We start from the raw sequence: 57,671 nt of genomic DNA, 5'->3' as shown, positions 1-57,671 counted from the left end.
CCTTTATGTTAGCATTTATAAATTCATTTAATAATGTTCCAGTATCTATGTTCTTAACTGGACCAGGAGTAAGTACATTACCTATAACAATGATGAATTATGTTGAATATAATTATGATCCGACAGTATCAGCATTGTCAGTAATATTAATGATATTAACTATTGGAATCATGTACATATTAGAAAAAACATTAGGTCTTAACAATTTTGCAGGATAGAGTTAAAGCTAAATAATTAGTTGGAGGACAATAAAGATGGATTTAATAAATTTACAAAATATAAATGTTTCATATGATAAAAAAAATAATATATTAGAAAATTTAAATTTAAGGGTTAAAAAGGGCGAATTAGTGTCTCTACTTGGACCAAGTGGTTGTGGAAAAACTACTACTTTAAGAGTTGTAGCAGGTTTTATAGAACCAACAGCAGGTAAGTTTTTATTAGGGGATAAGGATTATACAAAAATACCTGTACACAATAGAAACTTTGGATTAGTATTTCAAAGTTATGCATTATTTCCGCACTTAACTGTAGAAGAAAATGTGGCCTTTGGATTAAAAATGAAAAAGATATCTAAAGAGGAAATAAAAACAAAAGTAGCAGAAATATTAGAAACTGTTGATATGAGTCATTTAGCTAAGAGATATCCTAAGGAGTTATCAGGTGGACAAAGACAAAGAGTAGCTATAGCAAGAGCTTTAGTTATTGAACCAAGTCTTTTACTTTTAGATGAGCCATTAAGTAATCTTGATGCTAAATTAAGATTAAAAATGAGAGTTGAGATAAGAAAGCTTCAACAAAAATTAGGAATAACAACATTGTTTGTTACTCATGATCAAGAAGAGTGTTTTTCAATTTCAGATAGAGTAGCTGTGCTTAACAAAGGGGTAATAGAACAGTTTGATACTCCAGAAAATATTTATTCAAATCCTGCAACAGAGTTTGTAGCAAGATTTGTAGGTTTTGAAAACTTTATTGATTTAGTTAAAACATCAGACGATACTTATGAAAGTGAAGGTGGAACTAGATTAAAGGTTACTAGAGCAAAAGAAGAAAAGACTGCCAAAGGAACTATAAGACCAGATGATATAAAAATAGTTGATAAAACTTTAGAAAATACTGTAGAAGGTACTATAGAAATAAGAACTTTCTTAGGAAAGGCATATCAATATGATGTGAAAACACCTGTAGGGAACTTAATAGTAAATAGTGAAAACAACGCTATATATGAAAGAGGAGACAAAATTAAGCTTCATCTACCAGCAAGTAAAATAGTAATATTATAAGTTAAAGTTTGGAAATTAATATCTAGGAGTATGATTTTGTAATCTCATTGAGTATTACAAGGACTATTATTAAAGAAAATAAATTTATACGAAGGTGAGGAATTAGCTAATGAAAAAGAGAGTTTTAGCAGCGTTATTAATAGGGGTAGTATCTGCGACAGCATTAATAGGATGTGGAAAATCAGATGGGAAATCATCAAATAAAAAGCTTGTAATTTCAACTTGGGGATTAAACGAAGATGTTTTAAAGGAAACTGTATTCGATCCTTTTGAAGAAGAATATGGAGTAGAAGTAGTTTTAGAAATAGGAAATAACTCTGAAAGATTAACTAAAATGAAAAATAATCCAAATTCGGGAATAGATGTGACATATTTAGCAGAGTCTTTTGCAGAGCAAGGAATAGAAGCTGGGATTTTTGAAGAACTTGACTATTCAAAAATACCAAATGCTGAAAATTTAAATGATAAGGCAAAGTCAACTGTAGAAAGAGGATTTGGCCCAGCTTATACATTAAATAGTATTGGAATAGTAGTAGATCCTTCAGCAGGGATAGAAATAAATTCATGGGAAGATTTATGGAATCCTGAATTAGTAAACAAAATAGCTATTCCTGATATAACAACTACTAATGGACCAGCAATTATGGAAATAGCGGCAGAAAAGGCTGGTGTTCCAGTAGAAAATGATAAGGGAGAAGCTGCATTTAAGGAATTAGAAGCTTTAAAGCCTAATGTTGTAAAAACTTATAGTAAATCTTCAGATTTAGCAAATATGTTTTCTAGTGGAGAAATAGTAGCGGCTGTAGCAGCAGATTTTGCTTATGGAAACATTGCAAAAGCGAAACCAGAAGTAACTTATATAGTACCAGAATCAGGAACTTACTTAAACTTTAATACAATAAATATAAACAAAAGTTCAAATAATAAGGATTTAGCTTATGAATTCATTAATTATGCATTAAGTGAAGAAGTTCAAGAAAGAACAGCTAAAGCATTAAGTGAATCACCAGTAAATACACAAGTTGAATTAAGTGATGAAGAAGCTTCAAATTTAACATATGGATCAGTAGTAGATAATGCTAAAACAATTGATTTTAAATTTGTTAATACAGTAATAGATGAATGGGTTAATACTTGGAATAGGATAATGAACTAGTATTATAGGTAATAAAATGGAAGTACAATTAATTATTAAAAACTTAAATATATATAACAGCTATTTTAAAAAGTTTATACAAGGTGATGTTATAATAAATGATGGTAAGTTCCTTCATATAGGAAAGAATTATGAAGATAAGTTAACATCTAAAAATATTATAGACGGTAATAATAAGTACATAATTCCAGGATTAATAGATATACATATGCATATAGAAAGTTCAATGACAATTCCAAGTGAATTTTCTAAAACTGTAATAAAACATGGGGTCACTACAGTTGTAGCTGACCCTCATGAAATTGCAAATGTTTTTGGAATTGATGGAATAAATGAATTTATTAAGTCTAAAGAAAAGTTAGATATATTTTATGGTATACCAAGTTCAGTGCCATCTACATCTAGCTATTTAGAAACTACCGGAGGAGAAATTACTGTTGATGAAGTAAGAGAATTATTATCTTATGAAAATATACTTTGCCTTGGAGAAGTAATGAATTTTAAAGATTTAATAGAAGATGAAAATTCAGAAATAAATAATATTATTAAAGTTAGTAAGGGTAAGAAAATTCCATTAGAAGGACATTGTCCTAAAATAGAAGGAGTTGACTTATCGTTTTATATTTATAGGGGGGTTGATGGAGATCATACCCAACAGTCAGTAGCATCTCTTGAAGAAAAAATAAGTAATGGTATGTTTATTGAAATACAGCATAAATCAATGACTGCTGAAAATATTAAGTTTTTAGTAGAGAATAATTTATATGAGCATTTTGCTTTGGCTACAGATGATGTTATGGCAGATAAGCTAACTAAAGGTCATCTTAATGATTTAGTAAAAGAAGCTGTTAAGTTAGGAATGTCTATAGAAAATGCAATATATGTATCTACCTATACTCCAGCAAGAAGAATGAGGCTATTTGATAGGGGCTCCATAGCACCAGGTAAAATAGCAGATTTTGTTTTGATTGATGATATAGATAATTTTAATATTTATGAAGTATATAAAAATGGACAAGTTGTTTTTAATAAATATGATGGATTAAAACAAGAGTACTTTAAAGAAAAAAGTAGTTTTAACAAAAGATTTTATAATAGTATAACCTTAAATAAAATCACTGAAGAGGATTTATTAGTTAAGGTACCTAAAAAATATAATGATGAAGTTACTTGCAGAACTATAAATGTTATGAAGAACACTACATTTACTGAAGAAGGAGAAGTTTCTTTAAATGTAACAAATAATGTTTTAAAATGGGAAAATACTAATTGTGCTTTAATTGCTGTTTTTGAAAGGTACGGAAAAAACAATAATGTGGCCTTTGGATTAGTAGAAGGAGAGATTATTAAAGAAGGGGCAGTAGCTACAACTTGGGCTCATGATCATCATAATGTTATGGTTATGGGGAGAAACCTTGAGGACATGGTTTTGGCTGTTAATAATCTAATAGATTCTAAAGGTGGATATATTGTTGTAAAGGATAATGATATATTAGCAAAATTAGAGTTACCTATAGGTGGAATAGTTAGTGATGAACCAATTGAAGTTGTAGGCGAAAAATTAGGTGAAGTTAGAAGTGCTATGAAAGAATTAGGATATAATCATATGAATGAAATAATGTCATTTAGCACATTATCTTTGCCAGTGAGTCCAGCTATCAAAATTACAGATAAGGGACTTATTGATGTAAAAAATTGCAAAGTTGTATCACTATTTAAATAAGTAAAAGAGACTATGTATATGCATAGTCTTTTACTGCAGTTTGGAGGGTTTAAAATGAAAAGGAAGCTTACTATGATTGAAAATACTACAATTATTACTATGAATGAAAATAGGGATATAATAGAAAATGGATTAGTAGTATTTGAAGAAAATAAAATAATTTATGTTGGTGATAATAAGGGTAAAGAAAACTTTATAAATGAAGGTAATTATGATGTTGAAATTATAGATGGTGAGGAAGGAATATTAATGCCAGGAATGATAAATTGTCATACTCATGCATCAATGATTCCATTTAGAAGTTTAGCTGATGATTATAAAGATAGATTGAAGAGATATTTATTTCCTTTAGAGCAAAAGTTAGTAGATGAAAGTTTAACTTATATTGGAGCTAAGTATGCTATAGCAGAAATGTTATTAGGTGGGGTAACTACTTTTTGTGATATGTATTATTTTGAAGATGAAGTTGCTAAGGCGGCTAAAGAGCTTAATATGAGAGGTATACTATGTGAAACAATAGTAAACTTTTCTTCACCTGATGCAAAGAAGCCTTTTGGAGGATTAGATTATTCAAGAAAGTTTATAGAGAAATGGAAAAATGATAATCTTATAATTCCAGGTATAGCACCACATGCACCTTATACTAATAGTGATGAATCCTTAAAAGAGGCTTATGAAATAAGTAAGGAATATAATGTTCCTATCACAATGCATGTTGCAGAAATGGATTATGAATTTAAAGAATGCATGGAAAAGTACGGTTTAACTCCAGTTCAATATTTAAATAAATTAGGGATATTAGACTCTAATTTTATATCTGCTCATACAGTGTTAGTAAATGATGATGATATAAAAATATTAAAGGATAAGGGTGTAGGTGTATCTCATAATATAGGAGCTAATGCAAAGGGAGCAAAAGGTGTTGCACCTATAGTAAAAATGAAGGAAGAAGGAATTAATATAGGACTTGGAACTGATGGACCTATGAGTGGAAATACTTTAGATATAATTGGGCAAATGGTTCAAGTTGGAAAGATTCATAAATTATTTAATAATGATAGGTCAATATTACCATCAATAGAGTTAGTGGAAATGGGAACAATAGGTGGAGCAAAAGTATTAGGATTAGATGAAGAAATTGGTTCAATTGAAGTTGGAAAGAAAGCAGATTTAACTTTAATAGAAACTAAATCTGTAAATATGCAACCAATATATGATTATTATGCCGTGATTGTTTATTCTGCAAATGCAAGCAATATTGATACAGTAATTGTTGATGGAAAAGTAGTTGTTAAAAACAAACAGTTAGTAAGTGATGATTTTAATCAAATTAGAAATAATTTATTAGGGTTACAAGATAAGATAAATAATATTGCTAAGAAACTATAATTTTAGATTTATAAATAAAAGTAAATAAAGCTGTTATGAAAAATAATAAAAATAGTATTAAAAAAGAAAAATTTTTAATACTATTTTTTTATTGTAATTACTTAATATAAATTTTAATTATGAAGCTTTTTAAATCTATTTTAATAAAATTTTAAAGTGTAATTAATCTATTTAAATTGATAAGATTAAAAATGTATATATGAAACAGTTAATAAAATAGCAAATATTAATGAAAAATAAAAAAAATTAAAAAAAATTATATCATACTATATTTATCTACTTTAAAAATTTTGAAAAAGTATTATAATGAATATAAGTAATAATTATTATTAAATAAAAGTTAAAGTTAATAATAAGGTAGAGGTAAAAAGATGGATGAAGCAAGAATTATAGAAATGATAAAGACAAATCCAATTATTATAAAAAATATAGATAATCCTACTGAGGAAATGAAGTTAATAGCTATTGAGAAAAATGGACTTTTATTAAGATATATAAATAATCCTACATTAGAAATGCAAGAAATTGCAATGAGTAATAATCCTAGGGCTATTGAGTTTATAGAAAATCCTACAGAGAAAATGATGATTGAAGCAATAAATAACGGATGGAGCAATTTAAATTATATTAAAAATCCAAGTGAGACTGTTATTAAGCTAGCTATAGAGCAAAGAGGATGGGCAATTAGATATGTTAAGGACCCTAGTGAAGAATTACAATTATTAGCTGTAAGAAAGGATTACGATTCTATTAAATATATTAAAGAGCCATATGAAAGTGTTCAAGAAGCTGCTGTAAATATAAGTTATGATGCATTAAGATATATAAATTCACCTTGCTATAAAGCTGAAGTTGCAGCCATTAAAAATAATGAAGCAGCGGCAAAGTTTATAACTGATTTGAATAAAGATAAAATATTAAACTTTTTAAAGGTGAATATTTTAGTAATTAGATATATTACAAGAAGTATGCTAAATGAAATTTCTCGTGAAGAATTAAAAGAAATATTTAAAGATGTATTATCAAAAGATAATGTAGATGAAAAGTATGTTAGGGATTTTCTAAACTGTAGTATTATTGATAAAAATAGTGAAATAATTGATATTGATAAAGTTATGTTCATTTACAAGTATGGAAGTAAAAAAGCAAAAAGAATTGCTGTAGATGAAAAGCTAAAGATGATGTAAGGGGAAGAAAAAATGAATTTTATAGATACATTAAGAAGTGTGGAATTGGTACTAGCGACGGATGAGGTGCCTTTAGTAGTTGGTGAAAGTGGAATTGGAAAAACTGCTTTAGCAAAAAAATTAGCTAAAGAAAATAAATGGAGATTAATAGTTATTGATGGTAATCTTCTTAAGGAAGGTGAAATAGGAGGATTACCAACTGTAGAATCCTATATAGCTATGAATTCTAATGGAGATAAATTTGAAAAGAAGACAACGATATATGCTGTTCATACAAAGTTAAGGGAAATTGATGAAGAAATAGCTAAGGGTAATAAGGTACTTTTATTTATTGATGAAATAAATCGTTGTGAGCATACAGTTCAACAAGAACTTATGAATTTAATATTAAATAGAGAGATAAACGGATACAAATTACATGATGATGTAAATATATTAGCAGCAATGAATCCATCAAGCAAATATGGTTCTGATTTTGATTATCAAGTAGTTGATATGGATGCAGCTCAAGAAAATAGATTTGTATGGCTTAATATGGAAAGTGATCATAATATTTGGTTAAAGTGGGCAATAGAAGCTGGAATTGAGCAAGAAGTAATAGAATTTATTTCGACATTCCCAGAATATTTACATAAGATGAATGAAGATGATGTAAGGGCAACGCCAAGAAGTTATGAAAGAGTTTCTAAAGCACTTAAAATTTATAAAGAAAAGAAAGATTCTATACCTAGAGCTGTATTTTTAAATGTTATAAAAGGTAATGTAGGAAAAGTTATAGCAGAAGAATTTATAAGTTTTATCGAAGCTGAACATAGTCCTTTAATATCATTTGAGGAAGTATTTGCTGGAGATACCTTAAGTGAGGAAGTTGTAGAAAAGGTTAAAAATGAAAGTCATACTAGACTTTATTTAAGTGCAATGAATATTTTAAAATCTTTAGAAGAAAATATCAAAAGCTTTGGTGATGAAGATTCTTATTACATTAATAGATTTATTGAGTTTTTAAAAGAGTATCCTGTAGATTTAATGGTAGGAATTATGAAGGATATGAAAATTGGATATCCTGAAAGTTATAAAAGTGCATTACAAAATGAAGAGTTTGTAGAAAGTTATTTTGAAGCTTATAGTTCAATAAGGGGATAAAATATGGAAAGTAATTTTGAAAGTATAAAAAGTTCACTTTATAAAAGGGCTGAGAAAATAGTAGATGCTTCAGTAATGTTTAAAACACTTCGTGCTAAGGAAAAGCTTGATGTAGATATTCCTAAAGAGTTTGAAGAAGAATTTTTTAAGTTGGTAGATAAAGTGAATTTAAGCCTTGTGGAAGAAAAGGATAATTTTTATGGGTACTTTTTATTTCAAATGGGCAGAGAAATACGCTTTGATATAAATAGTCCAACTGGTATAAATTTTAAAGGTGCTAAATATGTTATATATTTTAATCCAATAATATTTTTGCAGCTTAATATAAAACAAATGGAAAGTACTATTAAGCATGAAATTCATCATGTATTATCTATGCATTTAGTAAGAGCAAAGGAATTAAAGGGAAAGTTTAGTACACTTGCAATTAATTTGGCTATGGATATAGTAGTAAATCAATACTTAAATAATTTACCACCATATGCAACTACTTTAAAAGGTATAAATTTAAAGTATGAATTAAATCTTGAACCTTATAATTCATTCGAATATTATGCTGAAAATATTCAAAATGTTTTAAATGTATTAGAAGAAAATGATGAAGGTGAAGAGGATGATAGCTGGGGAGAAGAATCAGAAAATGGATATGACCCAGAAACTACTCATGACCTTTGGGATGAAAGTGAAAACATAGACGAAAAAACTCTTAGGGATTTTACTGAAAAGTTTATAAGTAATTCTGAAAAAGGTGTAATACCTATTCATATAGAAGGAATGATTGCTTCGTTAAAAAAAAGTAAGGGCGAGATTCCGTGGAATTTATTCCTTAAAAAATTAATGGGGACAGTAGAAAGTAATAAAAAGAAAACTATAACAAGAAGAAATAGAAGGCAACCTAATAGATTAGATTTAAGGGGTGAGCTTAGAAATCATAAAGCTGAAATTGCAGTTGCAATTGATATAAGTGGCAGTATAAGTGATGAAGAATTTAAGCAAGCGATTAAAGAAGTTTTATCTATAGTAAAAAATTATAATCATGAAATAACTATAATAGAATGTGATAAAGAGATTAAACGAGCATATAAGGTTAAAAATATAAATGATGTAAAAGAAAGATGTTCTTCTGGTGGAGGGACTAGATTTACCCCTGTTTTTGAATATGCAAATAATAAAAATATTAATTTATTAATTTATTTCACTGATGGTAAGGGAGAAGACAAATTAGGGGTGATACCTAGAGGATATAAAGTATTATGGGTTATTTCAGGAAGAGGAGAAAGACTTTCATTAAAAGAATCTTATGGAGCTGTTAAGAAGCTTAGTAAGGTTGAGATAAAAGATAATATAGTAGATATGAAAGATGTTAGAAATGATGGTTATTCAATGAATAATCAAGAACCAATATTTTAGTTAGTAGTTATAGTTGAAACTCCTAAGGGGGATTCTTAAAATATAATTGTATAAATTCAGTTTTGTTGAATTTATTACTTAACTTATGATTTGTAATAAAATATAAAAGGAGAGATGATTTATGGGAATTTTAGAACAAAGTATAAAAAATAAGGTGGTTATTGTAACTGGTGGAACTAGAGGAATTGGTTTTTCAACTGTAAAAGCGTTCCTAGAAAGTGGAGCTAAGGTTGCATTATGTGGATCGAGAAAGGAAACTGTAGATAAAGCTTTATCAGAACTTAGTAGTATAAATTCAAACTATGAAGTTATTGGCTTTTCAACTAATTTATTAGATCTAGCAGATGTTAAAAATATGATGGAACAAGTTATTGATAAGTGGGGATCTATAGATGTCTTAATTAATAATGCAGGTATAAGTGATAGTGTTAGTATATATGATCAAGATACAGATCATTTTGCAAAGGTAATAGATATAAATGTTGAAGCTGTTTTTAATTGTAGTAAAATTGCAGCTGAAAAGATGAAAGCAAATGGAAAAGGAGTTATACTTAATACAAGTTCAGTAGTAAGTATAAATGGTCAAAAGTCAGGTGTTGGATACCCTACATCTAAATTTGCAGTAAATGGATTAACTAAATCTTTAGCAAGAGAGCTTGGTAAGGATGGAATAAGAGTTAATGCAGTGGCTCCTGGAATAATTGCAACTGATATGGTAGCAGCACTTGATCAAAATATGATAAAAGGAATGGCTGCTAATATACCAGTTGGAAGACTTGGAGATCCAGAAGATATTGCAAATGCATTTTTATTCTTGGCCTCAGATATGGCAAGCTATATAAGTGGTGCAATTTTATCTGTTGATGGTGCTACTGTTATATAGGGTTAAGTATATAAGTTAAATTTTAAAAATATAGCTGCAACTTATTTAGGGTTGCAGCTATATTTTTGTATTTAATTATATTAGGTAAGAATTATATTTATTTAAAGGAATTTAGATTTTATAAGTTCAATCATTAGCAATGCTTTAAAAGATGAAAAATAGATATGATAAAAATAAGTTTGATAAAAATCTATAAAGAATATAAAATTAAATTATGAAAAATGTATAGAGGCAATATTAAATTCTTAATTCAAGATAAGGGAATAAATATATTGCCATTAGAAGTAAAGGCGCAGATAATGTAAGGGCTAAAAGTTTGCAACAATATATATATAATATAAGCTTATATATTGAATAAGAGTATATTCCAAGAGTTTTGGATTTGAAAATGGAATTAGATCAGTTCCTCTTTATGCAGCTTTTTAATATAACTTAGGAGGAAGAGTTTTGGATAAAACATACATGTTTGATAACTATATATCAATAGGACGAAACTTTATGACTGAAAAGAACTATTTGAAAGCTTTAAAGTTTTTTAAAAAGGCATATAATTGTCCAGAAGGAAAAAGTGATATAGATTTAATTTTAGATTTAGCATTTCTTTATGATAAAATAGCAAATTTTGATTTAGCAGAAAAAATGTATAGAAGAGTATTGGAATTAGATGATAGTAATGCCATAGCTTATTATGGCTTGGGGATAATTTATGATGATGATGAATTATATGAAGAAGCTATTGAATATTATAAGAAAGCTATAGAAAATGATAATAAATACGAAAAGGCATATTTCTTTTTAGCTAATGCTTATGATGAATTAGGAAATAAAGAAGAGGCTATAAGGAATTACAAGGAAGTATTAAAGATAAATCCAAAGGATTTATGGGCAAATGCTAATTTAGGATGTATTTATGATGAATTAGGAGATACAAAACTTGCTTTAGAATACATGGAAAAAGCTTTAGAAATAGATAATAATCATTTTAGAATTCTTTTTAATATGGGTGTATTTAATAAAAAGTTAGGATATTTAGATTTAGCAGAAGAATATTATAAAAAATCTATAGAAGAAAATCCTTATTATCCATATAGTTATTTAAATTATGCTGTAATGTATAGAGAAGAAGAAAATTATAATAGAGCAATTGAAATAATTAATGAAGGAATCTTAGAAAATGAAGATGAAGGTTTTTTATACTATAATAGAGCTTGCTTTTATGTATGTATAAATAAATTAGATTTAGCATTAGAGGATATACTTAAGTCTATTGAGCTAAATGATTTTTTTGAGGAATATATGAAAGAAGACGAAGAACTTAATGCTATTAGAGAGTTAGAAAGATATAAAGAGATATTTGGATAAAATACAGTAGACAAATTTGTTTTCATACAAAGTTGTCTACTGTTTATTTTTATTATCTATTATCTATTTTTTCAGGATATAAATCATGATTAGCTAATCTATTAAAGGCAATTTCTTCCCACTTTGTACCTGGTTTTCCATAGTTACAGTAAGGATCAATTGAAATACCGCCTCTTGGAGTGAATTTACCCCAAACTTCAATATATTTAGGATCCATAAGCTTAATTAAATCCTTCATAATTATATTCATACAGTCTTCATGGAAATCACCGTGATTTCTAAAACTAAATAAGTATAATTTTAATGACTTACTTTCAACCATTTTTATATTTGGTACATATGATATGTAAATTGTAGCAAAATCAGGTTGAGCAGTAATTGGACAAAGACTTGTAAATTCAGGACAATTAAACTTTACAAAATAATCATTGTTTGGATGCTTATTGTCAAAGGTTTCTAAAATATCTGGATTATATCCAAATTCATATTTTATATTTTGATTTCCAAGTAAATTTAATTCTAAATCATTTCTCATAAATTATTCTCCAATCTTACTTTTTAAAGCATTAATTAAAAATGAACCTAATATTGCAGGTATAACTTGTCCTAAGCATAAGCTAATAGCTAATGCACTATAAGGAACATTTAATAACATTGACAACCAAATAGGTACTATTAAACCTGGAATAAAGATTATTGGTAATATAGTAAGGTAAGTATTTAACTTATATTTACGAACAGCATAAACTAATAAAGCTGTTATTATTCCCACTAATCCACCTCCAATAATATCAAATATACCTAATCCACCAAGTAGCATGTTAGATAAAACGTTCGCAAGTCCCAAAGGTAAAGCTAGGAATGGAAAAATATAAGCTAATGAATATAAACTAGTTGCTAAACGAACTTGTACAGCACCAAAGGCAAAGCTTTGAGTTATTACCATTATTACAACATATAAAGCAATAACAATAGCTGAAGTTGTTAATTTTCTTGTTTTAGTCATAGTATTTTCCATAAATATCACCTCCAGAAAAATAAAAAAAGGATGGAAAAAATCCATCCTAAATAAACAATAATAGTATTCTATTATTAATCCCTAGTTTTATTTTGAGACAGGATGGTTACGAACTGTCTTATATTAAATTACTTAATCAACTTTTCTCTAAGAAGAAAGTTGAATTTTAGATTAACTAAATTCAAAATCTAGAATCTGACTTAAGTATATAGTGCTTATATGGATAAGTCAACCAATTAATATATAATAAAGAAAAAATGGATTAGCTATTAAATTTGATTATTTCTTAATAATTTTGTAATAACTTATTTTTATAATTAAATTATGATAATAGATTGGGGAAGTAAGATGAAGAGAAAGAAAATTATAGGGTTATTATATGAGGTAACTTTGGAGAATAAAGAGGTAAAGTTAAAAGAAAAAGAACAATTAGATTTAAATGGAATAGAACTTTTGAATGAAAAACAGGTTAATATAAATAAAAGTGGTGAAATTATTTTATTATATCAATATTTTTCAAATGGATATGCTGCACATACTGAATCAGGGTATGACTCTATATATGATGAAACTCTGATGGGAAATTCAAAAGAAAGTAATGAATTAGTAATATCTTATAATCCAGCAACAGATAATATAAAAAAAATAATGCAAAATGATAAAAAGAACTTTGAAGTAGTTGAATTTTGGGAAGAATCTAATTTATGTTTACTTGAAAAATATAACCTTGAAGGTGGTGGAATGGAATACTATATTGGAGAGTTGAAAGATGATAGAATAGATATATACCAAAAATATAATTAAATAAGGAAGTGGGAAAAGGTGTATTAAAATTGAATATTCTATAAAGAATAACATAATAGAATTCATAATAAATTTTGAAAAAATAGAGGAAAAAATATGAGATTTGAATTAAAGTATAGTTATGAAGAGATGAAAAGATAAAAAGAAACATATATGAATTATGTAAAAAATATAATAAAAATGCAAAGTTTTTTTGCAGTAGATGAATGCTGATCATGGAGGAAGTGTATTTTATTGTGAGGCTGCAATGAATGAGGCAATTAAATATTTATATGAAAATATGAATAATATTAAGTAGTAATTTAATTATCAAATGATATTTAATAATAGTAAAGGATGGTTATATGTTAAAAGATGTTGGAAAAAAAATAATAAGAGAAAAAATAATAAATGATGGTGTTTTAGATATTATACATAAAAATATGATGCCTATGAAGCAGTTAATGGCTTATTATCGTTGTGCAATTATGGAAGTTGAAACAAAATTTAAGGTGTTGAATGAACAATTTTCATTACAATATGATAGAAATCCAATAGAGGGTATAAAGACTAGATTAAAATCCCATGATGGGATTTTAAAAAAATTAAATAAGAAAGATTTACCTTTTACATTGGAATCAATAGAAGAAAATATAAAAGATATTGCTGGAGTAAGGGTAATTTGTTCATTTCCAGAAGATATTTATATGTTAGCAGACTGCTTATTAAATCAAGATGATATTAACTTAATAGAGAAAAAAGATTATATAAAGAATCCTAAGAAAAGTGGATATAGAAGCTTGCATTTAATCATAGAAGTTCCAATATTCCTACAAAATGAAAAGAAATCTATGAAGGTAGAAGTTCAATTAAGAACAATAGCAATGGATTTTTGGGCAAGCTTGGAACATAAATTAAGATATAAGAAAAATATTGCTCCAGAAGAAGCTGAAATTATAAGTAAAGAATTACTTGAGTGTTCAAAAATTAGTTCAGATTTAGATAAACGTATGGAAGATATACGTAATCGAATTGAGAAAAGGTAATATTTTTGCCCTACTATGGATACTTGATTTTAAACTAATATTAATTACTAGATAGAATACGATTTTGTACCCATACAATTGATTTATTGGTATAAAAAGGTATAAAATAATTTAAAAGTTTTATATCTAAGGGGGCAAATATTAATGAATAACCAAATAAGATTTAAAAAATTAATTCAAACAGCTTTATTAGCGGCTTTATGCTTTGTATCTTTTACTTACTTACAAATTAAAATTCCAGTACCAGGTGGAGATGCAACTTCACTTCATATTGGAAATGCATTTTGTGTTTTAGCAGCTTTATTACTTGGGGGATGGTACGGAGGATTAGCTGGAGCAATAGGAATGACAATTGCTGATTTACTTGATCCAGTATATATATTAGTAGCACCTAAAACATTTATTTTAAAATTATGTATAGGATTAATAACTGGATTAATTGCACATAAAATAGCAAAAATAAGTGAAAGTAATGATAGTAAATATATTTTTAAATGGAGCTTAATAGCATCAATATGTGGACTTGCTTTTAATGTAATTGCAGATCCTATAGTAGGCTTTTTTTATAAGCAATATATACTCGGACAACCTCAAGATGCAGCTATGATTTTAGCAAAATTAAGCGCTGCAACTACATTCATAAATGCTGTAGTATCAGTAATTTTAGTAGCAATCATATATAATGCAATAAGACCAATATTAAAAAAATCAGGTTTATTATTACCGGTTTAGTTAGTTAATAGTTAAGGTTGAAAACCTACGGTTTTCTTTGAATGACAAGGGTGAAAGGAGAGTTTCAAGTGACAAGTTAAGGAATAAATTATATTTTAACTTATCACTTGTTACTGAATACCCTTTTCATAGGGAACTTCAAACGTAAATTTTCAATTTTCCCTTTTCAATATTTAGCTTAATCAATAGAAAAGTCTTTTCCATAAGCACATTTATTAAAGTGCTTTTCAGCATCAATTAATCTCATACCTAAAATTTTAATAGGCGAGCTAGAATCAGTGGTAACTTCTCCGCAACCAAGGCCTTTATTTATTGATTTATATAAATAATTTATGGCTTGAGGCTTAAACCCAAGTAGTCTAGCACCAACAGTATCTGTAGCAATAGGATCAGTTCCGCATAAAACTAAGCCCGTATGATTACCAATTCCTTTATGAGGCCCAGTTCCAACCATTGCAGGACTTGCGCTTACAATAGAAAGATCTATAGTGAACTTTTCGAGCATAGCACTTATAAATCCATGCAAATCTTTATGTATACCTAAATTCTTTTTTGGATAACCTTGTTCTTCACCAGTTGGCCATCCCATGGCTATATTTTTAATAGATGCAGAAATAGTGGCTTCTTCATGAATCTTTAATTGAGTAAATGATATTAAAAATGTCATTTCATCATATAGTTTATTTAAAGCTATTGATTTTGGACAATTATGATTAAGTGGAAGATTAATAAAAGGTCCATTATTTAAATTTATAAATTCAACATTTTCTGATTTAATAACATCCATAAAACCAATATCAATCATTAATTTTTCAACATCTTTTCTAGCGGAAGCTGTAGCAATTACAATTCTTTTAGGATTACAGCTTTTAATTATTTGAATAATCTTTTTTAAGCTATTAGGACCAACTACATCTCCAATTTCAGGTCCACCAGCTCCGACCCAATTTGGGGTAATGACAACGATATCATCATTATTAATCATAGATGAAATATTAAGTAAATTTAGTCCTTCTTCTATAGCTAAAGATTCATTATTATTTTGTGTAATTGAAACCAATGGACTTAGTATTCTCCTTACTCTCATGTAAAATTTCCTCCAAAATAAGATTAATTTATTATTAGTTTTAGCAAAATTTAATATTTTATTTGATGTTTATTCTTATTTTAGAAATATATAAATAGTATAAGAAAACACATGGAAGTTTTTATGAGTTTGTACTAATATATATTTTGGTGAAAAGATTACAGTTAATATTAGAAATCAGCAAAGAACTAAAATTAAATATAAATATGAAGAGGAAAAAATATGAAGAGCAAAGAAGTGAAGGATTTAACACAAGGAAATGTATTTAAGCTTATTTTAGGATTTTCAGTACCATTACTGTTAGGAATGTTATTTCAACAATTCTATAGTATGGTGGATACAATTATTGTAGGTAAATATTTAGGGGTAAGTGCTTTAGCAGAAGTAGGTTCAACTGGTTCAATAAATTTTATGATAATTGGATTTTGTATGGGAGTATGTAATGGATTTGCTATACCTGTTGCACAAAAATTTGGAGCAAATAATTATAAGAAGTTACGTAAGTATGTATTTAATAGCGCTATTTTAGCAGCTATTTTTGCTGTTGTAATGACAATAATCGTATGTATTCTTTGTAGAAGTATTTTAGAGTGGATGAATACACCTAGCGATATTATAGATGGAGCATATAGTTATATTTTTGTAATATTTTTAGGGATACCAGCAACATATCTTTATAACTTATCATCAGGAATTATTCGTTCTCTTGGAGATAGCAAAACACCCTTAATGTTTTTAATTGTATCATCAGTAGTAAATATAGTTTTAGATTTAGTATTTATAATTGTATTTAAAATGGGGGTTGCAGGTGCTGCATGGGCAACAATTATATCACAGGCTGTGGCTGGAATTTGGTGTACTATATTTATGATGAAAAAGTATAAGATACTAAAGTTTGAAAAAGATGAGTTAAAATTAAATGGACATTATATAAGTAGACTTTGTTATATGGGGATTCCCATGGGATTACAATATTCTATTACTGCTATAGGAAGTGTAATTTTACAAACAGCAGTAAATGGACTTGGGTCTCTTGTTGTAGCAGCTGTTACGGCTTCAAGTAAGATTTCAATGTTCTTATGTTGTCCTTTTGATGCATTAGGATCAACGATGGCAACATATGCAGGACAAAATGTAGGAGCAAAAAAAATAGGACGTATCAGTGAAGGAATAAAGAAGAGTTTATTAATTGGCTCAGTATACTCTATAATAGCACTAGTAGTATCTATTTTCTTTGGACAAACTATAGCATTATTATTTGTTAATGTTGGAGAAACAGAACTACTTTTAATGGTTAAACAGTGTTTAGTAACATCAGCTGCATTTTTTATTCCATTATGTATTGTAAATGTTGTTCGTTTTACAATTCAAGGTATGGGATATTCAACATTTGCGATTTTTGCAGGGATTTGTGAAATGATAGCAAGGGCACTTTGTGGATTTATTTTAGTACCTATGTTTGGATTTACAGCTGTTTGTTTTGCAAGCCCTATTGCTTGGATATTTGCAGATTTATTTTTATTACCAGGATATAAGAATGTATCTAATAAATTAAGAAAAAAGATAGAGCTTACAGAAATGACTGATAAAAGGAATAAAGATGAAAAAATTGAAGATATAGTTACTTTAATAGATTAAAAATATAAGATTAATTATTTTATATGAAAGCTATATATTAGTTAATAAAAAGAATGGTATCATGTAAACTGTCCTTGACAAAGGGTACAGCTTACAATGATACCATTCTTTTTATTATTAAATTATTAATGTATAGTAGATTCAGATATTAAACATTAATGATTTGACAAAAAAAAGCTTTTAGAATAAAATAAATTTGAAAAAAGTTCACAAAGTAAACTATTTTGTTTATATTATATTTAGGGGAGGGTGTGATCATGCAAAATAATGATTGGATAACGATGATTGAAAACATGAATGAAATAAGATTATTTAGTAGAACTATTGTACGTCGTGTTACAAAAGAACATGGAATATCAACTCAGCATTTAGATTTATTAGCTCAGCTTATAATTAACAATGGAGGAATGACTCCATTAAAGCTTAGTAAAGTAATGTGTGTTAGTAAAACTATAATAAGTAGATTAATAGAGAGTTTAATTCAAGATGGCTATGTAATTAAAGAGGTAGATTCTCATGATAAAAGAAGTTACAATGTTTTTATTACAGAAGCTGGTGAAAAAAAAGTTGAAGAGATATTTCGATTTTATTTAGGTCCAATATATAATTTGAGAAGAAAACTAGGAGATAAAGATTTTTTACAATTAATATATTATATAAAAATGGCCAACGAAAAATTAAATGAAGAAGGTGGAGTAGAATAATGAGCTTTTATGGAGCTATGCAATTAGATGCTAAGAGTTTAAAGACATTAATAAGGAATGCTGAGAGTAAAGAAATAAAAAATAAGTATATGGCAGCAATGATATTAAAATCAATATTATGTCCTTTATTTTGTATGCTTGTTGTTGTTTGTTTTAGTGCGGTTTTTGGAACAGAAAATAGTATAGTTGGGGTTGTAACAGTTATAATTTTATTAACTTTTAGATTTTCCAATTTAGATTTTAATGTTGGACAATCAGCAGTAACTATATTTGGAGTATTTTTGATTTTAATAATAGGACCATATGTTGCAAGTAGTATGATTCCTATTTTAGGATTTATAATAAATTTTATTTCAATAATAAGTATATTAATTTTAACGTGTCACAATGTAAAGTTATGTAATCATAGTGTGGTTGTAGTATCATATCTTCTTTTATATGGATATAAGGTTGATAATACAGAAATTCTTATAAATCGTATTATAGCATTAATTTTTTCTGGAGTTTTAGTGGCATCAATATTTTACATAAGACAAAGAAAAATAAAGTTTGAAAACAAATTTTCTGATATAATAAAAGATATTGATTTTAATACAGAAAGAACAAAATGGCAATTTAAATTTACTTTTGTAGTAACTTCAGCAGTATTAATTGGAGAACTTTTACACCTTCCAAAGGCTATGTGGATAGGAATTGCATGTATGTCAGTATTTCATCCGGATAGGGAACAATTACAAATACGTTACAAAGATAGAATGAAATATATGGTTTTGGGATCTCTAATATACGGAGTTATTTATATTTTAATGCCAGAGGAACTTAGAGGCTTTATAGGATTGATGGGTGGAGTTATGGTTGGATTCAGTGCAACTTATAAATGGCAGATTGTATGTAATGCATTAGGTGCTTTATCTACAGCAACACCTATTTTAGGTCTTGGAGGAGCGATAATATTCCGTATTACAAATAATGTTTTTGGAGCATTATATAGTAAGGGATTTGATTATATAACTAATAGCATAAGTAAAAAGGTATTAATGAATGTAAATGAAGCATAGAAGTCTTCTATAATAATGAATCATAATACTAGTTTTATAATAAAATTTTTATAGAGTAATGCGTAAAACCACCGTGCATTGTGCCTGTGGATGTAAGTATTTTAAGGGAGTAGGTTCGACACCTAACTCCCTTAATTCTTTTGGTTTTAAATATACTTTACGATAATCTAAGAACTTACTGCTCCAGCAGTACCAGCATAATAACCTTTAAAATCAAGTACATTAACTTCAAAATCAAATTTAGCGTCAATATTTTTTCTAGAATAGCTCAACTTTGATTTATTTGTTATTAAATTATCAGATATATAAATAGAAATAAAAAGATAGTGATTTAAACAAATACTGCAAAGAAAACTAATGATTTATCTAGGGTTATAGATGTATAACCACAGGTAACAAAGTAACCGTCTTTAGATAAAACTAAATCTGTAGTTTGACTAGGGCATAGTATTTCTGTAGTATTCCATAAACTTTCTTGGTTATCGATATCTATACATTCAATAAAAGAGTGGGGGTTATTACAAATTGTTGAAATTCCAGAAATAATATAATTACTTTCCTTTGATTGAATTATATTATTTAATTTATAATTAGAATTTTTTTTAGACCACATAATATTACCAATAGAATTTACTTCAAATATAATAGATTTTGCTACTACAGCAAAATGTCCATTTTTTGTCTCGATAATAGATGAGTTTACAAGGTCACTATCTGTAAATTCATTATAAATTCTATCCCATAATTTTTTACCATTTGAATCTATTCTTAAGAGGAAAATATTATTTAAAGATGAATTTAATGTACTTATAGCTCCAGATAACATAAATCCATTATCCATAGTTTCAATTATTGAAAAGGCAACGCCTATGTCAAATAATTCATCCCACTGTAACTCAAATTCATTATTGAATTTGAAAATCCTAGTTTTATCACTAATGCCATCATAAAATAAACTAGTTATGGCAAATCCACCATCAGATGTAGCGCATATATCATAGCCTTCAGATTGCATGCCAACAAATCCTAGTGTTTTTTGCCATAGAATATCTCCATTTTCATTTAATTTAACTATCCAGGTATATTCATCATTAGCATACTCGGAATAGCAATATATACCGGTAGCCACCAAATCTCCATTAGTTGTTTGGATGATTGAAGTGAAAAATTGAGAAAGTGGTGAACTATATACTTTTTCCCAAACCATGTTACCTTTGTAATTTATTCTTATAGCAAAGGCAGATGAATTAATGTCTTTATTATGGGCCTTTCCAACAATTATATAATCACCATTTTGGCATTCAACGATTGAATTTGGTGTTAATGAATAGTCAAAATTATAAGTAGTAGCAAATTTAAGTTTTGTCATAATATAAACAACCTCTTTATAAAGTTATTCTTAGTAAAATAACTAAAACATTCTAATGTAAAATATGTAAAAAATAAGAAGGGTGTTACTGTTAAAGGCAATATATAGAATGATATTACATTTGTTAGAGATTTTAATGTAATACTAAATTATGAGGTCGATGAAATAAGATTCATTACTTTTAAAACTTTAGTAATAAATGATATGTTATAATTTAAAATAGTAGATAAGGTAGAGGAGGGAATGAAGAATAATGAAAAAGTTATATAAACATTCATTAACTATAAGCAAATCTCAAACTATGATTGATATTACAGAAATGATAAAAGCTGATATTAAAGAAAGTGGAGTTAAGGATGGGATTGTCGTAGTTTATTGTCCACATACGACAGCTGGAATCACTGTAAATGAAAATGCTGATCCAGATGTTGTGAGAGATTTGATTTATGGATTTGAAAAGGTATATCCAACCAATGATAATAATTATAGACATTACGAAGGTAATTCTCATGCACATATGAAATCATCAACTATGGGAGCTTCTCAGACCCTTATAATTGATAATGGAGAACTTATTTTAGGTATGTGGCAAGATATATATTTTTGCGAATTTGATGGACCAAGAAATAGAAATTTTTATGTTAAGATAATAGAAGGATAATTTAATATTTTTATAAGGAAAATTAGTATTAAACGCTCAGGAGGAAAATTACATGAAATTAAAAAAGATGATAGTAGGAATAACAAAAACTGATATAAAAAATTTTTTAAAATTACAAAATAAAATTAATATAACTGATATATTTATTAATGATAAATTAAGATTAATTGGAATAGTGCAATTTTTAGGAATGAATATAAATATTGAAACAGAATTAAACATTTCAAAAGTTGAATTTAATAGTGTTTATTTAAATATAAATAGCTTTAAAGTTTTAAAAATGAATATAGTGAATTCTATATCAAAAAAAGTTTTTAATTATGTAATAAATAGTTTTACAGATTTAGAAGGGATAAGTTTTGAAGGAAATGATTTTAAATTAGAAGTTGATAAACTTATAAATAGATATTATAAAGAGCAAGGCTTAATTGATTTGGATAAGGTACAAGTAAGTGATGTATCAATAATTAATAAAGAAATAGAAATAGTTTTTGGTGGAATTGATATTGATACTGAAGTAATTAGAAAAGAATATGGTATAGATGAAATTCCATATGTTGAGGCTGAAATAGTAAGCCAGCAAGAATAGATAAACTATATTTATAGAATTAAAGAAATAGATAATTATAAAAGATACTTATATTATGAGAGGATTAGTTTATGAATACAATAATTTATTTAACAAGACATGGTCAAACTTTATGGAATTTAGAAAAAAGATTACAGGGAAGAGGGAACTCACCATTAACTGATGAAGGAATAGAAAGAGCTAAAGAACTACGAGATAGACTTAAAAATATACATATAGATATTATTTATTCTAGCCCAATTGAAAGAGCATTTGAAACAGCTAAAATTATTAAAGGTGATAAAGATATTGAAATTATAACCGATGATGGATTTATGGAAATGTGTTTTGGTGATTATGAGGGAAGAAAAACTGATGAAGTTAGGAAAGAAAATCCAAGTTGGGATATAGACCTTATTATGAAAGGTAACACTGAATTATCAGCACCAAATGGTGAAAATTTAGATGAAGTTAGAGGTAGGGTAGCCAACACTATGAATAAGATAATAAAAGAAAATATAGGGAAAACTATTTTAATTGTAGCGCATGGAATAACTCTTAAAGCTATTATGTATTACTTTAAGGATAAAGAGGTAAATTCGGAAGTTATGGGACAAGCAACTTTAACTAAAATTAATGTAGATGAGAATAATAATTTTAATATAGAATTTAAAAATGATGGTAGCCATTTTACAGTAAAATATCAGAAGTTAGGGTGGTAAATAGTAAAAAGTTAGCTAAGTACTATTAAATATACAGTGGCAAGATTTATGATATATTTGGTATTAAAAAAGTGAAATATTAATAATCAATTTTCGAGAAACAAAAAAGAATTTTAAATGGTTATTTTAACCTTAATCAAATAAAAGAATTTGATTAAGGTTTTTTATTTTTAAAAAGGGATAGATTTTAAAAAAAACTTTTATACAAATTTATGTAAAAAAGTAAAAAATATAATAAATTAGACTTTTGATATTAAATAAAATGTTTGATTATAATAAAAAAAATAAAAAAATATAGAAAAAAAAAGAAAAAAGGTATAAAATATAAAAAAGTATTAATACAGGAAAACTTTTATTGGATGTTTAAAAGTATAACATAAAGTATTTATGCTATTTATGGTTAAGGGGGATATGATTTATGGGGAAGGTATTTATAAAAGAATACACCATGGATGAAAAAGCAAGTAAGATAATAAGTATTTTTTTTATGTTAGCTTTAGTTATGATATTATTTTTTGTTTATAAGATATTTATAGCAGGCAATAATAAAGAATATTTATCAGCTACTTTAGAATTATTAAAACTAATTAATAGTTTTTTAGCTATTATTTCAATTATAAGTTGTTTAATTTTATATAGAAAAACAAAAAAAAATACAGTATTTGTATTAATATTAGAGTATATAGGGTTAGCAATTGGGATAATTACAGATCAGTTTGATTACTTTACTTTAATAAATGATGAATTTTATATTTCAGATTATATAATGATTTCCACATCAATGTTAAGAATGATAATACTTTATATACTCTTTTTTCCAAAAAGTAAATTATATAAATTTATAAATGAAAATAGAGCATTTTTAGTAATATTTCTTATTTTATATTCTTTTATAGTAGGAGTAATTGAAAAATATTTAACAGTAACAATTTTGAATATACCTGATAGTATATATTTTTATTATAATATATTTTTATTTATTTCATATTATATTATTGCCATTAAGTTAGTTTTTATATCATTGAAAGAAAAAAGCGTAATAATAGGATGTTTTGGTGTTAGTTTAGCTTTATTAGGAATAAAGGCTATATATGCAATATACGCTCATTCTGGTTCATATTTTGATATAATGTTAACTTCAATATTAATTACTTATATATCTTTTATTAGTGTAATTATTGGAACAGTAATAGAATTGTATTTATTTTACGAAGAATCAAAGATAGTAAATATAGAGTTAGAAAAGTTTTATAATTTAGCACATTATAATAGTCATACAAATATGTTTATTTGTGATAATAAATTAAATATATCTTATATGAATAACAAAATTAAAGAAAGCTTTTCAAATGATATTAGCAATGAGAGATTTAAAGAAGTAATACTTGAAATTGAAGATATAAAAGAGAAAATTCCACAAATTTCAGAGGAATTAAAAAAGACTGGTATGTGGAGAGGGATACTTACAGATGTTAAAAGAGATGAAATAATTGATTGTTTTATTCAACTTATTCATTCAAGTTCAGATGAAAACCGAATTTTGGTTAGTTATATTAATATTTCTAATAATATTAGGTTAGAATCCGAAATTCAAGCACATAAACTAAATGATATAAAAAAAGCAGAGTTCATCTCAACGCTATCGCATGAATTAAAAACACCATTAAATATTTTTTCTTCAAGTGTGCAGCTTTTAGATAGTTTTAGTGATGAGGATAAGGAGGAGTTTGTTTATAAATATAAAAAGCATAGTCCAGCCTTAAGATTAAATTGTAATAGAATGTTAAGATTAATAAATAATATAATAGATTTGACTAAAATAGATGGAGGAATTGTAGAAGCAAATTTTGGTAACTATGAAATGGTATCGCTGATTGAAGATATAGCTTTATCGATAATTCCATTTGGAAGGTCTAAAAATATTGATATTGAATTTGATACTAATGTGGAAGAACATTATATGAAATGTGATCCAAGTATGATTGAAAAAATAGTATTGAATCTATTGTCTAATGCTATTAAATATTCAAAAAATAATGGGAATATAAAGATAAATTTCATTTTAGAAACTGATATAGTAAGATTTATTGTTAGTGATAATGGAATTGGTATTGCTGAGGAAGTAAGGGATAAAATATTTGATAGATTTTCAAGAGGGGATAATTCTTTAAATAGATTAAATGAAGGTAGTGGAGTAGGATTAAATATAGTAAAATCAATGGTAGATATTCATAATGGTAATATAATCGTAGAGAGTATATTAGGTAAAGGAAGTACTTTTGAAGTACAGTTACCAAACATAAAAATAAAAGATGAATTAGATAAAATATATGAATATAGTTGTGGCAAAACAGTTTTAGAACTATCAGATATTTATTAAGTTATTTTATAATTCTAAACATAGATTTTAGAGATAAATAGCTTATATTTAAAATCTATTGTTGACAAAAAATAATAATGGAATATAATAAATTATAATAATATAAAGCTTTGAAGAGAAAGAGTAAAATTAATAGAGTTATAAAGAGAGGTTCCGGTTGGTGAAAGGAACATAACAAATTGATTTGAATACATCTCTGAGCAGCACTCCGAAAGATAACAACCAGTAGGCAGATGCCGTAATGCACACGTTATAGTGCTAGGGTATAACCAAAGTTTTTTGGCGTACTTGAAGAGGTTGTTATTGTGAGATAATGATAAATTTAGGTGGTAACACGTGAGTAATGCTCTCGTCCTATTCATATAGGATGAGGGCTTTTTTGTATTTAAAAATAATTGCGCAATTTATATATAGTTTCTTAAAGTGAAGTGCACGTCAGTTTGAGAAAAAAAGTAATTGTTGGAGGAAAATAAAATGATAAATGTCAATGAACAAATTAAGATAATATTAAAAGGTGTTGATGAAATAATAGGTTTAGAAGATTTGAGATCAAAGCTAGAGCAAGGAAGAACTTTAACAGTAAAGTTAGGATTAGATCCAAGTGCTCCAGATATTCATTTAGGCCACACAGTAGTTTTAAGAAAACTTAAACAACTTCAAGATTTAGGACACAAAATAGTAATAGTAATTGGTGATTTTACAGGAAAGATTGGTGACCCAACAGGTAAATCGCAAGCTAGAAAAGCACTAACAACAGAGCAAGTTTTAGAGAATTCTAAAACGTATGAAACACAGATTTTTAAGGTTTTAGATAAGGATAAAACTGAAGTTAGATTTAATAGTGAGTGGTTATCGAAGATGAATTTTGAAGATGTAATTAGATTGGGTTCTAAGATGACAGTTGCTAGAATGCTAGAAAGGGAAGAGTTTAAAAAGAGATACGAAAATCAAATGCCTATAAGTATTCATGAATTCTTTTACCCTTTAATGCAAGGATTTGATTCAGTAGAATTAAAAGCTGATATTGAACTTGGTGGTACAGATCAAAGATTTAATTTACTTATGGGTAGAATGTTACAAAAGGAATTTGGGCAGGAACCACAATGTACAATAATGATGCCATTGCTTGAAGGTTTAGATGGTATAAATAAAATGAGTAAAAGTTTGGGAAATTACATTGGAATTGATGAATCAGCAGCAGTTATGTTTGAAAAAACTATGACTGTTCCAGATAATTTAATTGTTAAATACTTTGAGTTAGTTACAGATATACATCCAGATAAAGTAGCAGAAATAAATAGGAGTTTAGAAGAAGGTATTATAAATCCAAGAGATATAAAAATACAATTAGCAAGAGAAATTGTTGAGTTATACCATGGGAAAGATGCAGTTAGAAATGCAGAAGAAAGATTTAAAACCGTATTTCAAAAGAGGCAAATTCCAGATGATATAAAAATAGTTGAAGTGAATCATGATGATTTTAATTTATCCGAAATAATTGTAAGTAATGGATTGGCTAGTAGTAAAAATGAGTTTAGAAGATTGGTGGTTCAAGGTGGAGTTAAAATAAATGAAGAAAAGTTAAGTAATATTGAAGAATTTAAATTAGAATCAGAAATTATAGTTCAAATAGGTAAAAAGAAATTTATTAAAATAATTATTAATTAATACTATAAGTAGATTGTTGAGAGTTAAAATTTTACTAAATAATAAAATCTTTCTTGAAATAAAAATAAATTTTAGATATAATAATAAAAGAAATTTATGCGCGTATAATTGTTCAGCGTGGAATCAACTAATTGGTTCCACGCTTATTTTTTTGATATAAAATAATTTAAGGGAGAAAAAATAATATGGAGTTTTACATGAAGTTACCAAGAAATAAAAGGGAGATGACTATTTTTATAGCAATTATTTCAGTTATATCTGTATGTATAATTGCACCACTAATAACTTGCTTTGAAATTGGATTTAATATTACTGTATGGGGACAAACTATGAGAGTTGTACCATTCATATGGATTAGTGTTATTATAGTTGTTTTACTTACACATAAGCCAGCAGAATGGTTAACTGGAAAAATAATAAAAAAAGAAGATAGTTTTAATGCACATATTATAGTAAATACATTATGTACAGTGTTTTTTATGTCAATATTACTAACAATAATTGGAACATGGATTGGTGTTGGAAAAATTACTATGGAGCCTATTTATAACTTCTTTTATAAATGGCCAAGAAATTTTGCAATAGCATTTGCTGTAGAGACTTTTATAGCACAACCTATTGCTAGATTTGTAATGAGAAAGATGCATGAAGTACAAGAAAAAGCTATTCAAGGTGAATACTAATTAGTGTTATTTGATACTACAGGAACTTTAACTATTGTCAAGAAGTTGATTCTATTTTAACTTCAAATCAAATGGTTCATGGTATAACAGGAGCTTTAGCTATAGTTGTAATGTTATTTCATGCAGGATTTGGGTATTATATAAAAATAATGAGGAACAAAAAGCCAAATTTCATAAGTTTAGTATACTTGTATGGGCAGTATGGCTTATGCCATATGTTATAGTTATAACTATTGGAATAGGTGCTTAGTTAATAGGAGAAATTAATAAAAAATAAAAGCAAGTAGTATTTTCAAAGGTAAATATTGCTTGCTTTTATTATTATACTTAAAACATTAATTTATCATTTTTAAAATTTCATCTTCTGGAGTAGAAGAATCACATTTAACCTCTATTTTGCCACTTTTATTAACAATAAATCCAGGAACAGTTACAATGTTATATTTTTCTCTAAATGCCTTAAGATTATTATCAGAGAAAGACTCACTATTTACATAATATATAGTTGTATTAATTTTATCTGATAATCCACTTAATTTTTTAGCAAACTTACGACAATAAGGACAAGTTTCTCTTCCTATATAAACAACAGCTAAGTTTTTTTCAGATAATAATTTATCTGCTTGTGTAGAATTTATTTCTTTAAATACCTGAATATCTTCTTTATATGTATTTTCATCAAACATTTAAAAACCTCCTAGTCTTTTAATATATTAAATTTTAGTTTTATTATATCAAATTTATTTAAGTATTATATTTAATATATAAAAAACTAATCTTTATAATTTACTATTTTTTACTTGCTGTTTTCTTAGTTCTAAATAATAAGTGCTTTAGAGCGCTCCAATTGAAAGGTATTAATGGATAAAGATAACTTTCACCAGTAAGTGTTTTAGTTGAAGCCACAATTGCTATACTTATAATTATTCCTGCAATAAAGCCCCAAGTACCAAAGAGACCAGTAAATACAAGTAGGATTAATCTAATAAACTTTAATGCAAATGTTAACTCTACACTAGGTTGAACAAAGCTTGAAAGAGAAACAATAGCCATATATAAGATACTTTGAGGAATGAACCATCCAGATTGAACAGCATAATCACCTAATATTAAACCACCAATAATTGATAAGGATGTTCCTAAAACATTTGGTGTATTTAATGAAGCTAACTTTAAACCATCTACAGCAAATTCACCAATAATAAATTGTAAGAATAATGGTATTGTATATGAATCTTTAGGCAATAAAAAACTAAGTGGACCAGCAAGCCAAGTTGGATTATCTGTAAGTAAAACATATACCGGTGTTAAAAATACATTTACTAAAAGTACTAATGTTCTAATTAGTTTTTGATAGTTACCTGTAAGCACTGGCATATAATAATCATCAATAGATTGAATAAAGTCAAAAACATTAGATGGAAATATTAAAGCTGATGGCATATTATCTATCAATATAATAACACTACCTTCAATTATTTGTGCAGCTGCAACATCAGGTCTTTCAGTAAATTTCACCTTAGGAAATGGATTAAGCCAACTTGATGAATTAAGTAATTCTATTAAACTTTGATCTCCTAAAGTTAATGATTTAACCTTTAAATTATCAATCATATCCCTAATTTTACTAAGAGTATCTTCTTTAACTGTTCCAGCCAAAAAGCCAATAGCAATATCTGTTTTTGAAATACTACCTATATTATGCATTTCAAAGGTAAGATGAGGATCGCGAATTCTTCTTCTGATCAAAGCTGTGTTAAAAACTATTGTTTCAACAAAGCCATCATGGGCACCCCTAAGGACCTTTTCTTTTTCAGGCTCTTCAACACCTCTTGCAGGATAAGTCCTATAATCTAATAGTACTGCTTCATCAAAGTTTTCACATAGCATAGCTGTTTGCCCACAAAGTATAGCAGTAATTATATTACCAATATCACTTTCAGTAGAAGCTTCAATTGAGCAAAGGGCTTTTTCAACTAAATCTTTAGCGTTTTTTATGCTATTAAAATCTTTTTCATCTAAATTATAAATATCTCTACGAACATATTCCATATTTGTATCTTTTACAAAACCATCGAGAAAATAAAAGTAATACTTATGATTATGGACTTCTATTATTCTTTCAATTACATCAAAGCTTTTACCTAAATTTAATTCTTCTCGTAATTTCTTCACATTAATATTAATATCATTAGTTAGTTTCATAGTTTTCTCCTTTAAATAATAAGACTAAATATATTTTTTACTATTTTTTATCTAATATTCAAAGATTAAATAAGATAAGATTTTAAATATAAGTAATGAATAAAATTAGTAGGTTTGGGACAATAATTTATAGGATAAGAGATAACAACTATAGTATTAGTTTCAGTATGAGAGATTATAAATAACAAAGTATTCTGGATTCTAATTAAAAGTTACAATAATGAAAGGTAAATGTAATAAACATAAATATGAAAATAAAGTATTAGTTAATATAATAAAGATACACCTTAAGATAAAACAAGGAGTTGATTATTAATGAAAAAAGTAATTGAAGTTATAAAAGTAGTTGGATTAGTAATGTTTGCTGGTTATGATGAAGAAAAATTTAAATTAGTTCGAAGATAAAAATTATGTTTAATATACATATTGATAAATAAAATATATTATAATGTTAATTAAGCTTTGATTAATATATATAAATATTAACAAAGCTTTTTATTTTATAATTATATGAGGAGTATAAAATGAGTAAAATTTTTATTGTGGAAGATGAAAAAACAATTAGAGATGAGTTAAGTATTTTTTTGTCTAGATATGGATATGAAATAGAAGCACCAGATAACTTTGAAAATGTAATAGAAAATATAAAAGAAAGTAAGGCTGACCTAATATTATTAGATATAAATTTACCTATATTTGATGGATATTATATATGTAGAGAAGTTAGAAAGTTTTCAGAAATTCCAATAATAGTTGTAACTAGTAGAGATAGTGATATTGATGAATTAATGAGTATGAATTTAGGCGCTGATGATTTTGTAACAAAACCATATAATACACAAATTTTATTAGCAAGAATTGAATCAATTTTAAAGAGAGTAAATAGAAATTCGGCTCAAGTAGATATATTAGAATATAAAGACATGAAAGTAAATTTATCAAATGGAACAATAAGTTATAATGATAAAACTATTGAAATAACAAAAAATGAATTAAAGATTCTCTCCTATTTAATAAAAAATAAAGGGAAAATAGTATCTAGAGAAAATTTAATGAATTATCTTTGGGATTGTGAAATGTTTATAGATGATAATACTTTATCTGTAAATGTTACAAGAATAAGAAAAAAGCTTGATGAAATAGGAATTAAAAATGTAATAGAAACAAGAAGAGGGTTAGGATATATTATTTCATAAGATAAAAGGAAGTAAAATATGAGCATAATTGAATTTATAAAGGAAAGAATGATTTTTTTAATAATCAATTTGACAATATTTTTATTAGTTGCAATATTAATGAAAATAGTAAAAGTATCAATAAGTATAATATTAATACTATTTTTAATATGGTTTGGACCTATGCTAATATATATGTTTTTAGAATTTATTAAATATAGAAGATATCTAAATAATTTAATTAAAACAGTAGAAAATTTAGATAGAAAATATTTATTGCCAGAAGTTATTGAAGAGCCTAGATTTCAAGAGACAAGAATTATAAATGATGTTTTGAAAGAATGTAATAAATCTATGCATGAAAAAGTTAAATATTATAAAGACGAACAAATTGAATACAGGGAGTATATTGAGACATGGGTACATGAAATAAAGACCCCAATTGCATCAGCTAAGCTTATTTTAGAAAATGATAATAGTAATTTAAGCGAAAGAATTAATTATGAAATGAAAAGAGTGGAAGGATTTATTGAACAGGTTTTATATTATGCTAGGAGCAGTGATGTAAGTAAAGATTATATCATTAAGGAATTTTCATTAAGAAGTATAGTTATGAAAGCTATTAAAAACAATAGTAGAGATTTCATAAATAAGAATATAAAATTAGATATTAAAGGTATAGAGGGAAATGTTTTTAGTGATGAAAAATGGGTAGAATTTATTATAAATCAAATTATAATAAATGCAGTGAAGTTTTCTATGCCTAATGAAGGAAAAGTTTCGATATATTCAAAAGTAAATGAAAATAATATTATTTTAACTATAGAAGATAATGGTGTTGGAATAAATGAAAAAGATATAGATAGGGTATTTGAAAAAGGATTTACTGGAGAAAATGGACGGAAATTTGGAAAATCTACAGGAATAGGACTTTATTTATGTAAAAAGCTTTGTGATAAATTAGGAATTGGAATAAGTTTAAATTCAAAGGAAAACATAGGAACTAAAGTGAATATAGTTTTCCCACAAGGAAGGTTTACTGAGTTTTAAATATTAGTGTCATAATCATGGATTTAGTAAGATAAAAGGATTGAAGTTTAAATATTTCTACAAAAGTATAGGAATATTTAAACTTCAACTTTTTTTATTCATTATGAAATTATGATAAAAATAAATCTGTGGATAATTTCATAAAAACAGTAAAAGTTATAAGAAATCAATTGAAATTTTTATTGAAAAATTATATTAATGTAACTTAAATAAATTAAAAGTTTTAATAGTATGAAGGTTACGATTTTGTAAGATTACTGAAATGTAATTCAATATGTAGTTTTATAACGATAGTATAAAATAAATTATGAAGACAGCGATTGTTACAAATAATTAAAGTAAGAAGAGAGTTTGTTAAATTAAGAGGTATAAAATAATTGGAGGGAAGATTAAATGAAAAATATATTAAAAGTTGAAAAAATAGAAAAATATTATGGTAATAAAGATAATATAACAAAAGCTATTGATAATATCAGCTTTAGAGTTGATAAAGGTGAATTTGTTGGAATAATGGGCCCATCAGGAAGTGGTAAAACAACATTGCTTAATTGTATTTCTACAATAGATACTGTAACTACAGGTAATATTATAATAAATGATAAAGATATTACTAAAATGAAATCAAAACAATTGGAAGGATTTAGAAAAGATGAACTAGGATTTATATTCCAAGACTTTAATCTTTTAGATACATTAACGGCTTATGAAAATATAGCATTAGCATTAACGATACAAGGAGATAAGCCTAGTAATATAGATACGAAAATAAAAAATGTTGCAAAAAATTTAGGAATATTAGAAGTTTTAAATAAATATCCATATCAAATGTCTGGAGGGCAAAAGCAAAGGGTTGCTTCTGCAAGAGCTATTGTAACAAGTCCATCATTAATTTTAGCTGATGAACCTACAGGTGCATTAGATTCAAAATCTTCAAGATTACTTTTAGATTCTTTTGAAAAATTAAATAAAGATTTAGAAGCAACAATTTTGATGGTTACTCATGATGCTTTTACTGCAAGCTATGCGCATAGAATTTTATTTATTAAGGATGGTAAAGTTTTTAATGAATTAGTAAGAGGAAATGATACAAGAAGAGAGTTCTTTAATAGAATAATTGAAGTAGTAACATTGCTTGGAGGGGATGTAGAAAATGTATTCTAAAATAGCAATAAATAATGTAAAAAAGAGTTTTAAAGATTATACAATATACTTTTTAACAATAGCTTTTGCAGTTTGTATATTTTATAGTTTTAATTCAATAGAATCTCAAAAGGCAGTATTAGATATGAATAAGAATCAAGCAGAATATATGTCTATTGTAACAACATTAATATCATATGTTTCTGTATTTGTATCATTTGTCTTAGGTGGATTAATATTATATGCAAATAATTTCTTAATTAAAAAGAGAAAAAAAGAATTAGGAATTTATATGACTCTTGGAATGAGTAAAAGAAAAATATCAAAGATATTATTAAGTGAAACCTTAATAGTTGGAGTATTGTCCCTTTTGGCAGGTTTATTATTAGGAATAATTGTATCGCAAGGTTTATCACTATTTACAGCTAAGTTATTTGACGTTGGAATGTCAGAATTTAAATTTATAATATCAAGTAGTGCTATTTTAAAAACAGTATTATATTTTGCTTTAATATTTGGTGTTTTAATGATATTTAATACAAGAATTATAGCTAAATATAAGTTAATTGATATGTTAACTGCATCAAGAAAAAATGAAGATATTAAAATAAAGAATCCAATAGTTTCATCAATTATATTTATTGCAGGTATTATGATTTTAGGTACAGCTTATTATTTAGTAACTAAAAGCGGATTAAATCCAGATAAGTTAGGATTTAAGCTTTCTATAGTATTTGGAATAATTGGAACGGCAGGATTTTTCTATGGAATTGCAGGCTTTTTATTAGGGGGAATTCAAAGAAGTAAGAATATATATCTTAAAAAATTAAATATTTTTGTTACGAGACAAATTAGTAGTAAAGTAAATACAAACTTTGCATCAATGACAGTAATTTCACTTATGTTATTTATAACTATAGTACTTTTATCAACAGGTTTAAGCTTTAAAAGTGCTTTAGAAAAAGGCATAGTTGTTCCATTTGATGCTTCAGTAAAGTTATTTACAGATGAAGAAAATAAGTATAAAAGTATGGAAGATGTATTTAAAGCTATAAATTATAATTTTAATGGAAAAGATCCTATATTTATCAATGGTTATGTAATAGATGGTATAGATGCTAATATGATATTAAAGGATTATGCATTAGGAGAATTTAAAAAAAGCTTAGATAACGGAAAACACCGTTGGGAACATATAGATGCTATTAAAATTTCAGATTATAATAAAATAAGAAGTTTATATGGTGAAGATCCATTAAGTATAAGTGATAATGAAATATTAGTTACATCTAATTTTACAGAAGCTAAAGATTCAGTAAAAAACTTTATTAAAAATAGTCCACAGGTTAGTATAGCTGGAAAAGAGTATAAAGTAGCTAATAAAGAATATTTAAATGAAGCTGTATATAATTCTGAATTAGCAGATAATGTACTGACGATTATAGTACCAGATGATTTTAAAGATATGACTTTAAATGCAGCATATATGAATATGAATTATAAGAATCCTAATGATCCTACTGAAGAAGAAGAAATGATTAATTTATTTGATTCTTTAATGAAAAATGATGAAATTTATGATTTACCTATGATAAGGGCCACAAAAAGCCAAGTTTATGAAGCTAGTAAAGGACTTACTACAATGATGCTTTATATAGGATTATATTTAGGAATTGTATTTTTAATTTCTAGTGCAGCAGTTCTTGCGCTTCAACAATTATCAGAAGCTAGTGATAGTAGTGATAGATATAAAGCATTAAAGAAAATTGGTGCAACAGAAAAGATGATAAACAAAACTATTTTTACTCAAACTGCAATTTATTTTGCAATGCCATTAACACTTGCAATAGTAAGTTCAATTGTTGGAATATCAGTAGTAAATAAATTTATAGCTTTATATGGGAAGCCTAATATAGGACCAACAGCATTACTAACTTTAGGTATACTTGTTATAGTATATGGAGGCTATTTCTATGTAACATATGCAGGTTATAAGAGCATAGTTAAAAATTCAAAATAAAATATTCTAGTGAATTAAGAACTCTATAGGTTTGATATCTATAGGGTTTTTATCACTTTATTTCCATATAATTGTTGTATAAATATAACAGTAAACAAAATAACAACATAATATATATTTTTTGAGATTTTAATTTGTTTTATGATGAATTTAGTATGGAGACAATCACTATTGAATACTATAAAAAAGTAAGTTAAAGTATATTTAGAATTTTTTATTTAGCTGTAAATTATGTAATAGAGGTATATAATAATCCAAGCAGCAATTAGAAGTAGTTAATAATTATATATAGTGATTAGTAATAAAATTAGATTTTTAGTTATTATGTATATATTTTTTATAAAATATTATAATATGGACTATATATGTCTTATTTATAGGCTACTATATAATAAAAAACTTAATAAAATATGTGAGGCAGTATTAATGAGATTATTAGATATTATATTTTATCTGTTGAGAAGAGGATCTAAAATTACTATGAGGGAATTGGCAGAAAATTTCAATGTATCTATTAAGACTATTCAAAGAGATTTAGATAAATTATCAGTTGTAGGAATTCCATTAATAATTTATAGAGGTAAAAATGGAGGAGTTGAGATAGATAGAAATTATGATATATCAAGATTAATATTAAGATATAAGGATTATGAGAATTTAATATTTGCGATATACATTTCTGAAGGTATTAGTGAGAATTTGAGGGAAGCTTATTTGAGTGATAGATTTAGAATAATAGATAATGATAGGTACTCTGAAATTTTAAATAAATATAAAAAGCGATATATACTAGATTATAATGTTAAATTTGATATAAGAAGTGAAGTATGTAAAATCATTGATAATGCTTTAGATAACAAATTTTTTATAGAAGTTTATATGAGTGATAGGAAAATAAAAGCATTTCCTATTTGTTATATTATAAGAAATGAAGGATTATATTTGTATTGTTATAATGGGGAATATTTCCTTGTTTCTGTAAATGAAATCCAAGAGGTCTTAATTGTTAATAAAATTTATGAAGGAAATATAATAAGGTATGAAGATAATAAAGAGAAATTATATATAAAATAGTATTTTAGAAATTGAATATATTTTAATATATTGTGTACCAGAAAAATAGAGATATGTGTTATTGATTTATCGGAAATATAGTTAAATTTACTGAAAAAAGGGTGGTAAGGTTATAGTGCTGATAAAGAATAATGGTGATATTGTGAGTATTTACATAAAAGATAATTTTAACCCACTGTTTTTAGAACAGAGGGTTTTTTGAATGCTCTTATTTAGCAGGTTCCCATTTGCAACGAACTGGTGAAACAATAGCTTCTTCTTTTTTTAATTCTTTAAATGCTTTATCTATATCTTTACGATCAAGTCCTGATAGTTTTTCAACTTCTCCAGCGCTAATAGGTTTTCCAGCTTCTTTCATAACATTTAAAATAGTTTCTTTAATATCCATAATATAGCCTCCTCAAAGATAATTATTATTAGTTAATATTATATATCCATTATTAACATAAATCAATAAATATAAGCAAGATTATATAATTTTTATAAAATGAATAGATGAGATTATAATGCTTAAATATTTAAAATATATATTTAACAAATAGATTTAGATTAAAGATAGTTTAAAATTTACTTAATATTATAGAGGTGAATAAAATGAATAGAAGAGCAATAATAGATATTGGATCTAATTCTGTAAGGTTAATAATTTATAATATAAATAAATATTCAAACTTTGAAGTAATTAATGAAGCAAAAGAAACTATTAGATTAGGAAGTTATTTGACAGAAAATAATTATTTAATTGATGATGGTATAGAGATAGCCATTAATGTATTAAAAAGATTTAAGATTATATGTGAAAGATATGAAGTTGTAGAGATTAATGTTGTTGCAACAGAAGCCGTTAGAAGGGCTATTAATAGAATTGATATATGTAATAGGATTGAAGCTGAATTAGGGTTAAATATAAATATATTATCAGGAAAAGAGGAAGCAAGATATGGATATTTAGCAGTTAAAAATTCAATGAGAGAAAAAGATGCTATCTTATTGGATTTAGGTGGTTCAAGTATGGAGATTACTCTTATGGAAAATGGAGAACTTAAAGAAACTATAAGTTTACCATTAGGGTCTATTCCACTTACTAAGATGTTTAACAATATTCAATGTGATTATGAAAATATTGAACTAGAAAAATTTATTAATAATAAGTTAGATGAAATATCTTGGTTAACAAAAAATAATAAGATGAATGTAATTGGAATTGGTGGTATTGCTAAGCATATAGGGAGAGTGGCTAAGGAAGATAAAAACTATCCTAAAGAATTACTTCATGATTATAGTATGACAAGAGAAGAAGTATTCAAAATATATAGTGATTTTTTAAATTTATCTATAGATGAAAGAGATAATTTTAGAGGTTTATCTAAGAAGAGAGCGGAAATATTTGCAGCACCGCTTGGGGCTATTTTAGTAATACTTAGATATTTTAATTCAGAGAAATTTATTATAAGTGCATTAGGTCTTAGGGAAGGCATAATTTATGAAAAAATTATAAAGCAAAAATAAGGTGATATTTAAAAATATATCTTACTAATTTATTCATTAAAATAGTAAGATTAATTTTAAATTTAATGTATTAGTTTCATTTTGTGATATATGCAAAAAGTTACAGATAAATAATTAAAGGATAAAATTCAGTTATGAATGATGTTGATATTATGAATATATTAGTGACTATAAAGATTAGATACTAATGTAAGATTGATATAAATAGAAAGAAATTATTATTTAAAAGTGAACTAAAAGGAGTAACAGATTATTAATGTTGCTCCTTTTTTGTGCATGGAAAATATTTTTAAAAATGTTAAGTAGTTGATATAAATTTTTGAAAGGAATAGAATGGAAGTTATTAAAGAGGAAGGAGGGTAAAATTTAAAGAAAAATAATGGAGGATGTGACATATGAAAAATGCTTTATTAGTATTTAAAAGAGATATAAAGAGTATTATTAGAAATCCAGTAGCAATAATTATTATTTTAGGAATTTGTATTATTCCATCATTATATGCATGGGTAAATATTAAGGCTTGTTGGAATACCTATGAGAATACAAGCACTATTCCTATTGCAATTGTTAATAATGATAAAGGTGCAACACTAAATGATAAGGGAATAAATGTAGGCGAAGATGTAGTAAATGAATTAAAAGCTAATAAAGAAATAGGATGGGAATTTGTTAGTGAAAAAGAGGCGGATTTAGGATTAGTAGATGGAACATATTATGCAATGATTGAAATACCTGAAGATTTTTCAAAGGATTTAACTAGCATTGTTTCAGGTGAAATTGTAAAGCCAGAAATAATATATAAAGTACAAACAAAATCCAATCCTGTAGCAGTTAAGATAGCAGGTGCGGCTAAAACTAATTTAATAGATGAAGTTACTTCAGAGTTTATAGAAACAGTAAATCAAACGATTTTTTCAACTGCTAATGAAATTGGTAAAAAAGTAGATGAAAATAAGGATAAAATTATTAAATTGAAGGATTCAATAATTCTTTTAGATGAGAATATAGATTTAGTATTAAGCGCTTTAGAAGGGGCAAATAGCACTTCAATTAATGTTAGTGACTTTTTGACGCAAATTGAAGATACTATTCCTACATTAATTAATGGATTAGAAGAGGCTATTAATATAAATGATGAGACAGAGATTTCAGCTGAAAACTCAAAAAATATATTAAATAGCAGTATTGATAATATAGGTCTTACCTTAGAAACCATAGAAGATGCAAATGAAAGAATGCAAACTCACTTAGAAGCTTTACAGAATGTTTCGGGAAATAAATCCTTAAGTGAAATTAAATCAACATTAAATGATATAAATAAAACAATAAAAAGTTTAGATGAATCAATAAGTTCAACAATAAATTTTTTAGAAAATATAAATAGTAAGGTTCAAAATGAGGAAATATCAAATTTAATAGTATCTTTGAAAAATGTACAAAGTAAATTAGAAAATGAACAAGATGAAATTAAAAGTTTACAGCAGGATATGACTTCAGCAGAACAGGATTTATCAGTAATATTAAATACTCCAATCAATAGTTTAATAGATATAAATAACAATATTATAGATGTAGTAGAAGAATATAATTCAAAGGTTAAACCACAATTAAATACAATAGTTGATAGTTTAATTACATCAATTGATGATGCAAATTATGTAATAAAGCAGTCAGGAGGAATTGTAAATGAAATAGATAATTTTCTTAATACAGCTACAGATGGAAGTGCACTAGCTGCAGAAATGAGCCAAAAGTTATACGAAAGTTTGCAGCAGTTTAAGGAGCCAATACAAGTATTAAGTGAAAAGCTAAAGCTTGTTGAAAATAATGATTTAGTTAGTATAGTTTCAATACTACAAAGTAATCCAAGCTTTATGGGAGATTTTATTGCAGAACCTTTTGATATAAAAGATGAGCCTATATATGAAATTCCAAACTATGGATCATCAATGGCTCCTGTTTATACAGTATTATCATTATGGGTAGGCGGATTAATGTTAACTGCTATTTTAAAAACAGAAGTCCACGATTTTGAAGGAAGTGAAAATATTACTTTAAGGCAAAAATACTTTGGAAAGATGATTACTTTCGTTGTTTTTGCACTTATTCAAGGATTAATTGTTTCAGTTGGTAATAAGGTTATATTGAAGGTGTATACAGTAAATACTCCTCTAATGATATTAGTTGCCTTAGCTAGCTCTTTTACATTTTCAATTATTATTTATACACTAGTAGCTACATTTGGAAATGTTGGGAAAGCATTATCAATAATATTTATGATAGTACAATTAGCTGGAAGTGGAGGAACTTATCCTATTCAAGTTGATCCATTAATATTTAGAGTACTTCAGCCATTTTTTCCATTTACCTATAGCTTAGGTGGATTTAGAGAAGCTATTGCTGGTCCACTAGCGTCAAGTGTAATAGTTGACTTTTTAGTTTTAGGGGTAATAGCTATATTGTTTATAGTTTTTGGATTCTATTTTAAAGAACCATTACACCCCATTGTTAGTAAATTTGAAAGAAAGTTTAAAGAGTCTGGAATAGCAGAAGCTGAAGGGTAGGTGAAGTATATGAAGAAGATATTTAAGGTTTTTCAAGGAGATATAAAAAAGTTAATAAAAAGTCCTGTAGCTATTATTATAGTAACTGGACTTTGTATACTTCCATCTTTATATGCATGGATTAATATTAAGGCATGTTGGGATCCGTATTCTAATACTGGGAATTTACCTATAGTTGTAGTAAATAATGATGAGGGTACGGATTTGAATGGTGAATATATTAATGTTGGAGATGAAGTAGTTAATAACTTAAAGGAAAATAAGTCAATTGGATGGGTATTTAAAGATGGATGGCAAGCTAATGATGGATTAAATAAAGGGGAATATTATGCATTAATTGAAATACCAAATAATTTTACAGAAGGATTAATTAGTATTACTACGACAGCACCGAGAAAACCACAAATTATATATAAGGCTAATGAAAAGGCAAATGCTATAGCAACTAAAATAGCAGATGTTGCAAAAGATAGTGTAGTAAGAGAAATAAAAACAAATTTTGTAGATACGGTTAATGAAACATCAATAAAAGTAATAAATGAATTAGCAGATAAACTACAGATAAACAAACCACAAATATTAAGTTTAAAAGAAACTATGGTTTCAGCTACAGAAGATTTGGACAAGGTTTCTGAATATATAACTAATACAGCTGAACAATCAAAAGAGTTTCAAGATTACTTAAAGAAAATGCAAAGTGATTTGCCAAAAATAACAGATGGAATTAATAATCTCCAAAATATTGTTGAAGTTAGCAAAAATGTAACACAATATACAAACAATATAGTAAATTTAACATCTAGTAATATTGATAGTGACATAATAAAGATACAAGCTGCTAATAATGATATTAAAAACTTAATAAATACTATTAAGCAAGATATTAAAAATGATAATAAAGAAAATATTTTAGAATCTTTAAATAAAATAAGTGATTTAAATAATAAGGCTATAGCTTTTTTAGATGAAGATATTAAAATATTACAAACAATTTATGATTATGCAGGTAGTGATATAATTTTACAGCAAATAAATTTATTAAGTAGTATAAGAGATACATTTGAAAATAGAGAACAGCTTATAGAAAGCTTAGCTTCTGCTATTGAAAATAATGAAGCTACTGAAAATATTAATGAATTGTTAGATAGTTTATCAAGTGCTGTAGATGATATGTCTAGTTATTTAAGTGAAGCTTCTAATTTTTATTATTCATCAGTAGTAAATGTATTTGATAATCTTACTAATGGTTCAGCTTTAAAATTAGATACAATTGAGAATATATTAGAAAGTACAAAAATAATAGTTCCAGAGCTTAAAGCATTATCTAATTTTATGATTAGCACTAATAGTTTATCTGTTAATCAAATTAATGAATTAAATGATAAGGTTATTTCATTAAATGATAAATTAAATGATTTAAACGAAGAAACTAAGGAGTTTACTAGTGATACTATAGATGAAATGGTTACATTTATGCTTAAAAATCCAGATGAGATTGCTTCATTTATTTCTTCACCAATAGAGTTAAAAGAGGAGGAAGTTTATGATAGTGGGATATTTGGTGTTGGACTTACTCCATTTTACTCTGTATTAGCTATTTGGATTGGTGCATTATTAGCTTGTTGTCTTTTATCTGTAGAGTGCGAGGAAAAATTTAAAATACAACTTAAATTAAATACTTTCCAAGAGCATTTTGGAAAATTATTGTTGTTTTTAGCAATTTCATTAATACAATCATTTATTATAGTTTTAGGAGATATTTATATATTAGGTGTAAATCCAGAAAGTATGAAAGTATTGTTTATATTTACTATACTAGCTTCAATCACATTTACAGTTATTATATTTACTTTAGTTTCATTGCTTGGAAATGTGGGAAAAGCTATAGTTGTAATAATGATGGTATTTCAAATAGCTGGTGCAGGAGGAATATATCCTATACAAACTAATCCGGAAATTTTCGGTATATTAGAACCTCTATGGCCATTTACTTATGCTATAAATGGATTTAGAGAAGGAATTTCTGGGGCATTAGAATCGCATGTGAAATCATATGTACTTGCATTAATAGGATTTATTGGAGTGTTTTTAGCATTATCAATAGTTAAAAGGCCATTCCATAAATTATCAAGTATGATGGATCATAAATTTAGAGAAAGTGGAATGTAAGTGAAAAAATACTATTGCCAAAGATAAATTTATCAGGCAATAGTATTTTTTATAATTTCAATTATATCTAATAAAACAAAATCAATTCTTTTATTAACATTAATAATAAAATCTGCTTTGTTTTTATAAGACATGATATGTAAATTAGTAGTTCTTGTTATCATTGATGCTGGATCATCATTTCTAAAATTCATTCTTTTTTCCATAATATCTACAGGGATATCTAGGTAAATAGTCACTGCCTGAGCTTTTAAAAGTTCTTTCATTTTTATGGCACCCTTATCATCTAAAACAATAATTGAATTTCCTATATTTAATGAATTTTTTATGGATTCTAAGCAAGTTCCATAGTAATTTCCGAAGTTTTCGACATATTCTAAAAAGTCACCATTACTAATCTTTCTTTTAAACTCATCTTTATTATAAAAATAATAGTCAACACCATGATTTTCATTTTTTCTTGGAGGTCTTGAAGTAGAAGTAATAATTTTATTAAAAGGGGACTTTTCTAAGATGTTAATTGCTATATTTAAATTTTCTAACATTAATGATTTATCTAAATCATTAACTAAATTAATTAGATTTTGCAAGATATTAATATCTTTATAAACTAAAAAGTTAGAAATTAGGGTCTTTCCTGCTGCTGATGGACCAACTAATATAAATAATTTATTCATAAAACACACCTTTCTAATAATTTTTATAGTATCTATTTTGTACATTATAGCATGTTTTAAATATATATTGGAGATTAAAGTATATGTAATGATTAGAATAAGAGAAATTATAATTTAATATTATAATATATATAAGGCATGATGATGGACCTAATTCTGAATTAACAAAAGGTATAGAAGGTTTTGAAGTATATGCTGAATTCAAACCGATGAATGATGAAAAAATATTTGATAAAGAAGTTAATAGTGCTTTTAGAGGAACAGGTCTCTTAGAATATTTAAATAGTAATAATGAAAAGGATGTTATTATTACAGGATTACAAAGTGATTATTGTATTGATGCAACTATAAAATGTGGTTTTGAACATGGATTTAATATTATTGTACCTGCATATGCAAATACAACAGTCGATAATAAATTTATGTCAGCAGAAGAAAGTTATAAATATTACAATGAATTTATGTGGAATGGTAGATATGCTGAATGTATTTCAGTAGATGATACTATTAAAAGAATGACAAAATAGAATAAAGTTAGGAGGGTATATGTATGGAATTATGGGATGGATATAATGAAAATGAAGAAAAAATAGGTGTTGATATAGTCAGAGGAGAGAAAATAAGTAAAGGGATTTTGCATGCTGTAGTTGATGTTATTGTATATCATGAGGATGGAACTTTTTTATTAATGCAAAGAGATTGGAATAAACCTAATAAACCAGGGCTTTGGGAAGCTGGAGCTAGTGGAAGTGTAATCAAAGATGAAGAGTTTTTAGATGCAGCAAAAAGAGAATTATTTGAAGAAACAGGAATAAAAGCTAATAATTTAGAACTTATTTATACAGTAAAAAAGGTAGAGAAGAATACATTTTATAAGATGTATATATGTAAGTGTAATATAAAGAAAGATTCAATTGTATTACAAGATCGGGAAACTATTGATTATAAGTGGGTTACAAAAAATGAATTAATTAATTTAATTCATTCTCATAATTTTGTTAGTCCAGATAAAAATAAACTTCTTCAGTTTATTGAAGTACTATAATAATATGAAGAGCTGAATATCACTCTTAGGTATTGTATTGTTAATAAGAGAGTCGGATTTCATGAAGTTGATAAATCTAGATGAATTATTGGAACATGATTAGGGATTTCTATAGTAAATATTTGATATACATGGAGAATGAATTGTTGTATAAAGTAAATTAGGAGAGAACATTAGGTTTATTATAAAAATATAAGTCAGTAGATGGCAGTGATAATTATGATTTACCTTCACTAAATAAAAAATAATAATTTTATTTATTATAAAAATAAAAGGGAAAGATAATAACGAATGATTTTTATAATATTTAGGAGGTTTAGTAATGAGTACAAAACATAAAAATACTAAAAAGAAAATGGCATCTTTGGGATTAAAAAAGGATAGTAATGGAGACTATGTCTACATTGATCCTAATGATACTACTTCAGAGTTTGTACCGGTAAGAAACAAAAATAAAGAGGGTAATAAATAATATAAGAGCTTTTAGAAAGTTTCAAGAAGCAGTCTTTATATTTGCTCAAAAATCCACGGCAGAAATGTCGTGTTTTTTGATATAATAGAATAATAAATTAAATATTGAGATATGAGGAGAGGTAGATAAATTTGTATAAAATACAAATTTAGGTATAGTACTGGTATACATAGGGATTAATAATTATTATGAAAAACTCGACAATACATTTTAATATTGTCGAGTTTTTATTTATAGATTGAATTTATAGTAATTTAACAAGTTTTTCTAATTGTTCAGATAATTCTTTTGCAAGAATAAAATTATTATCTCTTAAAGCTAATTCAATATTTGTTTCAACTGATTTTTTCTTTTGTTCAATTTTTAAATAGTCTTTATTAAAATGATTAGCATAAATTATATCTTTAAAATGATTTATGTTAATCTTTCTAATTTTCTTATCTTTAATAAGTAAAACATAATCCATACAATTTGCAATAGTATAGTAGTCATGGGATACCATTAAAATGGCACCTTTATAGTTTTTAATAGCTTTTTCTAATGCTATTTGAGAATATGTATCTAAATGACTTGTAGGTTCATCAAGAAGAAGAAGGTCTGCTCCAACTTCAGAAATTTTAGCTAACTGAATTAAATTCTTTTCCCCGCCAGATAAAGTTTCTATTTTTTGATTAAGTATTTCCTCATCAAAGTTATAACCTGCAAGATATTCTTTAATATCATCATAAGTTTTAAAACCAAGATCAAAGAATTCTTCAGTGATAGTATTAGAATAATTTAATGTTTGACCTTGAAGTTGAGATAAATAACCTATCTTAGTATTTTCATCTATTTCAATAGAAGGATTATTATTTTTAAATATTTCTTGGAAAAGGGTACTCTTACCTGTACCATTAGAACCAACAAGAGCTACCTTATTAGTAGATTTAATTTCAAAGTTAACATTTTCTAAAAGTACCTCATCAAAAACAAGATTATAATCAGTAACTTTTAAAGCAGTTTTTTCTTCTACTTCATTAGCAGTAACAAAAATAATATTAGGTTGTTTAATTTCTACAAATGGAGCTTTGATTCTACGTTTTTCTAATCTTTCTTGGAATTTAACCCTAGCTCTTAAAGCTTTTCCTCTAAATTGTTCTTTATTCTCAGTTGCTAGCTCTCTTAATCTATCTATTATTTCATCATTTCTTTCAATTTCTTCAGTATCAGCAGCAGCTAATTCTTGAAGCTCAATTTTAGTTTGAAGTAATGAGAAATTATATTCAACATATCCACCATCAAATTCTTGAAGCTCCATGTTTTCAAGGTGAATAATTTTGTTGAAGCAATGATTTAATAAATATCTATTATGAGTAATAATTAAAGTTGTTCCCTTGTGAGAATTAATTAGATTTTTAAGAGCATTAAGATTTGTAAAATCTAAAAATACATCAGGTTCATCCATAATAAGTAAATCCGGGTTAGTTAACATTGATTTAATTACTTGAATAAGCTTGAACTCTCCACCACTAAGTTCAGAGATATTTAAGTCTTTATACTTAATTAATTCTATAAGGTTTAGTTTTTTATCAATCATATTTTCGAAATCATCACCATTAATTGCTTCGAATGAATCTAATGCTTCTTGATATTTTTCTAGTAAAGTTTCAATATCAGAAGATGTTTCCATTTCGGTACATATAGCTGTAATTTCATTTTGTAATTTAATAAAATCTTCTGCTAAATATTCAAAAACTGTAATTTCTTTTGTTTTATCTACTTCTTGGAATTGACGTACATAACCAATTCTACAGTTTGGTTCTATTTCTAATTTACCATCAAACATATATTTTTCAGGGTCCATAATTATATCTATAAGTGTACTTTTTCCACTACCATTTGTTCCTATAAAGGCACAATGCTGACCTTCTTCTAAGGTGAAGGAAATGTTGTTATATAGATTCTTTTGTGGGAATGAGTAAGATAAATTTTCAACTTTTATCATAAGATTACCTCTCTTTATCGCTAAAAAAGAGCCTATAAAATAAGCTCTTTAATATATTATTTTATTAATTAAAATCTTAGCTTTAATATATATTTATTTACTTTAATAATTGATAGCTTAACATTTTTTTTTAGTAAGTTCAATAATTTCATATAGTTATGATAATTAATAAATAGGTTTAAATTTTTTGTAAATATTTAAAAACGATAAAAAGATATTACAAAATTATGAAATAAGATGTGTTATCATAATAATAAGAGAATTGTAAAAATATTTAATAGAAAATTCATAATTGAATAAAGGATGGAAGTAAGAAATTACTTGCTTCCACCAAATAAAATCGTACAAATTATCTGTACGATTTTACCATTTATAGATATAAATTCATAGTTAAATAGATATGAGGCATAATCAAAAAATACTACCGACAAGATAATTTAAAAATTGACAAAGTAGATACTATGTGGTAATATAAACAAAAAAATCCCTTTAAATTGATTCGAGAAATCAGTAAGGAAGTTATGATATACTTGTAAAATAACTTTATATTGAGAGAAATGTACTTAGTATTAAGCAGTGTGCTTAATCATTGGATAGTACATTATATAAGAAAAAGTTATTTATATTGAGATTATATTAGTCTTCCTATTTGGAAGACTTTTTTTGATGTCATTCAATAAAAGTATATTAAGCCTTATATAGTTATTTGAATTAGGGAGTGACTAGCAAGGAGAGGCGAAGGATGAATAAAAAAATTAACAGTAGTAATAAACTAGCAATTAAAATGGCAGTAGCTCTTATTTTAGGATTAGCAGCTGGAATAGGATTTATAGTTCTTAGAGAAAGCTTGATAGCAAATGGTAATGATCATATATGGACAAGTATTAATAATATTTTATTCCAAGATATATCACAAGAAGGAGCAACAAGTGCCCTTGGGATATTTTATATAGTAGGTCAGTTATTTGTAAATTCACTTCAATTAGTAATAGTACCAATGGTGTTTACATCAATAGCATTAGCTATGTGTAAGATAAGTGATACTAAAAAGCTTGGGCGTATTTCATATAAGACTATATTAGGATTTTTATCGACTTCAGTATTTGCATTAGTATTAGCAGGAGCAATAGGATTTATAATAAAGAATTTAGGATTATTTACAGCAAATGTTGAAAATGTAACAGCACAAGCAGGTGTTGTAAGCTCAACAAATCCATTACTAGTAATAGTTCAAGCAATACCAAATAACATTTTATCAGCATTTTCAAGTAATAGCAGTATATTAGCAGTAGTTTTTATTGCTGTAGTATTAGGGCTTTGTATCAATAGCTTAGGCGATAAAGTAAAAGTATTAAATTATTTATTAGAAGAAGTAAACTCAATCATAACAGTATTTTTAAGCTTTATAATAACTAAGTTTGGACCAGTAGCAATATTTGTGCTTATAACAAGAACATTTGCAATATATGGTGTAGATAACTTAAAGCCTGCACTTGTATATGTTGTTACAACGCTAATGGCATTACTATTATTCTTAGTATTTGGATATGCAATATTTATAGCAATTGGAGCTAGACTTAACCCAATTAAGTTTGTGAAGAAAATAGGTAAAGTAGCATTATTTGGATTCTCTACTTCATCATCTGCAGCAACATTACCTTTAAACACTAAAACTACAGTTGAAGAGTTAGGTGTTAGCGAAGATATAGCATCATTTATACTACCTCTTGGAATGACTATAAATATGAATGGAACAGCGATAATGCAGGTTATAGCTGCAATATTTATAGCAACAAGTGCAGGATATGATGTAACAATAGGCAATATAGTAGTTATTTCATTACTTGCATTAATAGCATCAGTTGGTACACCGGCGGCACCAGGTGCAGGAGCAATAATACTTTTCACAGTCTTAACTGGAATGGGATATAATAATGATGCGGCAATTCTTGCTTACTCATTAATTCTTGCAATAAACAGACCAATAGAAATGTTAGTAACTTCTTTAAATGTAGTTGGAGATGCTGCAACAAGTGTAGTAGTTGCAAAATCTGAAGGAATGCTTGATGAAGAAGTATATAATAGTGAAGAGATTTTAGTAAATGAAATAAATTAAGATAATAAAGAAATACCTCTAAGTATAATCATTAATTGATTAACCTTAGAGGTTTTTTTATTTGCATATTATGGTACTTCATAATATTTTATTTAAAAATAGTGCAAAAATATAATAACATATTAAATTAAGGATAGGTATCATAGGTGAAGATATGAAAAGTATTATTAATGAACAATTAATTTATGAAATACTTTCTGTTGTGGAAGAAATACCAGAAGGAAAAGTAGCTACATATGGACAAATTGCAAGACTTATTGGCAGAGATAAAAATGCACGGCTTGTGGGGAAGGTTCTTAGCCGTGCAGAATTTTATGGGAAATATCCATGCCATCGTGTGGTAAATTATGCTGGTAGGTTGGCACCAGGATGGAAGGAACAACGATTTTTGTTATTAGAAGAGGGAATATCTTTTAAAGATGAGAATCATGTTGATATTAAGAAAAATCAGTGGGATTGTTAGTAGTGAGGTGCAAGAGCAGATTTAAGGATAAAATCTTTGAATCTGCTTTTTTTATTAAAAAAATTAATAGAATTTTGTATTTGTTTTCTAGAATAATATTATTAGGCTAGGGAAATATTATCTTATTAATAAATAAGATAAGGAGATAATTATAGTGTTACAAAAAATAGAGGAAATAAATTTGTCAAAATTAATGAAGGATATAAAAAATATGATTTCAGAAGATAAGTTGGAATTAAAGAATGAGGATTATGAAATTAGAATAAGTAAAAGTGATAATGTTACTGATTTAGGACCATTGATCAAATTATTAAATCTTATGGTAAAAGAAGAGTATTTAGTAACAGAGTTATATTTTGAAAATGATACTGATTTTGAAAAGTGTTTTAATATTAAATATGAAGATAGATTAAGTGAGATATTTCATAGTATAAGAATAGAGGAAATTAGGTGTGAAGATGAAGATAGTTATAATGGAACATTTATTTATCATGAAGCTTATGGAGGAAAATTAAAATTTGAGCTAGCATGCATTAAGTATTTAAGTAAATTTCAAAGACAGATAATATGGGACTTAAATTAAATTATAAGTTTGGGTAGAATATATTTTGAGAATGCATAATGAAATAAGGAATAGGGGCAAGTAACGCCTCGCCTCCACCATGAAACCCACGAAAATCAATATAGATTTTCGTGGGTTATTTTAATGCAATAAATTCTTATTGATAATTATTTTTTTATTTTACAAAGTGAACTTAAGATTAATTAAAAGCATAGAAGATATTGAAGTTGCTTAAAATAATAATGTTTATTTTCTATTTGGCACAGATTGAATAATTATTGGCGCAAAATGATATTAAAAAATGTTTTGTAGTTTGTATAATGAAGTCATGAAGTGAAACTTAAATTTAGGGAGGAAATTATGATGAAAAATAAAACTGCATTAATTACAGGCGCATCAAGTGGGATTGGAAAGGAATTTGCAAAGTTACATGCATCAAGAGGTGGAGATTTAGTAGTTGTTGCAAGAAGTAAGGATAAACTAAATGAATTAAAAAGAGAACTTGAAAATAAATACAGAATAAAAGTAATGGTGATTGTAAAAGATTTATCGTTAAGAAACTCGGCACAGGAGATTTATGATGAGGTTAAAAATGCAAATATAAAAATAGATTATTTAATTAATAATGCTGGATTTGGTGGTAGAGGTGAGTTTCATATACGTTCTATTGAGCAAGATATTCAAATGATTGAAGTAAATGTTATTACTCTTACAATATTAACTAAGTTATTTTTACCTGACTTTGTTAAGCGTGGGGATGGTAGAATATTAAATGTTTCTTCTACGGCTGCAATTATGCCAGGTCCATTACAAGCAGTTTATTATGCTACAAAGGCATATGTTACTTCATTTAGTAATGCTGTATGGCAAGAAATTAAAGGTACTGGTGTAACTATTACTACATTAATGCCAGGTGCTATGGATACAGGTTTTGCTAAAGCATCAGATATGAGTAATACTCCATTATTTGCAAAGACTGTTAGTCCAGTTGATGTTGCAAAAGATGGGTATGAGGGTATGTTAAAAGGAGAATTAAATGTAATTTCAGGAGTGTCATTACTTCAAAGAGTGTTTTTAGCATTGGTTCCATTTACACCTAAAAAAATAATGATGAAACAAATATATGAAATGCAGAAGGAAAAATAGTAAAATAGAATGGAGTATCTTTTATGAATCGTTTTATTATTGATGGTAGGTATAGTTCACTTCTTTTATCAGTAGGATTGCCTTTACGTGAAATATTAATAAAATCAGGGTTGCCAGAGGATTTATTTAGTAGAAAGAATATAAGGTTAACACGAGATGAATACTTTCATTTTATGGAAAGTATTGGTGAAATGATTCCTGATGAAGGTAAACTAATAAAAATTGCAACTGCAGAAGGTATTGAAACTTTTTCTCCGCCTATTTTTGCCGCCTTTTGTAGCAAAAATGCTCAGACTTGTATAGAGCGTTTAGCACAGTATAAGAAGCTTATTGGGCCTATGATTTTTATTATAAGAAAAGAAGAAAAGAACTTTACAGTAGAATTAACAACAGAAGAAAAATATAATAAAATACCTTTATTTTTAGAAGTTTCAGAGTTTGTTTTTTTAATTAATTTAATTAGGATAGCAACTAAAGAGAATATAATTCCCTTGAAAATAACATTGCAGAATTCAATTAATGATAAAGAGTTAGAAAAATATTTTGGTTGTAAGATTCAGAAAGGGAATAAAAGTGCTTTGACTTTATCACTTAATGACTCGCTTAAACCATTTGTTAGTGAGAATGAAGTAATGTGGGATTATTTTGAGCCAGAGCTTAAGCGAAGATTGTCTGAGTTAGAGGTAGAAGATTCTTTTGGAACAAGAGTAAGGAGTTCATTAATAGAGTTATTGCCTATAGGATGTAGTAGTATTGAAGATGTAGCATTAAAACTTGGGATGAGTAAGCGTACACTTCAACGGAAATTGACAGAAGAAAAAACGACATTTCAAAAGCAATTAAATCATACACGTGAATTGTTAGCAAAGAACTATATAAAAAATACAGATATGGTAAGTGATGATATTGCCTTTTTATTAGGATATAAAGATTTAAATTCATTCTTAAGAGCATTTCAAATTTGGACTGGGATGACTATTACTGAATATAAAAAATCTTTGCAGAGAAAATTTTAATTTTCGCCACCGATAAATACTTTTTTAATGAATATAAATTAATAATATTTCCAGTACGTATTTAGCTTGATCATATACGAAGGCGTAAATTATATACCTTTCTTTCATTATAGGAGTTAATTGTATTTTCAGTGATAGATATAATTAATGATAATTGGTGAATTATAAGGGGCAAGCTTCGCTTCCACCTAGTATGATTAATAAGGCAAATAAGACAATAATTATTTAGGAGAAAACATATGAAGACAATAGAAGTAGTTGCAGCAATAATAAAAAAAGAAGATAAAATATTTATAACTAAAAGAAGCTATGGAGAATTTGCAGATATGTGGGAATTCCCCGGTGGAAAAATAGAATTAGGAGAAAGTAGAGAAGAGGCATTAATTCGAGAAATAAAAGAAGAGCTTGAATTAGATATAAATAATTTAGAATATATAACAACAGTAGAATACGATTATCCTAACTTTCACTTAACAATGCATTGCTTTATTTGTGAAATATGTGGTGGAGAGTTAATGTTAAATGCCCATAATGATGCCAAATGGGTTTCTTTAGAAGAGCTATCATCACAAAAATGGGTACCAGCAGATATAGAAATAGTTGAAAAGCTAGTAGCGGTTACTAAGTAACAGCTGCTAGCTTTTAATTTTGTACTAAATAAAGATTATGAACAAATAGAAGATTCACCTTTAGGCGTCACACCAAACAATCTCTTATATTCTCTATTAAATTGAGACAAGCTTTCGTATCCAACTTCATAAGCTGCTGACTTAGCTGTTATTTTATTATAAAGTAACAGTTCTCTTGCTTTATGAAGTTTAATTTTTTTTACATATTGAATAGGAGACAATCCTGTAATTTCTTTAAAGGTACTATGAAAACTAGATACACTCATGCTTGCCTGTTTTGCAAGAGTATTTACATCATATTTTTCTTTGTAATTTAAATAAATGTTATCAGCTATTTGAGAAACCTTATAATATGTATCATTATGATATGAAACAAAATTCAAAGCATAACCATGAGGGCTTTTTAATACAAAATATAAGATTTCTTTTATATATAATGGTGCTAGTACTTGTCTGTCTTGCTCATCTTTAATACAGCTAATAAGTCTGTTTAAGGAATCAATTAAATGATTATTTAAGCATTCAGTATAAATACCAGGTTTGCTTTCTTTATCATATTTAAATGAAATATTACAGTCAAAAAGAATTTCATTTATTATTTTTTGATCAGCATCAATACGAACTCCAAGAATTGGCTGATCATTTGTTGCATAAACCCTACATTCAACAGGAGTTGGCAGAGATAAAATCAAATAATTATTGCAATCATAAGTTAAGATTGAACCTTCATTTAAAACCTCTTTTTTACCTTGAAAAATAAAAATAAGTCCTTTTTCATAACATTGTTTCAGATGATCCTGTGATTTAGTAATTTTAAATATATCCACACCTTTTACAATATTTCTTATAGTACCTTCATTAGGTATTATTGTATCAATTATGTTACATATGTTTTCGACTTTCATGATAGTTCTCTCCTTTAGGTTATAGTAGTATTATATAATAAAAAGCCTTTAAAATAACGTAAAATTATATAAGCTTAGAGAAATAGGCAATAACTTAATAGCTTTGTGCATTGAACTAGGTAGTCATTTTTTTATAATTAAAAGTAGATGTTAAGTAGTTGAAGGGAGAATTAAAAATGAGTAAATATTATATTTTTGAATTAAGTGAAAATGTTGAAAGAAAGCATATAAGCTATAAAAATAGATATGGAATGAAAATTGCAGGTGATTTATATACTGCAAAGAACATTGATTTATCTAAAAAGTATCCTGCATTAATTGTTGGTGCTCCATATGGTGGAGTAAAGGAGCAAGGACCTGGCGTTTATGCTAACCAATTAGCACAAAGAGGATTTGTTGTATTAACATTTGATACATCATTTATGGGGGAATCTGGAGGGGAACCAAGACACGTTTCATCACCAGATATATTTACAGAAAATTTTAGTGCTGCAGTTGATTATTTAGGACTTCAAAGCATAGTAGATAGGGAAAAGATTGGTGTTATTGGTATTTGTGGTTCTGGTGGATTTGCTTTATCTGCAGCGCAAATGGATACAAGAATTAAGGCTGTTGCAACTGCTTCAATGTACGATATGACTGTTGCTGTACGTAGTATTATTACTAAAGATAATATTTCACCTATGGATAAAGATGCGATTTTGAAAACAAAAGAAAGATTATCTGAACAAAGATGGGTTGATGCAGAAAATGGTTACCCAGAATATATTCCATTTTTCCCAAAACAACCAATTGATGAAGTGCCTGCTGAATTAGGTGAACCAACAGCAGAATGGTTTAGATTTTATGCAACTAAAAGAGGACATCATCCAAATGCAAGAGGTGGATTTACAACTACTAGTGATTTAGCATTTTTAAATTATAGATTATTAGATTATATTGATGAAATTTCACCAAGACCTATATTATTTATCATGGGTGACAGAGCTCACTCTAAATTCTTTACTGAAAATGCTTATGCTTTAGCAAAAGAACCAAAAGAACTTTATGTGGTTAAAGATGCTGAACATATTGATTTGTATGATAGATTAGATAGAATTCCATTTGATAAATTAGAAGAATTCTTTAAAGTAAATTTAAAGTAGAACATAAATAAAAATTCTTAGAGAAATTATATAATCTCTTTATAGAGGAAATTCAAAATAATAAATAATGAATAGGGGGAGATTTGTATGAATAGACCTTATGTATTTTGCCATATGTTAACTTCAATAGATGGAAAGATTATGGGGAATTATATGGATACACCAGAATCAAATATAGCTGGAAAAGCATTTTATGATATAGCATTTGGGAAAGAGAGATATTATAAACATCAAGGATGGCTATCAGGTAGAATTACAACAGATGATAATTTTACATTTTATAAGAAGCCTGTGCTTGATGAAAATGCACCAATTGTTCCTGAAGGTGATTTTATAGCTGATTATTCAGAAAAGATTCATTATGTTTCAATTGATCCATCAGGAAAACTTGGATGGGAGAGAAATTATATAGTATATCAGGATACAAGAGCACATGTAATAGAAGTTCTTACTAAAAGAGTTGATAATTCATATAAAGCTTTTTTAAGAAAATTAGGGATTTCCTATATTATAGCAGGAGAAGAGAGCTTAAATTATGAACTTGTATTAAAAAAGCTAAAAGAAATATTTGGTATAGAAAATTTAATGCTAGGAGGCGGAGGAATATTAAATTGGTCCTTTTTACAAGCTGGGTTATGCGATGAAATTAGTGTTATAGTAGCAGCAACAGCAGATGGATCAATAAAAACTCCTACATTATTTATGACAGCAGAAGGAATTACTGAAGATAAACCCTTAGGATTTGCATTGAAAAGTGTGAAGGTGCTTGAAGGGGATGCTATTTGGATACAGTATAATGTTAAAAATTCAAAGAAGTAATTAATAAATAAGAGTTTGGTAGAAGTTTCTATCAGGCTCTTATTTATTTTAGTATAATATTGGTATAAGAGAGGGAAGATTATGAGAAGAAATAGAATTTTATATTTAATTTTAACGATAATTACAATAATACTAGGATTACTATCAAGAAAAGTGCAAGGGTTACCACAAATAATATCATCTTATTCAGGAGATATTTTGTGGGCTCTTATGGTATTTTTCTTACTTGCTTTTTTATTTAACAAAAAGAGTACAATATTTATTTTAATACTATCAATAATATTTTCCTATGGAATAGAAATAAGTCAGCTTTATCATGCACCTTGGATTGATTCAATAAGAGCTACAGCTTTAGGTGGGCTAATATTAGGCTTTGGATTCCTATGGAGTGATTTAATTTGTTATACAGTAGGAATTGTAATTGGAGCAATAATAGATAAGTTTATAAATAATTAATTATAGAGGAGAAGTTATATGAAATTAGGAGTTATTTCAGATACACATGGAGTATTAAGAGAAGAAGTAATTGAATATCTTCGAGAATGTGATTACATAATTCATGCCGGGGATGTAGGGAATAAAGATATAATAGATAAATTAGATAGCATAGCAAAAACCTTTGTTGTAAGGGGAAATAATGATAAGGATGAGTGGGGACTTACTCTTCCTGAATATAGAGAAATAGAAATGGATGAAATATTAATTTATCTTGTTCATGATAAAGCAGATATTCCAAAAGATTTAAAAGAAGTAGATTTAGTTATTTATGGTCATTCACATAAGTTTAGTAATGAAAAGATTGATAATATTATATATCTAAATCCTGGTTCATGTGGAAAAAAAAGATTTTCACTACCTTTATCTATGGCAATAGTTGAAGTTAATTTGGATGAGCTAAAAGTTAAAAAGATAGATATTTAAATTAAAATAAAAGATTAGCTTTAGTGGTGTTTTAAAATACTGCTGAGGCTAATCTTTTTACTGGTATATATTGATGAAAAAATATATATAAGCTAAATAATTTTTATTGTACAAATGATTTAGCTAATTTAATGATATTATAAAAACTATCATGATATTTAATTATATGATCAAACAATTCTTCATGACTAGATTCTTTATATCTATGAGATATTCTATTACGAATTAATCTGGATTTTTCTAAAAATAGATAAGTAGAATCATCAATGATATTATTTTCTTTTAGTATATTAAGGCTATCATGAAGAGATATTCCAATTTTATATTTTTTTATTTCTTTTAAAGTAATGGAACAGAAATCTTCTAAAATAGTATGAAAACTAACAAAGAGTTGCCTTAGGCTTGACTTTGATAATTTTTGAATTATTTTATCATCTTTTTTATTTTGTAAAAAAGATAAACATTCATCCATGTCTGAAATACATTCCTGCAAGTCTTCAATAATTTTTGATAATCTTTCTTGATTCATGAAAGCACATCCAATCTTCTAAAATATATAAAGTTTTTATTTTCATTATAAAGTTTATCTACTGAATTATAAAAAGCATTTAAAGTAATATTATTATCAACTGTATAAATTAATGATCCAGTATTTAATATGTTAATTTTAATAAATAAATCTAAGCTATCACTATTTAAATCAATAATATCAATCTCTCTATTAAGTAAACTTTGAAGAGTTAATTCTAAAGTAAGTATATTATCTAATGGTAATTTTATATCGCTAATAACAGCTAAATCTATATCAGAAACTTCAGAAAATTCATCTGTATTTATACTACCAAAAGAAATAAGACTTTTAATATTATAGGTAGTAAATAATTTTTTTATTTTATCGGAATGAAGTACTGTTAATATTTCTTCTTTGCTAAGAAGTTTAGACAAATATATCAACACCTTTCTAATACCATTTATATATTAATTATATCCACATTATAGGAAACTAGCAACTATAAAGGGAGAAAGCCTTGATAGTAGATAATTACTAATTTTATAATTAAGATTAGTAATTATTAGTTTTTATTTAATAAATCTTATAGATCTTTATTAAATAAAAATCTATAAGATTTTCCTAGAAATAGAAATGGATGAAATATTAATTTATCTTGTTCATGATAAAGCAGATATTCCAAAAGATTTAAAAGAAGT

Annotated in this window: 54 protein-coding genes, 1 pseudogene and 1 other annotated feature (1 of these 56 only partly in view); of the genes and pseudogenes, 43 read left to right on the top strand and 12 right to left on the bottom strand. The window is 26.6% G+C overall.

Annotation, left to right across the window (positions count from 1 at the left end):
* From I4V63_RS03375 to I4V63_RS03330, 10 genes are all read left to right on the top strand, one after another.
* Nucleotides 1-218, top strand: the final stretch of a protein-coding gene (locus I4V63_RS03375) for an ABC transporter permease (RefSeq protein ID WP_195999888.1). The gene continues 565 nt to the left of window position 1, outside the view; 218 of the gene's 783 nt are visible here — the last part of the coding sequence; its start codon lies off the left edge, out of view; it ends in the stop codon at nucleotides 216-218.
* A 36-nt stretch (nucleotides 219-254) separates the two neighbouring features.
* Nucleotides 255-1,286, top strand: coding sequence for an ABC transporter ATP-binding protein (locus I4V63_RS03370; RefSeq protein WP_195999887.1), 1,032 nt, complete (start codon nucleotides 255-257; stop codon nucleotides 1,284-1,286).
* Between the two features lie 109 nt (nucleotides 1,287-1,395).
* A complete protein-coding gene (locus tag I4V63_RS03365; RefSeq protein WP_195999886.1) occupies nucleotides 1,396-2,442 on the top strand; it encodes an ABC transporter substrate-binding protein in 1,047 nt (348 codons plus the stop codon).
* Between the two features lie 16 nt (nucleotides 2,443-2,458).
* The gene (locus I4V63_RS03360) at nucleotides 2,459-4,165 is read left to right on the top strand and encodes an adenine deaminase C-terminal domain-containing protein (RefSeq protein WP_195999885.1); all 1,707 of its coding nucleotides are present in this window, start codon (nucleotides 2,459-2,461) and stop codon (nucleotides 4,163-4,165) included.
* Nucleotides 4,166-4,219: 54 nt separating this feature from the next.
* Nucleotides 4,220-5,554: an amidohydrolase gene (locus tag I4V63_RS03355; protein ID WP_195999884.1), complete on the top strand. Its 1,335-nt coding sequence runs from the start codon at nucleotides 4,220-4,222 to the stop codon at nucleotides 5,552-5,554.
* A gap of 371 nt (nucleotides 5,555-5,925) precedes the next feature.
* Nucleotides 5,926-6,741 (top strand): hypothetical protein, encoded by an 816-nt coding sequence (locus I4V63_RS03350; protein ID WP_195999883.1) that lies wholly within the window; start codon nucleotides 5,926-5,928, stop codon nucleotides 6,739-6,741.
* Between the two features lie 12 nt (nucleotides 6,742-6,753).
* Entirely contained in the window at nucleotides 6,754-7,884 is a 1,131-nt protein-coding gene (locus tag I4V63_RS03345; RefSeq protein WP_195999882.1) for an ATP-binding protein, read from the top strand.
* Nucleotides 7,885-7,887: 3 nt separating this feature from the next.
* Entirely contained in the window at nucleotides 7,888-9,294 is a 1,407-nt protein-coding gene (locus I4V63_RS03340; RefSeq protein ID WP_195999881.1) for a VWA-like domain-containing protein, read from the top strand.
* A 121-nt stretch (nucleotides 9,295-9,415) separates the two neighbouring features.
* Nucleotides 9,416-10,177 carry an SDR family NAD(P)-dependent oxidoreductase gene (locus tag I4V63_RS03335; protein ID WP_195999880.1) on the top strand — a complete coding sequence of 254 codons (762 nt, stop codon included), beginning with the start codon at nucleotides 9,416-9,418 and terminating at the stop codon, nucleotides 10,175-10,177.
* A gap of 462 nt (nucleotides 10,178-10,639) precedes the next feature.
* A complete protein-coding gene (locus I4V63_RS03330; protein WP_195999972.1) occupies nucleotides 10,640-11,539 on the top strand; it encodes a tetratricopeptide repeat protein in 900 nt (299 codons plus the stop codon).
* A 52-nt stretch (nucleotides 11,540-11,591) separates the two neighbouring features.
* On the opposite strand, the gene queF is transcribed toward I4V63_RS03330, so the two are convergent.
* Nucleotides 11,592-12,074: a preQ(1) synthase gene (gene queF, locus I4V63_RS03325; RefSeq protein WP_042399636.1), complete on the bottom strand. Its 483-nt coding sequence runs from the start codon at nucleotides 12,072-12,074 to the stop codon at nucleotides 11,592-11,594.
* A gap of 3 nt (nucleotides 12,075-12,077) precedes the next feature.
* Complete coding sequence (locus tag I4V63_RS03320; RefSeq protein ID WP_207746489.1) at nucleotides 12,078-12,557, bottom strand: QueT transporter family protein; 480 nt, start codon at nucleotides 12,555-12,557, stop codon at nucleotides 12,078-12,080.
* A gap of 348 nt (nucleotides 12,558-12,905) precedes the next feature.
* Between I4V63_RS03320 and I4V63_RS03315 the strand changes: the two genes are divergently transcribed.
* The 3 genes from I4V63_RS03315 (at nucleotide 12,906) to I4V63_RS03305 (ending at nucleotide 15,118) form a co-directional block, all read left to right on the top strand.
* Nucleotides 12,906-13,361, top strand: coding sequence for a hypothetical protein (locus I4V63_RS03315; protein WP_195999879.1), 456 nt, complete (start codon nucleotides 12,906-12,908; stop codon nucleotides 13,359-13,361).
* Between the two features lie 344 nt (nucleotides 13,362-13,705).
* Nucleotides 13,706-14,386 carry a GTP pyrophosphokinase family protein gene (locus I4V63_RS03310; RefSeq protein WP_195999878.1) on the top strand — a complete coding sequence of 227 codons (681 nt, stop codon included), beginning with the start codon at nucleotides 13,706-13,708 and terminating at the stop codon, nucleotides 14,384-14,386.
* Between the two features lie 144 nt (nucleotides 14,387-14,530).
* Nucleotides 14,531-15,118, top strand: a complete 588-nt coding sequence (locus tag I4V63_RS03305; protein WP_195999877.1) for an ECF transporter S component — start codon at nucleotides 14,531-14,533, stop codon at nucleotides 15,116-15,118.
* Between the two features lie 178 nt (nucleotides 15,119-15,296).
* On the opposite strand, the gene I4V63_RS03300 is transcribed toward I4V63_RS03305, so the two are convergent.
* Nucleotides 15,297-16,205, bottom strand: a complete 909-nt coding sequence (locus I4V63_RS03300) for a DUF362 domain-containing protein (RefSeq protein ID WP_195999876.1) — start codon at nucleotides 16,203-16,205, stop codon at nucleotides 15,297-15,299.
* Between the two features lie 222 nt (nucleotides 16,206-16,427).
* Here I4V63_RS03300 and I4V63_RS03295 point away from each other — a divergent pair, with 222 nt between their 5' ends.
* The 3 genes from I4V63_RS03295 to I4V63_RS03285 all read left to right on the top strand — a co-directional run bounded on the left by I4V63_RS03295 (nucleotide 16,428) and on the right by I4V63_RS03285 (nucleotide 19,605).
* On the top strand, nucleotides 16,428-17,843 hold the full coding sequence (locus I4V63_RS03295; RefSeq protein ID WP_195999875.1) for an MATE family efflux transporter: 1,416 nt from the start codon (nucleotides 16,428-16,430) through the stop codon (nucleotides 17,841-17,843).
* Nucleotides 17,844-18,100: 257 nt separating this feature from the next.
* Nucleotides 18,101-18,547 (top strand): MarR family transcriptional regulator, encoded by a 447-nt coding sequence (locus I4V63_RS03290; protein ID WP_195999874.1) that lies wholly within the window; start codon nucleotides 18,101-18,103, stop codon nucleotides 18,545-18,547.
* Nucleotides 18,547-19,605 (top strand): FUSC family protein, encoded by a 1,059-nt coding sequence (locus I4V63_RS03285; protein ID WP_195999873.1) that lies wholly within the window; start codon nucleotides 18,547-18,549, stop codon nucleotides 19,603-19,605. Before I4V63_RS03290 ends, I4V63_RS03285 begins: the two co-directional genes overlap by 1 nt.
* Before the next feature lie 331 nt (nucleotides 19,606-19,936).
* On the opposite strand, the gene I4V63_RS03280 is transcribed toward I4V63_RS03285, so the two are convergent.
* The gene (locus I4V63_RS03280; RefSeq protein WP_195999872.1) at nucleotides 19,937-20,974 is read right to left on the bottom strand and encodes a hypothetical protein; all 1,038 of its coding nucleotides are present in this window, start codon (nucleotides 20,972-20,974) and stop codon (nucleotides 19,937-19,939) included.
* A 253-nt stretch (nucleotides 20,975-21,227) separates the two neighbouring features.
* Between I4V63_RS03280 and I4V63_RS03275 the strand changes: the two genes are divergently transcribed.
* The 6 genes from I4V63_RS03275 (at nucleotide 21,228) to I4V63_RS03250 (ending at nucleotide 27,656) form a co-directional block, all read left to right on the top strand.
* On the top strand, nucleotides 21,228-21,635 hold the full coding sequence (locus I4V63_RS03275) for a secondary thiamine-phosphate synthase enzyme YjbQ (RefSeq protein WP_195999871.1): 408 nt from the start codon (nucleotides 21,228-21,230) through the stop codon (nucleotides 21,633-21,635).
* 52 nt (nucleotides 21,636-21,687) lie between these two features.
* On the top strand, nucleotides 21,688-22,224 hold the full coding sequence (locus I4V63_RS03270) for a hypothetical protein (RefSeq protein ID WP_195999870.1): 537 nt from the start codon (nucleotides 21,688-21,690) through the stop codon (nucleotides 22,222-22,224).
* 71 nt (nucleotides 22,225-22,295) lie between these two features.
* Nucleotides 22,296-22,925 carry a histidine phosphatase family protein gene (locus I4V63_RS03265; protein WP_195999869.1) on the top strand — a complete coding sequence of 210 codons (630 nt, stop codon included), beginning with the start codon at nucleotides 22,296-22,298 and terminating at the stop codon, nucleotides 22,923-22,925.
* A 418-nt stretch (nucleotides 22,926-23,343) separates the two neighbouring features.
* Nucleotides 23,344-25,305, top strand: a complete 1,962-nt coding sequence (locus tag I4V63_RS03260; protein WP_195999868.1) for a HAMP domain-containing sensor histidine kinase — start codon at nucleotides 23,344-23,346, stop codon at nucleotides 25,303-25,305.
* 101 nt (nucleotides 25,306-25,406) lie between these two features.
* Nucleotides 25,407-25,665 (top strand) — a binding site (T-box leader).
* Between the two features lie 114 nt (nucleotides 25,666-25,779).
* Complete coding sequence (gene tyrS / locus I4V63_RS03255) at nucleotides 25,780-26,973, top strand: tyrosine--tRNA ligase (protein WP_195999867.1); 1,194 nt, start codon at nucleotides 25,780-25,782, stop codon at nucleotides 26,971-26,973.
* A 185-nt stretch (nucleotides 26,974-27,158) separates the two neighbouring features.
* On the top strand, nucleotides 27,159-27,656 hold the full coding sequence (locus I4V63_RS03250) for a hypothetical protein (RefSeq protein ID WP_195999866.1): 498 nt from the start codon (nucleotides 27,159-27,161) through the stop codon (nucleotides 27,654-27,656).
* 335 nt (nucleotides 27,657-27,991) lie between these two features.
* Here the strand turns inward: I4V63_RS03250 and I4V63_RS03245 are convergent, their stop codons facing one another.
* On the bottom strand, nucleotides 27,992-28,342 hold the full coding sequence (locus I4V63_RS03245) for a thioredoxin domain-containing protein (RefSeq protein WP_195999865.1): 351 nt from the start codon (nucleotides 28,340-28,342) through the stop codon (nucleotides 27,992-27,994).
* 103 nt (nucleotides 28,343-28,445) lie between these two features.
* Nucleotides 28,446-29,861, bottom strand: coding sequence for a spore germination protein (locus I4V63_RS03240; RefSeq protein ID WP_195999864.1), 1,416 nt, complete (start codon nucleotides 29,859-29,861; stop codon nucleotides 28,446-28,448).
* Nucleotides 29,862-30,385: 524 nt separating this feature from the next.
* Here I4V63_RS03240 and I4V63_RS03235 point away from each other — a divergent pair.
* The 5 genes from I4V63_RS03235 (at nucleotide 30,386) to I4V63_RS03215 (ending at nucleotide 36,320) form a co-directional block, all read left to right on the top strand.
* Entirely contained in the window at nucleotides 30,386-31,057 is a 672-nt protein-coding gene (locus I4V63_RS03235; protein ID WP_195999863.1) for a response regulator transcription factor, read from the top strand.
* 18 nt (nucleotides 31,058-31,075) lie between these two features.
* Nucleotides 31,076-32,086, top strand: coding sequence for a sensor histidine kinase (locus tag I4V63_RS03230; protein WP_195999862.1), 1,011 nt, complete (start codon nucleotides 31,076-31,078; stop codon nucleotides 32,084-32,086).
* A gap of 393 nt (nucleotides 32,087-32,479) precedes the next feature.
* Complete coding sequence (locus I4V63_RS03225; RefSeq protein ID WP_195999861.1) at nucleotides 32,480-33,247, top strand: ABC transporter ATP-binding protein; 768 nt, start codon at nucleotides 32,480-32,482, stop codon at nucleotides 33,245-33,247.
* Complete coding sequence (locus I4V63_RS03220; RefSeq protein ID WP_195999860.1) at nucleotides 33,237-35,246, top strand: FtsX-like permease family protein; 2,010 nt, start codon at nucleotides 33,237-33,239, stop codon at nucleotides 35,244-35,246. Before I4V63_RS03225 ends, I4V63_RS03220 begins: the two co-directional genes overlap by 11 nt.
* Before the next feature lie 426 nt (nucleotides 35,247-35,672).
* Nucleotides 35,673-36,320, top strand: coding sequence for an HTH domain-containing protein (locus tag I4V63_RS03215; protein WP_195999859.1), 648 nt, complete (start codon nucleotides 35,673-35,675; stop codon nucleotides 36,318-36,320).
* Nucleotides 36,321-36,528: 208 nt separating this feature from the next.
* Here I4V63_RS03215 and I4V63_RS03210 read toward each other — a convergent pair whose 3' ends face one another.
* Nucleotides 36,529-36,708 carry a transcriptional regulator gene (locus I4V63_RS03210; protein ID WP_195999858.1) on the bottom strand — a complete coding sequence of 60 codons (180 nt, stop codon included), beginning with the start codon at nucleotides 36,706-36,708 and terminating at the stop codon, nucleotides 36,529-36,531.
* A gap of 206 nt (nucleotides 36,709-36,914) precedes the next feature.
* On the opposite strand from I4V63_RS03210, the gene I4V63_RS03205 reads away from it, so the two are divergent.
* From I4V63_RS03205 to I4V63_RS03195, 3 genes are all read left to right on the top strand, one after another.
* Nucleotides 36,915-37,829, top strand: coding sequence for a Ppx/GppA family phosphatase (locus I4V63_RS03205; RefSeq protein WP_195999857.1), 915 nt, complete (start codon nucleotides 36,915-36,917; stop codon nucleotides 37,827-37,829).
* A gap of 395 nt (nucleotides 37,830-38,224) precedes the next feature.
* Nucleotides 38,225-40,393: a YhgE/Pip domain-containing protein gene (locus tag I4V63_RS03200; protein WP_195999856.1), complete on the top strand. Its 2,169-nt coding sequence runs from the start codon at nucleotides 38,225-38,227 to the stop codon at nucleotides 40,391-40,393.
* A gap of 9 nt (nucleotides 40,394-40,402) precedes the next feature.
* A complete protein-coding gene (locus I4V63_RS03195; protein ID WP_195999855.1) occupies nucleotides 40,403-42,562 on the top strand; it encodes a YhgE/Pip domain-containing protein in 2,160 nt (719 codons plus the stop codon).
* A 32-nt stretch (nucleotides 42,563-42,594) separates the two neighbouring features.
* On the opposite strand, the gene I4V63_RS03190 is transcribed toward I4V63_RS03195, so the two are convergent.
* Nucleotides 42,595-43,239, bottom strand: coding sequence for a hypothetical protein (locus tag I4V63_RS03190; RefSeq protein WP_195999854.1), 645 nt, complete (start codon nucleotides 43,237-43,239; stop codon nucleotides 42,595-42,597).
* Between the two features lie 116 nt (nucleotides 43,240-43,355).
* Between I4V63_RS03190 and I4V63_RS03185 the strand changes: the two are divergent.
* The 3 genes and pseudogenes from I4V63_RS03185 to I4V63_RS03175 all read left to right on the top strand — a co-directional run.
* A pseudogene (locus I4V63_RS03185) lies at nucleotides 43,356-43,766 on the top strand (isochorismatase family protein); the annotation flags it as partial.
* 23 nt (nucleotides 43,767-43,789) lie between these two features.
* On the top strand, nucleotides 43,790-44,284 hold the full coding sequence (locus I4V63_RS03180; protein ID WP_195999853.1) for an NUDIX hydrolase: 495 nt from the start codon (nucleotides 43,790-43,792) through the stop codon (nucleotides 44,282-44,284).
* A gap of 322 nt (nucleotides 44,285-44,606) precedes the next feature.
* Nucleotides 44,607-44,756 (top strand): hypothetical protein, encoded by a 150-nt coding sequence (locus tag I4V63_RS03175; protein WP_195999852.1) that lies wholly within the window; start codon nucleotides 44,607-44,609, stop codon nucleotides 44,754-44,756.
* A gap of 244 nt (nucleotides 44,757-45,000) precedes the next feature.
* On the opposite strand, the gene I4V63_RS03170 is transcribed toward I4V63_RS03175, so the two are convergent.
* The gene (locus I4V63_RS03170) at nucleotides 45,001-46,740 is read right to left on the bottom strand and encodes an ATP-binding cassette domain-containing protein (RefSeq protein WP_195999851.1); all 1,740 of its coding nucleotides are present in this window, start codon (nucleotides 46,738-46,740) and stop codon (nucleotides 45,001-45,003) included.
* A 742-nt stretch (nucleotides 46,741-47,482) separates the two neighbouring features.
* On the opposite strand from I4V63_RS03170, the gene I4V63_RS03165 reads away from it, so the two are divergent.
* From I4V63_RS03165 to mutT, 6 genes are all read left to right on the top strand, one after another.
* Nucleotides 47,483-48,856: a dicarboxylate/amino acid:cation symporter gene (locus I4V63_RS03165; protein WP_195999850.1), complete on the top strand. Its 1,374-nt coding sequence runs from the start codon at nucleotides 47,483-47,485 to the stop codon at nucleotides 48,854-48,856.
* Nucleotides 48,857-49,010: 154 nt separating this feature from the next.
* Entirely contained in the window at nucleotides 49,011-49,319 is a 309-nt protein-coding gene (locus tag I4V63_RS03160) for an MGMT family protein (protein WP_195999849.1), read from the top strand.
* 154 nt (nucleotides 49,320-49,473) lie between these two features.
* Nucleotides 49,474-49,902, top strand: a complete 429-nt coding sequence (locus I4V63_RS03155; RefSeq protein ID WP_195999848.1) for a hypothetical protein — start codon at nucleotides 49,474-49,476, stop codon at nucleotides 49,900-49,902.
* Between the two features lie 339 nt (nucleotides 49,903-50,241).
* Nucleotides 50,242-51,027: an SDR family oxidoreductase gene (locus I4V63_RS03150; protein WP_243280436.1), complete on the top strand. Its 786-nt coding sequence runs from the start codon at nucleotides 50,242-50,244 to the stop codon at nucleotides 51,025-51,027.
* Between the two features lie 23 nt (nucleotides 51,028-51,050).
* Nucleotides 51,051-52,043: an AraC family transcriptional regulator gene (locus I4V63_RS03145; RefSeq protein ID WP_195999847.1), complete on the top strand. Its 993-nt coding sequence runs from the start codon at nucleotides 51,051-51,053 to the stop codon at nucleotides 52,041-52,043.
* Between the two features lie 239 nt (nucleotides 52,044-52,282).
* Nucleotides 52,283-52,672, top strand: coding sequence for an 8-oxo-dGTP diphosphatase MutT (gene mutT / locus I4V63_RS03140; protein WP_195999846.1), 390 nt, complete (start codon nucleotides 52,283-52,285; stop codon nucleotides 52,670-52,672).
* Nucleotides 52,673-52,707: 35 nt separating this feature from the next.
* Here the strand turns inward: mutT and I4V63_RS03135 are convergent, their stop codons facing one another.
* On the bottom strand, nucleotides 52,708-53,577 hold the full coding sequence (locus I4V63_RS03135; RefSeq protein WP_195999845.1) for an AraC family transcriptional regulator: 870 nt from the start codon (nucleotides 53,575-53,577) through the stop codon (nucleotides 52,708-52,710).
* A 176-nt stretch (nucleotides 53,578-53,753) separates the two neighbouring features.
* Here I4V63_RS03135 and I4V63_RS03130 point away from each other — a divergent pair, with 176 nt between their 5' ends.
* From I4V63_RS03130 to I4V63_RS03115, 4 genes are all read left to right on the top strand, one after another.
* Complete coding sequence (locus tag I4V63_RS03130) at nucleotides 53,754-54,722, top strand: alpha/beta hydrolase (protein WP_195999844.1); 969 nt, start codon at nucleotides 53,754-53,756, stop codon at nucleotides 54,720-54,722.
* An 87-nt stretch (nucleotides 54,723-54,809) separates the two neighbouring features.
* Nucleotides 54,810-55,541, top strand: a complete 732-nt coding sequence (locus tag I4V63_RS03125; RefSeq protein ID WP_195999843.1) for a RibD family protein — start codon at nucleotides 54,810-54,812, stop codon at nucleotides 55,539-55,541.
* Between the two features lie 81 nt (nucleotides 55,542-55,622).
* On the top strand, nucleotides 55,623-55,997 hold the full coding sequence (locus I4V63_RS03120; RefSeq protein ID WP_195999842.1) for a DUF2809 domain-containing protein: 375 nt from the start codon (nucleotides 55,623-55,625) through the stop codon (nucleotides 55,995-55,997).
* An 18-nt stretch (nucleotides 55,998-56,015) separates the two neighbouring features.
* Nucleotides 56,016-56,462, top strand: coding sequence for a metallophosphoesterase family protein (locus tag I4V63_RS03115; protein ID WP_195999841.1), 447 nt, complete (start codon nucleotides 56,016-56,018; stop codon nucleotides 56,460-56,462).
* Between the two features lie 103 nt (nucleotides 56,463-56,565).
* Here the strand turns inward: I4V63_RS03115 and I4V63_RS03110 are convergent, their stop codons facing one another.
* Nucleotides 56,566-56,991, bottom strand: coding sequence for a HepT-like ribonuclease domain-containing protein (locus tag I4V63_RS03110; RefSeq protein ID WP_195999840.1), 426 nt, complete (start codon nucleotides 56,989-56,991; stop codon nucleotides 56,566-56,568).
* The gene (locus I4V63_RS03105) at nucleotides 56,988-57,407 is read right to left on the bottom strand and encodes a nucleotidyltransferase domain-containing protein (RefSeq protein ID WP_195999839.1); all 420 of its coding nucleotides are present in this window, start codon (nucleotides 57,405-57,407) and stop codon (nucleotides 56,988-56,990) included. Before I4V63_RS03105 ends, I4V63_RS03110 begins: the two co-directional genes overlap by 4 nt.
* Nucleotides 57,408-57,671 lie beyond the last annotated feature (264 nt).

Origin of the sequence: Clostridium sp. 1001271B_151109_B4 (genome assembly GCF_015670405.1) — a bacterium.
Taxonomy (GTDB): domain Bacteria; phylum Bacillota; class Clostridia; order Clostridiales; family Clostridiaceae; genus Clostridium.
This window is presented reverse-complemented; position numbering and strand designations above follow the sequence as displayed.

Excerpts from the sequence above, each read along its gene's own strand:
- I4V63_RS03130 (WP_195999844.1), top strand. The coding sequence starts at position 53,754 with ATGAGTAAATATTATATTTTTGAATTAAGTGAAAATGTTGAAAGAAAG.
- I4V63_RS03145 (WP_195999847.1), top strand. The coding sequence starts at position 51,051 with ATGAATCGTTTTATTATTGATGGTAGGTATAGTTCACTTCTTTTATCA.
- I4V63_RS03260 (WP_195999868.1), top strand. The coding sequence starts at position 23,344 with ATGGGGAAGGTATTTATAAAAGAATACACCATGGATGAAAAAGCAAGT.
- I4V63_RS03320 (WP_207746489.1), bottom strand. The coding sequence starts at position 12,557 with ATGGAAAATACTATGACTAAAACAAGAAAATTAACAACTTCAGCTATT.
- I4V63_RS03350 (WP_195999883.1), top strand. The coding sequence starts at position 5,926 with ATGGATGAAGCAAGAATTATAGAAATGATAAAGACAAATCCAATTATT.
- I4V63_RS03300 (WP_195999876.1), bottom strand. The coding sequence starts at position 16,205 with ATGAGAGTAAGGAGAATACTAAGTCCATTGGTTTCAATTACACAAAAT.
- I4V63_RS03295 (WP_195999875.1), top strand. The coding sequence starts at position 16,428 with ATGAAGAGCAAAGAAGTGAAGGATTTAACACAAGGAAATGTATTTAAG.
- I4V63_RS03360 (WP_195999885.1), top strand. The coding sequence starts at position 2,459 with ATGGAAGTACAATTAATTATTAAAAACTTAAATATATATAACAGCTAT.
- I4V63_RS03175 (WP_195999852.1), top strand. The coding sequence starts at position 44,607 with ATGAGTACAAAACATAAAAATACTAAAAAGAAAATGGCATCTTTGGGA.
- I4V63_RS03120 (WP_195999842.1), top strand. The coding sequence starts at position 55,623 with ATGAGAAGAAATAGAATTTTATATTTAATTTTAACGATAATTACAATA.
- I4V63_RS03110 (WP_195999840.1), bottom strand. The coding sequence starts at position 56,991 with ATGAATCAAGAAAGATTATCAAAAATTATTGAAGACTTGCAGGAATGT.
- I4V63_RS03290 (WP_195999874.1), top strand. The coding sequence starts at position 18,101 with ATGCAAAATAATGATTGGATAACGATGATTGAAAACATGAATGAAATA.
- I4V63_RS03230 (WP_195999862.1), top strand. The coding sequence starts at position 31,076 with ATGAGCATAATTGAATTTATAAAGGAAAGAATGATTTTTTTAATAATC.
- I4V63_RS03235 (WP_195999863.1), top strand. The coding sequence starts at position 30,386 with ATGAGTAAAATTTTTATTGTGGAAGATGAAAAAACAATTAGAGATGAG.
- I4V63_RS03170 (WP_195999851.1), bottom strand. The coding sequence starts at position 46,740 with ATGATAAAAGTTGAAAATTTATCTTACTCATTCCCACAAAAGAATCTA.
- I4V63_RS03220 (WP_195999860.1), top strand. The coding sequence starts at position 33,237 with ATGTATTCTAAAATAGCAATAAATAATGTAAAAAAGAGTTTTAAAGAT.
- queF (WP_042399636.1), bottom strand. The coding sequence starts at position 12,074 with ATGAGAAATGATTTAGAATTAAATTTACTTGGAAATCAAAATATAAAA.
- I4V63_RS03250 (WP_195999866.1), top strand. The coding sequence starts at position 27,159 with ATGGAGTTTTACATGAAGTTACCAAGAAATAAAAGGGAGATGACTATT.
- I4V63_RS03205 (WP_195999857.1), top strand. The coding sequence starts at position 36,915 with ATGAATAGAAGAGCAATAATAGATATTGGATCTAATTCTGTAAGGTTA.
- I4V63_RS03285 (WP_195999873.1), top strand. The coding sequence starts at position 18,547 with ATGAGCTTTTATGGAGCTATGCAATTAGATGCTAAGAGTTTAAAGACA.
- mutT (WP_195999846.1), top strand. The coding sequence starts at position 52,283 with ATGAAGACAATAGAAGTAGTTGCAGCAATAATAAAAAAAGAAGATAAA.
- I4V63_RS03315 (WP_195999879.1), top strand. The coding sequence starts at position 12,906 with ATGAAGAGAAAGAAAATTATAGGGTTATTATATGAGGTAACTTTGGAG.
- I4V63_RS03340 (WP_195999881.1), top strand. The coding sequence starts at position 7,888 with ATGGAAAGTAATTTTGAAAGTATAAAAAGTTCACTTTATAAAAGGGCT.
- I4V63_RS03280 (WP_195999872.1), bottom strand. The coding sequence starts at position 20,974 with ATGACAAAACTTAAATTTGCTACTACTTATAATTTTGACTATTCATTA.
- I4V63_RS03200 (WP_195999856.1), top strand. The coding sequence starts at position 38,225 with ATGAAAAATGCTTTATTAGTATTTAAAAGAGATATAAAGAGTATTATT.
- tyrS (WP_195999867.1), top strand. The coding sequence starts at position 25,780 with ATGATAAATGTCAATGAACAAATTAAGATAATATTAAAAGGTGTTGAT.
- I4V63_RS03270 (WP_195999870.1), top strand. The coding sequence starts at position 21,688 with ATGAAATTAAAAAAGATGATAGTAGGAATAACAAAAACTGATATAAAA.
- I4V63_RS03335 (WP_195999880.1), top strand. The coding sequence starts at position 9,416 with ATGGGAATTTTAGAACAAAGTATAAAAAATAAGGTGGTTATTGTAACT.
- I4V63_RS03265 (WP_195999869.1), top strand. The coding sequence starts at position 22,296 with ATGAATACAATAATTTATTTAACAAGACATGGTCAAACTTTATGGAAT.
- I4V63_RS03365 (WP_195999886.1), top strand. The coding sequence starts at position 1,396 with ATGAAAAAGAGAGTTTTAGCAGCGTTATTAATAGGGGTAGTATCTGCG.
- I4V63_RS03355 (WP_195999884.1), top strand. The coding sequence starts at position 4,220 with ATGAAAAGGAAGCTTACTATGATTGAAAATACTACAATTATTACTATG.
- I4V63_RS03245 (WP_195999865.1), bottom strand. The coding sequence starts at position 28,342 with ATGTTTGATGAAAATACATATAAAGAAGATATTCAGGTATTTAAAGAA.
- I4V63_RS03160 (WP_195999849.1), top strand. The coding sequence starts at position 49,011 with ATGAAAAGTATTATTAATGAACAATTAATTTATGAAATACTTTCTGTT.
- I4V63_RS03125 (WP_195999843.1), top strand. The coding sequence starts at position 54,810 with ATGAATAGACCTTATGTATTTTGCCATATGTTAACTTCAATAGATGGA.
- I4V63_RS03180 (WP_195999853.1), top strand. The coding sequence starts at position 43,790 with ATGGAATTATGGGATGGATATAATGAAAATGAAGAAAAAATAGGTGTT.
- I4V63_RS03215 (WP_195999859.1), top strand. The coding sequence starts at position 35,673 with ATGAGATTATTAGATATTATATTTTATCTGTTGAGAAGAGGATCTAAA.
- I4V63_RS03190 (WP_195999854.1), bottom strand. The coding sequence starts at position 43,239 with ATGAATAAATTATTTATATTAGTTGGTCCATCAGCAGCAGGAAAGACC.
- I4V63_RS03305 (WP_195999877.1), top strand. The coding sequence starts at position 14,531 with ATGAATAACCAAATAAGATTTAAAAAATTAATTCAAACAGCTTTATTA.
- I4V63_RS03345 (WP_195999882.1), top strand. The coding sequence starts at position 6,754 with ATGAATTTTATAGATACATTAAGAAGTGTGGAATTGGTACTAGCGACG.
- I4V63_RS03275 (WP_195999871.1), top strand. The coding sequence starts at position 21,228 with ATGAAAAAGTTATATAAACATTCATTAACTATAAGCAAATCTCAAACT.
- I4V63_RS03195 (WP_195999855.1), top strand. The coding sequence starts at position 40,403 with ATGAAGAAGATATTTAAGGTTTTTCAAGGAGATATAAAAAAGTTAATA.
- I4V63_RS03210 (WP_195999858.1), bottom strand. The coding sequence starts at position 36,708 with ATGGATATTAAAGAAACTATTTTAAATGTTATGAAAGAAGCTGGAAAA.
- I4V63_RS03225 (WP_195999861.1), top strand. The coding sequence starts at position 32,480 with ATGAAAAATATATTAAAAGTTGAAAAAATAGAAAAATATTATGGTAAT.
- I4V63_RS03310 (WP_195999878.1), top strand. The coding sequence starts at position 13,706 with ATGTTAAAAGATGTTGGAAAAAAAATAATAAGAGAAAAAATAATAAAT.
- I4V63_RS03115 (WP_195999841.1), top strand. The coding sequence starts at position 56,016 with ATGAAATTAGGAGTTATTTCAGATACACATGGAGTATTAAGAGAAGAA.
- I4V63_RS03150 (WP_243280436.1), top strand. The coding sequence starts at position 50,242 with ATGATGAAAAATAAAACTGCATTAATTACAGGCGCATCAAGTGGGATT.
- I4V63_RS03165 (WP_195999850.1), top strand. The coding sequence starts at position 47,483 with ATGAATAAAAAAATTAACAGTAGTAATAAACTAGCAATTAAAATGGCA.
- I4V63_RS03370 (WP_195999887.1), top strand. The coding sequence starts at position 255 with ATGGATTTAATAAATTTACAAAATATAAATGTTTCATATGATAAAAAA.
- I4V63_RS03135 (WP_195999845.1), bottom strand. The coding sequence starts at position 53,577 with ATGAAAGTCGAAAACATATGTAACATAATTGATACAATAATACCTAAT.
- I4V63_RS03240 (WP_195999864.1), bottom strand. The coding sequence starts at position 29,861 with ATGAAACTAACTAATGATATTAATATTAATGTGAAGAAATTACGAGAA.
- I4V63_RS03330 (WP_195999972.1), top strand. The coding sequence starts at position 10,640 with ATGTTTGATAACTATATATCAATAGGACGAAACTTTATGACTGAAAAG.